This window comes from Treponema sp. TIM-1 (assembly GCF_046533115.1).
GTDB lineage: Bacteria > Spirochaetota > Spirochaetia > Treponematales > Breznakiellaceae > JAIRMO01.
The window spans coordinates 1-57671 of the sequence record NZ_JAJQRC010000016.1; the positions used below are offsets into that span (position 1 = coordinate 1).

Below are 57671 nucleotides of genomic sequence, written 5' to 3' on the forward strand. Positions count from 1 at the left end.
CGAGAATAAAATGCCATGCATTTTATTCTAATTGCTTATGCAATAAGGAAATAACATGACCAATCGGTCATGTTATTTCTGCGCGGGTCCTTAGAGCTTTTTGCGCTGGGAATTGACAAACCGGGCAAAATCATTGATGTTTTTCACCGTAATGTGGTTGGAAGCTATTTCCAAACGCCGTTGGGCCGCAAAATGGTTTAAAATATCCCTGCCGCGGGAGGTATTGATGCCGGCCCAATGGGCAATATCATCGGTGGTGGTCTCGAAGGTCCGGCAGGCGCTGGTCTTATCAATGTCGATTTGCGTTTCATCCAGCATAAGAAACACATCGGCGATTTTAGCATGGTCGTCCTCCAGGGTGAGGGTCATGAACCGCCGTTTTGAGTCATATATCCGCTTGACTAACAGCTTGAGCAGCCGCAGGGCAATTTGGGGGTTTCCCTCCATCAGAATTTCAAAGTTTTTGCGGTTAAATTCCAACACCTTTACCACATCCAGGGCAATGGCCGTGGCGGATCGGGGGGAATTTTCCAGGAGCGACATTTCGCCGAACATTTCGGAGGGCTGTAAAATATCCAGGATTTTTTCAATATCCCCGATGAGTTTTACCAGCTCCACCCGGCCGGATTGGATAAAATAAAAGGTATACCCCGGCTCAAATTCGGCAAAGATCACCTCTCCCGGTTGAAAGATCCGGCTAAACCGGCTGAATGCTGCCATATCCATGTTAAGCCCCCAAAGCCTTGTTCGCCGTTTTTTCCTGGGACTCATCCTCTTTCTCACCGGAAAGGGAACGGGCCTTTTTGAAAAAGATCGCCGCCTGTTCCTTTTTACCGATTTTTTCATAGGACTGACCCATAAAAAAGAGGGTTTCCGCCAGTTTGGGATGTTTCGGATATCTGGTGATCATCGTAGTATAATATTGTATACAATCCCGGTATTTGGCGAGTAAAAAGAGGCAGCGGCCCAGTTCATAACTGCTTTTGATGGTATATTCGGGCTCGGCATCGGCCTGTACGATATTGTTAAAGGCGATATAGGCTTGCTGGTATTTTCTCTTGAGGATACGGTCCATGGCTTCATTATAAGCCGCGGCGGTGGCGGATATGTTTTTAGGCGCCTCCACCGGGGGCTTTACCCTGACGATCTCGGGCGGAGTACGGTGACTTGCGGAAGCCTTGCCGACAGCGGCAGCCCGTGCCTGGGATTCGGCAAGTTCAAGATTTTTCTCCGCCTGGTTCGCTTTTCTTCCCAAAGGGTAATGGGTAAGATACCGGTTAAACACGTATCTGGCCTGGGAGTATTGTTTGTTTCTAAGATAATATTCCCCGATGTTAAAGAGGCCCAATTCAGGGTCCGGCTGCTCCTTTTTTTCCATCACGCTGGAAACCTGTTGGTGGATCCGCCGTAACTGTTTGGAAAAGATCTTGAGCATCTTCATGATGATCCGGGTATTTGACAGGGCCAGGGATTCAAATTCGGGGACGGTAAAGGCCATGATCGTAGAATCCTGCAGGGCAATGGCATTTTCTTCCCGGGGGTAGTGGCCCAGGGTCGATTTTACCCCAAAAAATTCTCCCGGCTGTACAAAATCGTGGGTGTCTTCACCGGTTTCTATATCCTGATACACCAAATTTATCTGTCCCACCTTTAAAACAAAGATCTTATCCGCCATATCTCCCTGGAAATAGATAACTGAACCGGACCGGTACTGTAATGTTTTAGGCACGTGCTTTCCACCTATACCGTAGGCTCAAAGGGCAAAAAATCCAGGATTTTTTTAAAGCCTATCTTTTTTCGGGCTTCAAGATACAGCATCCCGGGATCGCCGATGACAAACATGGGCCGGTTTGCCACGGTAATACGGGAATACCCCTGGGGCAATTCCCCCCCGAATAAATCGATAAACCGCAGCTCCCCGTAGAGGGGTTTACCCGCCAGGGTAAGGAGTTCTATGTCTTCCATAGCGGCGGAAGCCAAATTTTCATAGGGGTCGTCTACATGGCCCCGTAACACCAGGATATCCGCCAGCTTCCCCTGTTCCAGGGTGCCAAGCTGATCCTGCATCCAGAAGGCTTTTGCGGCGTTGCGGGTAACCATTTCGAAGATCGTCTGGGCGGGCAGATCCTCGCCGTACAATTTGCGGTACAGGTCCCGGGCATAGTGGATCTCTTCAAAAAAGTTATAGGATCCGGTGGCGGCGGAATCGGTACCGATGGTTATATTCACCCCGGCCTGCAGTAATTTTCTGATTTTGCAGGTAACATTAAACATAAACATATTCGAGGCGGCGCACCAGGAAACACTGGCCCCGGCCCGGGCTATCCTGCGTATATCCTCATCGCTGAAGGCGACTCCATGGACCAACAGGCAATGGTTATCCAAAATTCCCATTTGTTCCAGAATTTTCACCCCGTCCATGGATTCCTCATCAAAGCCCTCCGCCAGATGGGTAATAAAGGGCCAGCCGTTTTTGACCGCCCGCTGGTGCTCCACCTCAACCCCATCGCCCCATTTAAGGTCATACGAAGAGACTTCATGGGCCAGACCGTAATCGAGGATGGCCCGGATCGGCAGCGTGGGCAAGATGGTTTTATTCAGGGCTTGGGGAAAATGGTCATTAACCGTGGTTACCCCGGAAAACAGATTTTTATAGGCGCTCAGGGTGTACAGTTCTTCCTTGGACAAACGGGAACGTTCGGTAAAGGTATCGGATGCTTTAAGATCATTATCCCAGGGGTACCAGGTTAGATAAAAAGTTCCCGGTTTAGGACCGACCCGGGGGAGGTAATTTCCCTGCAAATGGTCATGGGTATTGATAAGGGCGGGATACACAAAGGATTTCATCCCCAGATCCACGGTCAGGGCCTTATGGGCGGGAGCTATCCGTTCTCCGGAAACACCCAGGCTGCCCGCCTTGGGGGAACCTCCTGATGTTACCACGATACCATTTTTTAGAGAATAGTTAAACATCCGGAGCCGTCCTTTCTATATATCCTCATTTTACGGTTGAAAATCGGAACAGTCAACGATCTTTCCTCATCATCTTATATTTTCGGCATATTTACCCGTTTCTTAACCGGTCCCCTTCAAAATGCAGATTTGGTGACCGTAATTCTTAATGTAAAATAACTACGAACCACTCGAAAAAATACAGACTTTTGCTTCGATATCCTGAAATTAATACCCCATGTTACGCAGGAAGAATAGGATTAACCACGAACGGCACGAACACCACGAACTTTTTGTTCGAAATTTCCTCTTGTTCGTGAGGTCTGTGGTTAAATTTCATCTCTCCTTGGGTCCCGTACGTCACCTGAGTTAATACTTGAATTCTCTCTTTTGTTCGTGAGGTTTGTGTGGTTCGTGGTTCTTTTTTCTGTCCTTTGTTAAAACTAAGAATTGCTGATTTTTTGAAGCAGCCCCTTGGAAAAATACGGATACCGCCGTATGATAAACATGAAACTTTTATGATCGACCTGCATACCCATTCAAACGCCTCTGACGGCAGCTTAAGTCCCGCTGCCTTGATAAAATCAGCGGCGGATCAGGGACTTTCCGCCCTTGCTTTAACGGACCATGATACCATAAACGGTATTGAGGCCGCGCAGCAGGAGGCTTTGACCCAGGGGATCCGGTTTATTCCGGGGGTAGAGCTGGAAATTGCCCGGACCCAGGATATCCAGCAGGGGGATTTTCACCTCCTGGGCTTGGGGATAAACCGGCCCAGCAAGGCTTTTCTGGAGGCCCTGGCGGAATTGACTCGGCTGCGGGATGATCGGAACCTGAAGATCCTGGACTGTATGCGCGATCAGGGTATTCCGGTAACTTTGGAGGAGATACGGGCCCTGTCCGGGGGGGGGTCCATCGGAAGGCCCCATTTTGCCTCCTTCCTGGTAAATCGGGGGATTGTTAAAAACCGGGAACAGGCTTTTTCCCGGTTTTTGGCCAAGGGGAAGCCCTTTTTTATGCCCAAAGGGGCCCTGGAATTCCGCCGCGCCCTGGGGATCATCAAGGAATCCGGGGGGCTTGCCGTTCTGGCCCATCCCATGTCCCTCTATGTTTCCTGGGGCCGGCTTCCGGCCTTGATCCGGGAGCTTGCCGAACAGGGCCTTGACGGAATCGAAGCCTGGCATCCCACCGCAAAGGTCCAGGCGTGTAAACGGCTGGAGGCCTTGGGTCTATCCCTGGGCCTCTATATCACGGCGGGCAGCGATTTTCATGGGGAGGCCCGGCCCGACCGAAAATTGGGTATTACCGCGGGAGGCCGCAAGATAGAGAATTCCCTCCTGGAAAATATCCCTCCCCTCGCGTCCCGCTGCCTGGTAGATACTAAGGCACCAGTTTAGGCTTGGCGAAGCAAGCCCGGCGGGGAATTACGCCCCGCTCACTAACCTGTAGAGTCCGCGTCCACAGCCCGTAACCGGTCTGTTACCGCGGGGAATTCCAGAGCCGTGAGCGGGGCGTAATTCCCCGCCGGGCTTCGCCGGCATGGCTAAACTGCCGGGGGTCGGGGTGGGTAAGAGGCCTTCAGCCGAATTAGGCGGAGGGGGGGGCTTTACGCCCAACCTGTAGAGTCCGCGTCCACAGCTCTTTTCCGGGAGTTTAGGCCGGGCTTCGCCGGCACGGACCTAAACTGTCGGAGTGCCGGGGGGGTAAGAGGCCTTCAGCCGAATTGGGGGGGGGCTTGAGGAAGAACGAACCACTCCTAACTCCTCTCTCCTAACTTTTCTCCCTCCTTATTCTCCTTCGTGGTAAATTTTTTAAATTCTCTATGGGTATATTTAGTGTTTACACAGCCGGAGGTTTTTGGATTATACTATAGTAAAAGAGATGGACGATAAAAATTCAACCTGGTATACGGTAAAGCGGTTTCTCCTGATCATTGCCGGGGCGCTGCTGATGGCTTTTGATCTCAATACCTTTGTTCACGCGGGGGGGCTGGTCCCCGGAGGTTTTACCGGGTTGACCCTGCTGATCAAGGAATGCGCCCTCCGGTTCGGCGGCGTCAGCGTACCCTTCAGCATCATCCTCTTTGTCCTGAACGCCATACCGGCGGCGATCAGTTTTAAGTATATTGGGAAATGGTTCACCATCTATTCGGGGCTGATGGTGATCCTGACCGGTCTTTTTACGGACTGGATGCCTGCCATGTTTATCCAGGTTATCCAACTGCATGATGAGCTGCTCTCCGCGGTGTTCGGCGGCATCCTCAACGGGGCGGCGATTTGCCTCTGCCTCTATGCGGAGGCTACCAGCGGCGGTACCGACTTTATCGCCATCTTCATTTCGGAAAAATACCGGAAGGATGCCTGGAATTATATCTTTGCCGGGAACTGTGTCATCCTCCTCCTGGCGGCTTTCCTTTTTGAGCTTAACCGGGTCCTCTATTCGATCATTTTTCAGTTTACCACCACCATGACCTTGTCCGGAATGTACCGGGGCTACCAGCAGAGGACCCTGCTCATCATTACCGGCAAAAGCAGGGAGGTCTACGAGCTTATCCGGGAAATGACCAACCATGCCGCCACCTCTTTTTCCGGCATCGGCCGTTACGAAATGGCCGAACGGGAGATGCTCTATTCGGTCGTGTCCGCCGGGGAGGTGAATGCCCTGGTCGCGGCGATAAAAAGGCTCGATCCCGATGCCTTTATCAATGTGCTAAAAACCGAGCAGCTTAACGGACGATTTTATCAGCATCCCAAGGATTAGCCGCGGGAAATTCTGAAACCTAAAGGAGTAAACCATGCCCTACGTTCAAGTTACCATCGGACAGAAACTCAGCGTCCCCCAAAAGGAAAAGTTGAAAAACCAACTGGGCAGTCTTATTACCATCATCCCCGGGAAAACCGAACCGGACCTTATGGTGAGTATCCAGGACAGTTCCTCCCTCTACATGGGCGGGACCGAAGCGCCCGCGGTGTACATCGATCTGCGGGTCTACACCAAAACAGACGCGGAAGCCAAAAAACGCTTTACCCGGGAACTTTTTGACTATATCACTCGGGAATTTGGCATACCCGCCGCCCGTCAATATTTGACCATCGGCGAGTACGAACACTGGGGTTATGATGGGGAATTTCATTAGGGAGCCTTACCGCCATGCGGGGGGCTTGATAAACGAAGGCCCTGCTTCTGCTTGCAGGCGGCGGCAGGTAATGGTAATCTCCGGGGTTAAAAAACGTTAGTTTGGGGGAGGTCTCTACCCACAGGGGTAATTTTCTGATAAACTAATGAGTTAAAGGCCAAACTCCATAGGGGTGTATGTTGTGACCGGTTTCAAAAAAATAACGGCGTTTTCCCTATTTTTTGCCCTAAGCGCCGCTCTTTTTGCCCAGACAAATCCACGGCTTGGGATCCTGCCCTTTACCGGCGACAAGGACGGGGAAACCATTGCTTTGTTCTTTTCCTATGCCCCCGGACTGACCCGGTCTTTTACCGTTATCCCCCGGATCAGCACCATTGAGGCCATTACCCGGGAATCACCGTTCCACCAATCCACCGGCCTGACCGATGTAGATACCATCGCCCGATTAGGCCGTCCGTTTAATGTCGATTACGTAATGGCCGGTCATATCCAATCCCTGGGGGAGGATAACTTGATCCTGATCACCGTTTTCCAGGTGGGAAGATTCCGCTTGATCGCCGGGACCTATGGGATATATCACGATATAGAAGAGCTGCAGGAGATGATCCCCGATATGGTCCGGCAGTTGACGGCGACGAGCAAGAACAATGCCCCCTACTACACCCCCCGCCTGTCGATTTTGCCGGTGATGGTCCCTTCCGGAATTGACCGGGATGAGGCGAGACTTTTGATCCAGATTTTGAGCATGGAGCTTGCCAATTCCGGGCGTTATTCGGTCCAGCCCCGGGACAGCGCCCTTCAAACCATTATGACGGAACAACAGATCAAACATTCTGTTGCCGCCAATCCGGCGAACGTCAAAACCGTCGGCAGGGCCTTAAACGTCCAGCAGGTATTATCCAGTGATATCCGGTTTTTGGATGAAAACAAACTGTTTATTGCCTCCATTCTCAATACCTCGGATGCCAGTCAGCAGGCCGGCGGCGCCATAAGCTATCAATCCGTGGCCGATGGCATTGAGCTTATGCGGAAACTGGCGTCAACCCTGGGACCCGGTTCCCCGGACGCACCATCCGAGCCTGCTACAGAGCCTGCCGAACCATCTGTCGTGGAGGGGACTACCCCACCCCCCGCCGAGGAAGACGCCGACGTCCCGGTGTCTACCGAGCCCAGGCCGGTCGGTCGGTCCTCCGACATGATGATCCTGGTTAAGGGGGGAGGTTTCCGCATGGGCAGCAGGTACAGCAGGTCGGAAAGACCCGTCCACGAGGTAGAGATCAGTAGTTTTTATATAGGAAAAAATGAAGTGACCCAGGCGGAATGGGTGGAGATCATGGAGGATAATCCCAGCTATTTTAAGGGGGATCGCTTTCCGGTAGAGAATATAAGCTGGTACGATGCGGTGGAGTACTGCAATAAACGGAGCATAAAAGAAGGGCTGGTCCCGGCGTACCAGGGAAGCGGTGATGCCATAGTCTGCGATTTTACCGCCTCCGGTTACCGGCTGCCCACCGAAGCGGAATGGGAATATGCCGCCCGCTGGGGTAATAATACGGATCTCAGTTTGGTATACGACGGCAATCCGAATGTAAACAGTACGGGCTGGTTTACTATGAACAGCGGGGAAAGCAGCCGGACGGTGATGACCAAAAGGCCTAATGCCTTGGGATTGTATGATATGAGCGGGAATGTATATGAATGGTGCTGGGACTGGTATGAAAGTTATGCCGGTGGAAGGCAGCAAAATCCCCTGGGCCCGGCTTCGGGGACTTTCCGCGTTATCCGCGGCGGAAGCTGGCTTTCCACCGAAAACAGCCTGCGTCATACCAGCCGCGGCTGCGAGTCCCCCTCCATCCGGAACAGTTATATCGGCTTCCGTGTTGTCCGCCGCTGATTGCAAGGCAGTTAACCACGAACAAAGGAGAGAATTCAGGTATAAATTTCAGGATATCAAAGCAAAAAATCGTGGTTGTTTTAAGAGAATTTCACCACGAAGGCGTAAAGTAGACCGCTATGCAGTTAATTAAGTGAGAAAAAGGCAGTCGAAAATCGAGTAAAGTTGGTTAGTCAGAATTATTCCCCCTGTTCGTGGTTATTTTAAACTGAGAATTACGGAAAAATTAGTCGGGGGGGCCATATCACCGGACGGATGCTACCTCTTCCACGGTCAGATGCAGGCTTTGGGCAATTACCTCCACCGAAACGCCATAGCCCTTGAGGATCCGGGCCGATTCCAGCTTTTCCCGGTAGGCTTCCGCCTGTTTTTCCTCTCGTCCCTTTTCGGTGCCTATCTGGATACCTTCCTCTCGCCCCTCTTCCCATCCTTCCTCCCGGGCAAGCCGTTTGTCCTCTAAGACACTCTCTACCAATGCGTCAAACATCGTCTGGTACTCCTTCTTCCCCACATACTCCTTCACCGCCTCTATCTCCTCAGCCGGGACTTCCAGCCGTTCCAAGAGGACCGTGATCACATCCTTTACCAGTTTAACCATCCCCTCAGGAATATTCAATGCTATCCCTTCCCAGTAGTCTCCCGGTAATCCCTTCAGATCCTGCACTTTTTTCACCCGGGATACATCCAGTCTCACCGGTACGGAGAGAAATTGGTCGGGGGTCCTGGCGGCTGTACACTCATAGGGTCCCCCCGGAGGGTCCCCCCTATGAGTGTACACCGCCACCCCACCCCACCTTTTCCCCACCGTACCGGTAATTTTCTTAAGGGGTATCCCGGCTAAAAACTCAAAAGGTGCCCTGGGATACCTTTAACCGGAGAAGAGCGGGTCTTCTGTCGTCAAATGGACTGTTTGACGGTATCGGAGTCCCAGTTTTCGAGGAAGATGGGGAGGCGCCCAGGGGGGCACGCGGGAGCGTGTTGAGAGGATGATGGCGGCAGGGCGGGAGCCCCGAGAAAGGCCACCGTATGTGATGAAGGCTTCAGGGCGTAGCGGAGGAGGAAGTCGATAAAGAGGCGGTGGTCATCGAGGATGAGTTTAAAGCTGTTGTCTTTCGGTTTATGGATAGCCATGAAATACCTCCGGGAGTAATAAGGCACGGGGATGCAGGGTGCTTTAGTTTTTGGGAAAAAAATATAAAAAACGAGGAAAAAACAGCTAGGAGTGGGGAGCTAGGAGTGAGGAAATGTATTGTTGAACCGACCAATTTCATAACTCCTCTCTCCTCCCTTCTCACTCTCTTTTTCTTTTCAAAAAAAATGTTAAATTCCACAAACATACTTGACATAAAAGTTAGTCAATGCTATCTTCTTCAAGAAGTTTGATCCTATTAACAATGAGGGTTAATTGATGGCTAAAACATTGCCTCTGGTAATTATACTTTTTGTTGCGGTAATTTTTCCGCCGGTTTTTGCCGATGCCGGCTACTGGGAAGGAAAGGAACGCGAAGTCAGGCTCATCCTGACCGAAGCCTACTACCGCTATATATCGGGAGATGTCGATGCCGCCGTAGAGATGGTGGACACCGCGTTTTCCGAGTATCAAAAAATGGGCTTTGAAGAGCAGATCCGGACCGTTATCTCCCCGTCCCGGGTACAAAATATAGAAGAATGGTTTGAATATATAAAAACCATCATGCGGGAAGGCAAAAGCCAGGGGGAGGTACGGGAGAATCAGAACGAACTGCTCTACCTGCTGCGGGTTACCTCGAACCGGCTTGACGGCAAAGAGGAACCGCCGGCCTTGGCCCGGAACTGGGCCAAAACCGCCGAGGAAATGGCTGCGGTCCTGGCTAAGGCCAATGACTTCTACCTTTCCGGGGACCCCAAGGGGGCAAAGGATCAGGTGGATGTGGCCTACTTTCAGTTCTACGAGAAGGTCGGGTTTGAAAAGATCGTGATGAGCCGGATCTCCGGCGCCCGGGCGGCCCAGGTGGAATACCAGTTCAGCGCCATAAAAAAGGCCATAAACAACCAGGCGCCCCAGGAGGAAATTACCGCGGAGCTTGATACCCTGGCGACTTGGCTCCGGGAGGACGCTGCCCAGCTTGACGGCAGGGAGGAGAGCGCCATCGCGGTTTTCCTGGGTTCCCTGCTCATCATCGTCCGGGAAGGTTTTGAGGCTATCATCATCGTGGGGGCGATCATCGCCTACCTCCTCAAGAGCGGCAACAAGAAGCGTACCCGCCCGGTATATTGGGGGTCCCTCGTCGCCCTGGGGGTGAGCGTCATCATGGCCTGGATTTTGAACCGGATCACCAGCGTCGCCGGGGGGCAGAACCAGGAGATTATCGAAGGGGCCACCATGCTGCTGGCGGTGGTGGTGCTCTTCTACGTGAGCAACTGGATGGTGTCCAAGGCCGAGGCCGAGGCCTGGTCCGGCTATATCGAAAGCAAGGTCCAGGCATCGATTACCCGGGGGAGCATGTTTTCCCTGGCCTTTGCCGCTTTCCTCGCGGTTTTCCGGGAAGGGGCGGAGACGATCCTCTTTTACCAGGCCCTCCTGGCCAGTACCGAAACCTATATCAACATGATCTGGCTGGGTCTCGGGGTCGGGGTCGTTGCCTTGGTTATCATCTATATATTGATCCGGGTTTTGAGCATCCGCCTTCCCCTGAAACCTTTTTTCCTGGGAACCAGCGTCCTGCTCTTTGTCATGTCCATTACCTTTGTCGGTAACGGCATCAAAGAACTCCAGGAGGGGAATGTCATCGGCGTTACCCAAATTTCAGGGGTGACCTCCGATATTTTGGGGATCTATCCCACCCTGGAAACCCTGATCCCCCAGATCGTGCTGCTGGTGATCACCGTGATTACCTTCATCATCCAACTCAGGCGGGGAAAGGCGAAAGCGGCCGCGCCAAAAGCGGCCTAACAAATACAGCGGCCTTCCCCAAGCCCGACGGTTTCGGGAAGGCCCTAAACAATGGGAACAACTCAGGTCATAAGACCTGAGAGAAAAATATGTAGGAGGAGTGTACCATGAATATCAGAAAACTGATGGTACTTCTGTTGATTGTCCTGTGCGGCGTCTCTTTGTTTGCCGGCGGACAGCAGGGCGGAACCCGCCCTGAAAGTACGGTAACCCCCGGCGAAGCCGCCGGCTTTGAGGAATTCCCCTTGGGAGATGACTTTGAGCTGGGGCCCCTCAATGTGGCGGGGGTTTATTTCCAGCCCGTGGATATGCTTCCCGCTGCCGCGGGACTTCCCGCGTCCCAGTCGGACATGCATATGGAGGCGGATATTTCCGCCGCTGAAAACGATCTGGGCTATGGGGTGGGGGACTTTGTGCCCAACCTGACGGTCCTGTACGAGATCGTCAGATCCACCGGGGAAAAGGTGGAGGGCACGTTTATGCCCATGAACGCCAGCGACGGCCCCCACTACGGCGCCAACGTTAAATTGCCCGGTCCCGGCGGTCCCGGGACCTACACGGTGCGTTTCCTCATCCAGAACCCCGAAGCCCAGGGCTACGTGCTTCACGTGGATCAGGCAACCGGTGTTCCCGGCAGGTTCTGGGGCGCCCCTCTGGAAGCGAAGTGGACCGTAGACTACGCGGGCCCGGCCTGGTAAAAAAATAAGGCATGAGGGATGGGGAGCAAGGCATGCGGGACGGTTCCCCATGGCTTGCTGCTCATTTCCTCATCCTTTGTTTTTGTAGTTAGCGTCGTAAAGAAAGGGAATTATGTTAAGATATCTCATCCAGGTGATCGATCATTTATTGACCACTGGGATACTGACCGCCCTGCTGTGGGCGGTATTAGTTCAGGAAACCGGAGGAAGCGGAGAGAGACGGAAGATGCCGGCCCTTTGGGGCTGCGCCGCCGGTACGGGGGGGGCCCTGATAATCGCGGTATTGCGCCGGACCACCGCTCTTATCAGCCAGGGTTTTTTTAATCTCTGGGTTTTATCTTTCGCTATTATATTCGGAATTCTCCATATTCTGTTCTTATGGGAAGTAGTGCAAAAGCCCTTACGAAACCTGCCGTTTTTGCAAAAACGCCTTTCCCTGGCCGAAGCCATCCCCGGTTATATAAACGCCCTGTTCCCGGGGGCCCTGTTGTTTTATGCCCTGCCCACTATCTTTCTGTATCCCACGGAATTTGCCCTGGCCGATGAAAGCATATTCAGTACCGATTTTCTGTTTAAATTTATCGGTTTTATTGCGGGATTACTGGCGGTGATCCTCACCGTCCTTGCCCTGTATAAAACCGGTAAGGGCCTGTCCCCGAAGCGTTTAAAGGTGCTGCTCACCGCTGCCATCCTGGTTAATATGTGCCATCAACTGGTCGTCATCGTGCAATTCCTCCTGGCCCGGCGTATCATCCCCATGATCCGCTGGGTCTTCAGGCTCATTGTCGCGGCGGTTAATAACGATAGTGTTTTTTTCTATGGTCTTATGGGGATAAGCTTTTTGCTTCCCCTCACCCTGTTCATTACCGGTTTACGGACCCCCATTTCCGGGAAAAACCCCGCGGAACGCCGGAAGATCCGGGCGGGCCTCCGGACAAACCGGCGCTGGTGCCTTACGGTGGCGGTGGGCTTTGTTGTTTCGATTTTCAGCGTCACGGTGGTCAAGGCCTACACCGAACGGGGGGTAGAATTGTCCCCCGCCGAACCCATGACCATTGCCGGGGAGGAGATCCTCATCCCCATCCCCCAGGTGGAAGACGGCCACCTGCACCGTTTTGCCTATTACGCCTCGGACGGTACGGAGGTGCGTTTTATTGTGATTAAAAAAAATGAGATCGCCTACGGGGTGGGGCTTGACGCCTGCGATATCTGCGGCGCCACGGGATATTACGAACGGAAGGGCCAGGTGATCTGCCGGCTCTGCGATGTGGTGATGAATATTTCCACCATAGGCTTTAAGGGGGGCTGTAACCCGGTTCCCCTGGCCTACAGTCTCCGCAGCGGGAATATGGTGGTAGAGATAGCGAATTTGGAAAACGAAAAGGTCCGGTTCAAATAACGGGAGGGCTTCGATGTTTTGGAGATTGGTAAAGGGCGCGTTTTTTCGCCAGAAGGGCAAGATGCTTATGGTGGCTTTCACCATAGCCCTGGGGGCATCCCTGGCTACGGCCATGCTGAACGTCATGCTGGACGTGGGGGATAAGGTCAACCAGGAATTGAAAACCTACGGCGCCAACATTAACGTCATTCCCCGGGGAGCTTCCCTGTTGGATGATCTCTACGGGGTGGATGAAGGTTCCGGGGTATCGGATAAATATCTCAATGAAGATGAACTGGGAAATATCAAAACCATATTTTGGGCCTTTAATATCGTGGATTTTACGCCCTACCTTAATACCCGGGTCGCCCTTAACGGGCACGGGGATATCACGGCGGTGGGCACCTGGTTCAGCCACCATTTGGAACTCCCCACCGGGGAGGCCCTGGATACGGGAATGCGGAACATGAAAACCTGGTGGGATGTGGAGGGCAGCTGGCTGCGGGATGATGAAGAACCTGCCGTCATGGTGGGAAAAACCGTGGCGGACCAGTACCGGCTCCGCCTGGGGGATACCATTACCCTCCGGGGCCCGGTCCAAACCGGGGAATTTACGGTAACCGGCATCTTTTATGCCGGGGGAGATGAGGATGGGGCGATCTACCTCCCCCTGGCGGCCACCCAGAAACTTTCCGGCAGGCCGGGCCTGGTGAGCCGGGTAGAGGTGAGCGCCCTTACCACCCCGGACAACGAGCTTTCCCGCCGGGCCGCCCAGGACCCCCAGGGGCTTTCCATCAAGGAGTGGGAGACCTGGTACTGTACCGCCTATGTGAGCGCCATCTGTTATCAGATTGACGAGGTGATCACCGATGCGGTTTCCAAGCCCATCCGGCAGGTGGCGGAATCCGAAGGGGCCATTCTGGAAAAAACCCAGCTTCTGATGCTCCTCATCACCCTGTTAAGCCTGGCCGGTTCCGCCCTGGGGATATCCAACCTGGTTACCGCCAGCGTGATGGAACGGGCCGCGGAGATCGGGCTCCTCAAGGCGGTGGGGGCCTATGACGGCCCCATCAGCGCCCTGGTCCTCACGGAGATCGGCATCACGGGGATCCTGGGGGGCGCGGCCGGTTACTTTGCCGGTCTGGGTTTTGCCCGGATCATCGGGCAGTCGGTTTTTGGTTCCGCCATTGAAATTAAACCCCTGGTCATTCCCCTGGTGGCCGTATTGGTGTGCCTGGTTACCATGGCGGGGAGTATCCCTTCAATCCGGCTCCTCCTCTCCCTCAGGCCCGCGGAGGTGCTTCATGGACGGTAAAAAGCGGGGACAGCATGAATAAACAACGGTTCTACCTCAAGATGGTGGCCAGTTCCCTCCTCCGCCGGCGGTCCCGGATGATCGTGGCCCTTTTGGCGGTAGCCGTGGGGGCAACCATTCTCTCGGGACTCAGTACCATTTATTACGATATTCCCCGGCAAATGGGCCAGGAGTTCCGTTCCTATGGGACCAACTTTGTCCTGGTTCCCGCGGGGAACGAGGCCACCATCACCATGGACCGGGTCAGGGAAACCCTGGCCTACCTTCCCCAAAAGGACCTGGTGGGAGCCGCCCCCTACCGTTACCGGATGGTGAAGATAAACGAACAGCCCTTTATGGCGGCGGGAACCGAATTGCAGGAAGCCCGGAAGACCAGCCCCTATTGGCTGGTCCAGGGCCGTTGGCCCGAATCCCCCGGGGAAGCCCTGATCGGCCAGGAGGTGGCCGAGCGGATCCGCCTGCTGCCGGGGAGCGAATTTACCATTAACGGCACCGGAGCGGAGGGCAGAAAGATCACCGCCCCCGACGGTATCACCGAAGGCCGCCTGTTCCGGGTGTCCGGGGTGGTGCAGACCGGCGGCACCGAAGAGGCCTTCATCTTTCTGTCCCTCCAGGATTTTGACGACATGATAGGCGAGGGGGGCAGGATCGATGTGGTGGAGTGCAGCATTTCCGCCTCCGGCAGCGACCTGCAGGCCCTGGCCGACCGGATCAGCGCGGAGGTTTCCGGGGTAAGCCCCCGGCTGGTGAAACGGGTTACCGATTCCGAGGGGGCGGTGTTGACCAAGCTCCGGGCCCTGATCTACCTGGTCACGGTGATCGTCCTCCTCCTCATTATGATATGCGTGGCCACCACCATGATGGCGGTGGTGGCGGAACGGCGCAAAGAGATAGGACTGCGGAAGGCCCTGGGGGCGGCGAACTCCAGCCTCATCATTGAATTTTTGGGGGAAGGGATTTTCCTGGGCGCCATCGGGGGTATCCTGGGGGCGCTGTTCGGTTTTTTCTTTGCCCAGATGGTGAGTATCAACGTGTTCAGCCGGTCCATCGGGTTTAGACCCCTGGTGGCGCCCGCCACCATTCTGGTATCGGTGATCATCACCGCCCTGGCCTGCCTTATCCCGGTGCGGAGGGCGACCGATGTGGACCCCGCCATTGTGTTACGAGGAGAATGATATGGACCTATTGGAACTCAAGGGTATCTCGAAGGTGTACGGAAACCTCAAGGCCCTGCAAAACATAGACCTGACGGTGAAGCAGGGGGAATGGCTGGCAATTATGGGCCCCTCCGGTTCGGGAAAGACCACCATGATGAACATCATCGGCTGTATGGATAAACCCAGTTCCGGTTCGGTTTATTTAGATGGCCGGAATATTTCCCAGGAAAGCGCCCGGAATCTTACCACCCTGCGGCGGGATAAGATCGGCCTTATCTTTCAGCAGTTTCACCTGGTGAACTACCTGACCGCCCTGGAGAATGTGATGGTGGCCCAGTACTACCACAGTATGCCCGACGAGAAGGAAGCCCTGGAAGCCCTGGATCGGGTGGGCCTTGCCGACCGGGCCAAGCATCTGCCCAGCCAGCTTTCCGGCGGGGAACAGCAGCGGGTCTGCATAGCCCGGGCGCTGATCAACTATCCCATGCTTATCCTGGCGGATGAACCCACCGGAAATCTGGACGAGACCAATGAAAATATGGTCATTGCTATTTTTAAGAAGCTCCATGCCGAGGGCAGTACCATTATTGTGGTAACCCACGACCCGGAGGTGGCCGAGGACGCGGAGCGGACCGTGGTACTGGAACACGGACGGGTTGCCCGGATCTTGCAAAATAAGCAGCCGGGATAGGAGGAAAAGGTGAAAAAATGGTTCATGCTTTTTAGTTTGGCGCTGGGGCTGGTTTTTTCCGGCTGCGCCGGGGCAAACTATCAGGACGGGGTCTTTTCCGGCCGAAGCGGCGAGGACGATACCGGGGCCTGGGGAGAAGTAACGATCACCATCGAGGAGGGGCGGATTGCCGGGTGCCGGTTTATTACCCGGCAGAAGGACGGCACCGTCAAAGATGAAAACTACGGCAAGGTGAACGGGGAAATCTCCAACCGTGATTTTTACGACAAGGCCCAGCTTGCGGTGCGGGCCATGGCGCAATACGCCCGGCAGTACGAGGAGACCGGGGACATAAAAAAGGTCGACGCGGTGAGCGGCGCCACCATTGCCTATAACCAATTTTTGGAAGCCCTTGAAAATGCTCTGGGGCAGGCAAAAAAATGAGGTGAATAAATACAATCCCCCGGGCCGGGAAGATCGTCACCCCTTTCTTCGATCTTTTCGGCAAGCCCCTGATCCCCCCCATATATGGCCGGTTTCAGGGATTGAGGTTTTGTATTTGCCCGGGGGCGTCCGCGTCCCCGGGTTTTTTTAGGCGCTAGAAATTCCCCGGGTTACCCGGCAAGCCTTTGTAATACCTTTAATTCACGGCGCATGAAAAGTGCCGATATTATCACCGAAAGTACGTCTGATACGGGCATGGTGAGGAAAATCCCGTCCAGGCCGAGAAACAGGGGGAGGACGATCAGCAGGGGGATAAATATCAGGAGCTGCCGGGACATACCCAGGATCGTGCCCTGGATAGGTTTTCCCACGGCTTGAAAATAATTGGAAGTGATTATCTGAAAACCAATGAGGGGCAGGGCGGCGGTACATATCCTGATGGCGCGGACACACATCGTCCGGAGCTCACCCGCCGCCTGGGTAAAGATGGCGGTGAAAAATTGGGGGAAAAGCTGGAGCAGCAAAAACCCCGCGGTAAACATGGCGGTGCCCACTTTAATTGAAAGCCAATAGGCCTCCCGCACCCGGTGGTATTTTTTTGCCCCGTAGTTATAGCCGATGATGGGCTGGACCCCCTGATTAAGCCCCTGGAGGGGCATAAAAATTATCATGATGATACTGCCCACAATCCCCATGGTGGTTATGGCCACGTCTCCGCCGTAATAACTCAAGGAGCGGTTTTGAATGACATTGACCAATCCCATGGCCAGGGGCATGACACAGGGGGCAAGGCCGAGGGCCATGATGTCGAGGCTGAGCTTCAGGGTCAGTTTCATCTCCCGGATACGGAAGCGGAGGGCGGTAAAGCGGGAGTTAAAATAGGCCATCACAAACACAAAGGAGATAAACTGGGAGATAATAGTAGCCCATGCGGCGCCGGCTATCCCCAGGCCGAAAACAAAAATAAAGATGGGGTCCAGGATGATGTTTAATACCGCCCCGATGATCTGGGTAAGCATGGATGTTTTGGGATGCCCGTCGGATCGGATAAAATGGTTGATCCCCGGCCCCATGGCGCTGAAGATACCGCCGTAGAGGATGATCCGTAAATAGGTTTTTGCGTAGGGAAAAATCGCCTCGCTGGCCCCCAGGACATGGATGAGGATCTTATCAAGAAAGATAAAGGAGAAGAGGATTACCACCCCCGGTATCAGGAAAAGCAGGGCAAAGGCATGGCCCATGATCTTTTCCACCTCATGCCGGCGTCCTTCCCCCAGACGGATGGAAAACAGGGCGTTCGCCCCAACCCCGATTAATATGGACGACGCCATGAGCGTCATCATCAGGGGCATGACGATGGTTATCCCCGCTATACCCAGGGGATCGACCCCCTGGCCGATGTAGATTCGGTCCACGATATTATAAATGGTGTTAACCAACATACCCACCACCGCGGGTATAGAAAAATCAAACAACAATTTACCGATTTTTTCCGTTCCCAGCCGTTCGGTTGCTCTTAGTCTTTTTTCGGTCATGAAGTGCTATTTTTATGGGATTATCGATGCTTGTCAAGAGCGGATGGGGGCATTTTGTGAAAAATCGGTCCTTGACAAGGGTAATGAGGGTAATTATAGTAAATCGAGCTGGTTTCAGATTTGAAACTGCCAAGCCGTGGGGATCATGGGGACTTATGAAGGGGATTCCTTTTAGATAAGGTAACAGTATGGGAAAAACCTTAGCGGAAAAAATATTTGAAGCCCATGTCCGGGACCGGCCCTTTGCGGGGACCTGGGTATTGAATCTGGACGCGGTTTTTTGTCATGAAATAACCACCCCCATCGCGGTGAACGACCTGGTCAGCAAAAACCTGGACCGGGTGTTTGATCCCCGTAAGATCAAGGCGGTGATCGACCATGTAAGCCCCGCCAAGGACTCGAAAACCGCGGAACAGGGGAAGATCCTGCGGGATTGGGTACGCCGCCAGGGGATACCGGACTTCTTTGACATAGGCCGGAATGGGGTCTGCCATGCCATTTTCCCGGAAAAGGGCTTTGTCCGGCCGGGGTATACCATTATTATGGGTGACAGCCATACCTGTACCCATGGGGCGTTCGGGGCCTTTGCCGCCGGGGTGGGAACCACGGACCTGGAGGTGGGGATCCTCAAGGGGGTCTGCGCCTTTAAAAAACCCGCATCCCTCAGAATAAACCTGGAGGGGACCCTCCGGCCCGGCGTTACCCCCAAGGACGTGATCCTGGCCCTTATCGCCCGGATAGGGGTCGCCGGGGCCACCGACCAGGTGATGGAATTCCGGGGCCCCGCGGCCGAGGCCATGAGCATGGAGGGCCGGATGACGATCTGTAACATGGCTGTTGAAGCCGGGGCCACTTCCGGGGTATGTATGCCCGACATGGTCACGGTGGAATACCTGTGGCCCTTTGTCGGTCCCCGGGGGGACCAAACCTATACGGCCAAAGAAGCGGCCCTGGCGGACTTTGAAACATGGCGAAGCGATGAGGATGCGGTTTATGCGGGAACCGTGGACCTGGACTGTTCCGCCTTGGAGCCCTGCGCTACCGTCGGGTACAAGCCGGACCAGGTAAAAACCATCCGGGAACTCACCGGGACCAGGGTGGACCAGGTATACATCGGTTCCTGTACCAACGGCCGTATTGAGGACCTCCGGGCAGCGGCGGCGGTCCTGAAAGGCCGCAAGATAGCGGATACGGTCAGGGCCATTGTCTCCCCCGCCACCACCGCCGTATACGCGGAAGCCCTTAAAGAGGGCCTTATCCCGATCTTTTTGGAAGCCGGGTGCTGCGTGACCAATGCCACCTGCGGGGCCTGCCTGGGAATGTCCAACGGGGTCCTGGCCGATGGGGAGGTATGCGCCTCCACCACCAACCGCAACTTCTACGGCCGCATGGGGAAGGGCGGCATGGTCCACTTGATGAGCCCGGTTTCCGCCGCCGCCGCCGCCGTTGCCGGATATATCACCCGGGCGGAGGATCTGTAGTATGAAGACCTTTGGCGGTTCCGTGCTGTTTTTAGACCGAAGTGATATCAATACCGACGAGATCATCCCCGCGAAGTATTTGACTGAAAATTCCAAGGAAGCCCTCAAACCCTATATCCTGGAGGATCTAAAACTGAAGGGGTTTGATCCCCCCAGGGACATCCCCGGCAAGGGGGCCATCGTGACCCGGGCGAATTTCGGCTGCGGCAGTTCCCGGGAGCACGCCCCCTGGGTACTGGAGATGAACGGCATCAATCTGGTTATTGCCGAAAGCTTTGCCCGGATTTTCCGGCAAAATATGTACAACTGCGGGATGATCGCCGCGGAACTGCCCCCGGACATCCTGGAGGGAATCTTCCGGAAATTCGCGGGTAAGGAAACAACCCTGGGGGTGGATATTGAGGCCAATACCTTGACCTTTACATCCGTTGCAAGCGAAGAAACCGTTCCCTTTACCCTTAAAGATTTTGAACAGGCGCTGGTGGCATCAGGGGGCTGGGTGGAATACGCGGCCCTTCATTATTAATTGAGGAGTTTACTATGAATGGTTTGGTGATGCTCATTATTTCCGCGGTGGTTTTGCTGTTGGCCTATGTTTTTTACGGACGGTGGCTGGCGCGCAAGTGGGGAATTGATCCCCAAAAGAAAACTCCTGCCCATGAATTTCAGGATGGGGTGGACTATGTGCCCACCCCGCCGAGTATTGTTTTCGGCCACGAATTTGCCTCGATTGCCGGGGCAGGTCCGATTAACGGGCCGATTATCGCCGCCATGTTCGGCTGGGTACCGGTGCTGCTGTGGATCCTCATCGGCGGAATTTTCTTCGGCGCGGTCCAGGATTTTTCCGCCATCTATGCGTCGGTGAAAAACAAGGGAAAAACCATCGGTTATATTATCGAAACCTATATCGGCAAAACCGGGAAACGGCTCTTCCTGCTTTTTGTCTGGCTTTTTTCTATTTTAGTGGTCGCCGCCTTTGCCGATATTGTGGCGGGGACCTTTGGCGGTTTTAACGCCGAAGGGGCGCCGGTGGCCGCCAACGCCTCGGTAGCCACCACCTCCATTTTGTTCATCTTTGCGGCGGTGGGTCTGGGCTTCATCCTGAAAAAACACAGGCCCAACGGCTTGATCAGCGGGATCATCGCGGTGGCGCTCCTGGTACTCTGTATTGCCCTGGGCATCACCTTTCCCGTCTTTGTGCAAAAGAGTCTCTGGCTTTACTTTGTGTTTATCTATATTTTCATCGCCTCCGTAACGCCGGTATGGGCCCTGCTCCAGCCCCGGGATTATCTTAACTCTTTCCTGTTAATCGCCATGATCGCGGGGGCCTTTATCGGCATCGTCTTCTCGGCCCCGGCCATATCCATCCCCGCCTTTACCGGGTTTAACGTGAACGGGAATTACCTTTTCCCCGTGCTGTTTGTGACCGTTGCCTGCGGGGCGGTCTCCGGTTTTCACAGTCTGGTGGCGTCGGGAACCGCGTCCAAGCAGATCGATAACGAAAAACACATGCTGCCGATTTCCTTCGGCGCCATGCTCGTGGAAAGTTTCCTGGCGGTGATAGCCCTGATCACCGTGGGCGCCCTGGCGGTGGGGGGAAAACTCCCCGCGGGTACGCCGCCGGTGATCTTCGCCAGCGCCATTTCAGGCTTCCTCCTCAAACTGGGGCTCCCGGAAAACGTCACCTATACCCTGATCACCCTGGCGGTTTCCGCCTTCGCCCTCACCTCCCTGGACTCGGTTTCCCGGGTAGGCCGCCTTGCCTTTCAGGAACTCTTTTCCGAGGATCGGGCGGATGGCTCCCAAGCTTCGGGTGTTTCGGCGATCCTGGCGAACAAATATGTGGCTACCCTGCTCACCCTTTTTGTCGGTTATCTCCTGGCCATCCTGGGATATCAGAACATCTGGCCCCTTTTTGGTTCGGCCAACCAACTATTGGCGGCCCTGGCCCTAATTGCCTGCGCGGTCTTCCTGAAAAAAACCAAGCGCCAGGGATCTATGCTGTACGTGCCCATGTTCATCATGCTGGCGGTTACCTTTACCGCCCTGATCTTTACCATCCGGGACAAGGGCGGCAAATTGTTCAACAGTACCTTTAGCGTTGCCGCCGACGGCCTGCAGCTCGTCTTTGCCATCCTGCTCCTGGCCCTGGGCATCATGGTAGCGGTCTCCGGGGTTTCCAAACTCGGCGAAAAAGCTAAGCCGGTGAGGAGGTAACGGTGGCTATACAAGAGTTGGATTTTCGATCCTTTAATGAACGGGATGTGATTAAAGCCTGGATATATACCCCAATCAGGAAACCCCGGGCTATCGTGCAGGTAGTCCATGGGCTGGGGGAACATTCCCGGCGCTACCTGCATTTGATCCTCCGGTTGAACGAAGAGGGTTTTGTGGTAAGCGCCGATGATCATGTGGGGCACGGAAAAACCGCCGCAGATTCCGATACCTGGGGGGATTTCGGCGTTAAGGGATACCGGACCACCCGGGAAGATGAAAAAACCCTCCACGACCTGGTAACCCAGGCCTTTCCCGGGCTTCCCTTTATCATCTTTGGGCATAGCTGGGGTTCGATGATCGTCCGGGATTATGCCGCCCATTACGGCGATCACCTTGCGGGGCTGATTATATGCGGTACCTCGGGGCAGGGGCTTGCCAAGGCCCTGGACCCGGTTAAAAAAGAGATCAAGGGCCTGATAGACGCGGGGCGGGGGAATGAATCGGACCCCCAATATTTGGTAAAGCTCTTTGGCGGTATGACCGACCGCTACGAAAATCCCCAAAGCCCCAACGATTGGATCTCCGGGGACCCCGATGTAGTCCGGGATCACGGGACAGACCCCTTGAACAATTCCCACCGGGTTCCCACCCTGGCCTCCTTCTATGCCCTGGCGGAACTGGTGGATTCCATTATCGGCCCCCCGTGGGCGGAACGCGTTCCCCGGGAGCTTCCCATCTACAGTATCGCCGGGGATCAGGACCCGGTGGGCGACTATGGAGAGGGGGTCTATGCCATGGCCAACTGGCTGGCAGCCACGGGGCACCGGCGGGTGAAAACCAAGCTATATCCCGGACACCGCCATGAAATTCATAATGACCGGGATATCCGGGAGGAAGTTGAGGACGGGATCGCCGCCTTTATCAACAGCATCCTTTAAAAGCCCGGCGGCAAATTACTCACTCATGTTACGCAGGAAGAATAGGATTAACCACGAACGACACGAACATCACGAACTTTTGCTTCGATATTCTGAGATTTATACCTGAATTCTCTTCTTTGTTCGTGGGAAAGCAGGAAAGAAATATCGGTGAAAATGTCAATTTGTCTTTGTTTCTGTTCGTGTGGTTCGTGTTTAAAATCTCTTCTTGGGACCCTTGAGTAATATGAGTTACTAACGAAAATCCCCGGCGGAGCGGATCTCGTCGCAGTATTCGCAGCGGTAGGTCCGTTCCACGGGGTTTTCCAGGTGAAAGATGTGGGGGATGTAAGCCTCCGTAGAGGTAATGCACCGGGGATTTTTACAGATAAGGATGTTTTCCACCCGCTCGGGGAGCTGAAGTTTGATCTTGCGGGTGATGATCTCGTTTTCTATGATATTTACCGTGATATTGGGATCGATAAGGCCGAGGATATCAAAATTGATGGTGATGGTGTTGTCGATCTTGATGATGTCCTTTTGGCCCATGTGTTCCGAGCTGGCGTTTACCACAAATGCCACCGTGTAGGGGGCTTTGCTGAGGCCGAGCCAGTTGAAGATCCGGATCCCCAGCCCCGCCTTAATATGATCGATGACGATACCGTTTTTTATTTTGGCGATATTTAACATGGAACCACTCCCAGGATTGAAGCGATAAGGGCCATTCGGACGTACATGCCGTATTTTGCCTGCTTAAAATAGACCGCCCGGGGATCCCGGTCAACTTCTACGTCGATCTCGTTTACCCGGGGCAGGGGATGGAGGACGATCAGGGAGGGACGGGCCAGTTCCATCTTTTCCGCATTCAGGACGTAACTGTCCTTAAGGCGTATATAGTCCTCCTCATTAAAAAACCGTTCCCGCTGCACCCTGGTCATGTAAAGCACATCCAGTTCCGGTATCACCTTTTCAAGGCGGTCGGCCTCGATATAATCAATCCCCTCTTTTTCCAGGATGCCCCGGCTTATATAGTCGGGGACCTTCAGTTCCGGGGGAGAGATAAAGATCATCTTGATATGGGGGTAACGGGCCAGGGCCTTTGCCAGGGAATGGACGGTACGGCCGAACTTGAGATCCCCGCAGAAACCCACGGTAAGGTCCCCAATGCCCCCCCGGAGGCGTTTGATGGTCAGGAGGTCCGTCAGGGTTTGGGTGGGATGATGGTGCCCCCCGTCGCCGGCGTTGATCACCGGCGCCTCCGCATACCGGGAGGCGAGGAGGGCGGCCCCTTCCTTGGGGTTCCGCATGACCAGGATGTCGGCGTAACAGGACACGGTCCGCACCGTGTCGGCCAGGCTCTCCCCCTTGGCCGCGGAGCTGGAACCGGGCTCCGCAAAGCCCAGGCAGCTCCCCCCCAGACGCAGCATGGCCGCCTCAAAACTCAGGCGGGTCCGGGTACTGGGCTCGAAAAAAAGCGTAGCCAACACCTTTCCCCGGCAGCTCTCCCGGACTTGCTCCGGATGGGCCTCAATATCCTCGGCCAGAGAGAAAAGCCCCTCCAACTCGTCAAGGGTAAAATTACCCGGTTCTATAAGATGCCGGCCTATGAGCATAATCCCCCCGATAAATCGAATTTACCATAAAGGGGGACGCCCTGCAAGGTCTGTCCGGAAATGGGGAAGTGACCAAAATAGGGCATACCAACGCGGCATCGGCTTTGTTCTGCATCTCGGAACAGCGGCATGATCCTCCAGCCGTTCCAACCCCCAGTCGCGCTAAGCGAGTTTTGAAGGCCCCTCCGGCAGAATTTTCTTCAGGGTAAGGTACAGCCCGTTAAGCCCCCCGGTTATCAGCAGCAGAATGCTGAGAACGGTAAGCGCCGGGAAGGTTATTTTACGGCAGGGCATGGAGGGCATGGCGCAGCCGCCGATGAGGGCATGGGGGATAAGCAGGGCAAGGATAGCCGACAGGAATATTCCGATAGTCAAGCCCAGCCGTATTTTAGGCGAGGAGAAAAACACCAGGGCCGCGCCCAATAGGGCGATCACGGCGCCGATGCCGATTTCCGCCTGAGCCGACCAATGGCATTTCATATACATGTCATCCACAACCGGGCACACCTTGAACAGAAATTGCGGCCCCAGGGCGATGAGCAGCCCGAAAACAATCACGGCGCCGCCGCTAAGGATACGGTTTTTCATGGTACCTCCAAAATTTTTTGTTGTACTGGATTTTTCATGGCTCGGTTCTGCCCCGTTCAATGACCACGGTTTCCGGATCAACGGCATTGCCGTACACCGGCCGCAGGGTCGTTTCGTAGGCCGTATGGAAGAAATCCGCCTCCACCCGGCGGTTTATCACATCGTTCAGCCAGAGCTGCAATTCACCGTTACCCTTCCTGACCGCCGGAGCAATGCGGGCTCCCCCGGCCTTCCGGTAGGGCAGGGCGAAATCCGCCGGGGCGGATGCTTCCGGGCCGGGACCAAAGCCCAGGACGATGTCCACCTTATCGGTTTCCAGGTGTTCCACCCAGTTTTCGTGGGTCACCGGTACCAGGCGGAGGTATTTTTCTTTATCGTCTAAAATTTCTTTGGTAATGCGCCGGGCAAAGTAAATATCATATCCCTGCCAGTTCCCCTGGGCGTCCACATAGCTAAAGGGCACGTTATCCCCGGGAACGCCGATTCGGACAACTTCGCGGAGGTGAATCCGGTGTACCGCCACCAGCGCATGATCGTTAAAAGGCGCCGGGGGGTCCTGAGGAGCCCCCCCGGCAAAGAGGGGAAATGCCGCAAGCGCTAATGTCAAAAGGACCATCGCTTTTTTTCGCATGGCTAATTTTTACGGCGCATAGGTAAAGGTAACCGGCGCTTCCGGAAGGGCCCCCATGCCATGGTGTTCCCCCGCATCCGCCGCTTCATGCTCCCCACCCCCATGCTTCACCGGCGTCAGGGTAACGGTTTTGCCGCTGAACCCATAGGTATAGACGGCGCCTTCCGTGGTTCCCTCTTTGGTTACGGTGAGGGTTCCGTCTTTGGCCTCGTAGCGGTACACCCCCCGGTCAAGGGGTTCACCGTGATGGACGTGCCAGAAGTGGAACGTACCATCGGTGCTGAATTCCCAGCGGTCATGCATATTGTCATGTTCGGGGGCGTTCCAGTTTTTCCCCGCGAATACATCCACACCCTGGGCGGCGAGTTCCTCGTAGCTAGCCTGTCCGGTGGTGGCGCAGGAGGCCAAGACCATCATACTGAGCAGTAACCCTACCAGGGCGGGCATAGAGATAAATTCTTTTTTCATCCTATTTCTCCTCAAAAAACTTTTAAAAATCAAGGGAACCGCCGGCCATACACGTCTTTACCAAAAATAATAGGAATTTATAGAAGGCGTATGAACGCAAACCTTGCCAACGGCAAAATCATGGCCGCAGTTCCCCCAAAATTATGGAATTGTTTTATCAATCCCATATATTTACTCGGAAGAACCGTAAAAGGTCGCATTTTTTTGTTACTTATTTGAGGTGGGGCTGGTTTTCCACTTCCGGTTTTGCGGTGTCGCAGACGCAGTAGTTTGTTCCACAGCAGATATTGATGCCGACTTTAGCGGGAAGGCAGGAACCGGTTACCCGGATGGTCACATAGTTGACGGAGAAGAAAAAAATAAACACAAAACAGGCTGCCATAGCCCAACGGGTAAACCGGCGTTTTTGCGCCTCCTGTTTCACCCGTATATTCCGGCCCCTCCAGGCAGCACGGGAGCGGACCGTCCGGGCGGCGGCGGCCAGCGCCTCATCGCTTAGTTTCGGCGGGGAGCGGCCGTCCAGGGCGTATAATTCGTCTATTTTGCGGTCAATGAAATCGCCGTCAAGGTGGTCCGCGTCTTTTTTCAATTCCGATGCTATATAATCGATAAGGGAATCCCGCACGCCTTGTTTTTCCATTATCCGCCCTCCATAGTATAACTCACCGTTTTTACGAAAAGTTGCGTCATTCCGCCAGCAATTCCCTGGCCAGGGCGCTTATTTTTTGCCGCAGCCTGCTGGTCCGTGACTTTGCCGCGCTGAGGCTTATATTGAGCCGGGCCGCGACTTCTTTCAGCGGCTGTTTTTGCCGGAAGGCAAGCTCCAGAATCTGTTCGTCCTTCGGCTTGAGCCGCTGCCCAATCACGGCGGCGGCGCGGTCTATGGCCTTTTCTTCGGCAATCCGCGTTTCCTCGCTTTTTATGCTTTCGGCGATGATCCTGTCCACCGGCGCTTCCCCGTCCCCGGGACTCCCGAAGGGCACGGCAAATCTTTTACGATCCTTCCGCATCGAGGCGGCGTACTGTTTGGAGATATGGCCCGCGGTTTTATACAGCCAGCCGCCTATTTTGTCATAGTCTTTGAGCCTGGCCATGTTCTCATAGAGGATGAGGAAAATATCCTGGGTACAATCCTCGGCAAAGCTCAGGTTACCGCCCAGCGTGTAAGCGCAGAATTTGAATATCTTTTCATAATACTGCGTGACGATGCCGTTAAACGCGGATTCCTGATCAACGCTGAGTCCCATGGCAGGCGGGGTTTCAGGCGGTATGGGGCAAGAGGTTCCCCGCGTCCATCGAATAGGTTTTATTACCGTAATCCAGGGTATCAAGTTCATGGGTCACGATGAGTACCGCGGTCCCTTCCTGGGCAATACGGCTGAACAGGCCCATAATCTCCGCCGTGGTTTCCACGTCCAGATCGCTGGTGGGTTCATCGGCGATAAGGAGCCGGGGCTCGTTGATAAGGGCCCGGGCAATAGCCGCCCGCCGCATTTCCCCGCCGGACAGTTCTTTGGGATACGAGGCGGCCAGGTGGCTTATCCCCACCTTCTCCAGCAGGATAAAGGCCCTTCCCTCCACATCCCCCTCGCGCTTAAACAGAAACCAGGGAATGCAGACATTGTCGAAAACGGTAAAATTTGAAAGCAGGCTTTGCCCCTGGGGAACATAGCCGATTTTTTTGTTTCTAAAAAACGAAATATCCTTGTCCTTGAAGCCGTAGATGTCCTTTCCCTCAAAGAGCACCGAGCCATGGGTCGGGTGGAGCAGCCCCGCACCCATATTGAGCAGGGTGGTTTTCCCGCTGCCCGAACGGCCGATGATGCTGATAAAATCCCCGGGTTCGACCGAAAGGCTCACGCGGTTTACCGCGTTAAAGGCCCGGCCCCCGCGCTGATACTCTTTGGTAAGCTCCTTCAGTTCAAGAAGTTCCATCACTCACCCTCCCGTAAGGTAAAATAGGTTTCCGCCCTGCTGATTCGGAACGCCGAATAGAGGGAAGCCAGGGGCCCCACCAGGACCGAGAGCACAAGGCTTCCCAGGACCAGGGGGATACTATTGAGCAGCGGCGCGTCCAGGTAGGGCAGCTCAAGCCGCTCGCTGATCAGGGTACTGAAGGGGAAAACCACAAGGCCCGCGAGGATGATCCCCGCGCTGCCGCCGGCAATCCCGGCAAGGGAGGATTCGCTTAACACGATGCCGACAAGCTTCTTCCTCGTGGCCCCGAGGATCCGCAGCAGGGCGAATTCCCGCTTCCGTTCATGGATGGAGCCGGAAAACACCGCCGTCAGCACGATGACCGCCAGGATCCACAGTACCGCGGAAAAAATATGGATATAGGAAACCAGGCCCGTGAGTGCGGCGGCGAGGGTGGAAAAAATACCCTGGGAAACCAGCACTTCCACATCGCTGTTTTCCCGCCGTATCGTATAGGCAACCACCGAGGGAACTGCCGAGGGCTCCACCTTGGCTAAAACCGCGGAAATTATTTCGTCCCCCTGCTGGTCCGCGATAAAATTGTATTTTTCCGCATGGGCCCGGTCGATGAGGGAACGCATGGTATTCATGGTCATAAAAATGGAAGTGTCAAAACCGCTGGCGCTGGTGGAAAGCTGGGCCGCTACCGGATACTCGTGGTTGAACAGTTGAATGGTGCCGTTGGCACGAAGCGAAATCCGGCTGCCCACCACCACCTGCCCGTCTTCCACCGTGGCGCTGTGTTTCTCCGCAATCCAGGGCCGGACCACAAAATCCGTCTCCGGATCATAGGCGATAAGCTGTACCGCGGCGTCGCAGCATTCGGTGGAAAGGGAGGAAAGGAAAAATTGGGGTGAGGCGCAGGCTATACCCTTGGTTTCGGCGATTTTATCGGCAATGCCGGCGTTAAAATAAAAATAATCGGCCCCTCCCTGGAGCAATAAGGACTGGGCCTTTTCAGAGGTCCCCGCGGGAACCACCATCAGATCCGCCCCAAAACGTTTGGTCATGGTGGCTAATCCCTCGCGAAGGTTCAGGGCCAGGAGGGAACCGCCGAACAGGGTAAAGGCAAGGATCGCAGTCACCACCACCAGACAGGCGGTACGAACCGGTTTGGCCTTGAGATTTTCCAGCGAGAGCGCGCCGGTATCCAAAATTCTCTTCTTCATGGTAGGTTTTCCTTAGATTATCTATTCGATAGTTTTAGTAGGAATATCTTATAACCCACCAGGATTTTTGTCAAGCGATGCCGGGCAATATACAGTAATTCGCAGCTTAAAATAACCACGAACCACTCGAACAGACACGAACGGATTCAAAAAAACCGAAGGACCTGTCCTAAAAGTTTGTGATGTTCGTGAGGTTTGTGAGGTTCGTGGTTTTTTTTCTTGTCTTTTGTTGAAACTGAGAATTGCTGGGCGATATACCATCACTCCCCCTCCCGCATGGTAAAATAGGTCTCAGCCCCGCTGATCCGCAGCGCCGCATAGAGGGAAGCCAGGGGCCCCACCAGAACCGAGAGGACGAGGCTTCCCAGGACCAGGGGGATACTATTGAGCAGCGGCGCGTCCAGGTAGGGCAGCTCCAGCCGCTCGCTGATCAGGGTACTGAAGGGGAAAATCACGATACTGGCCAACGTAATACCCACGGCGCTGCCAATAAGGGCGGCCAGGGCCGATTCGCTTAGTATCATACCGGCCAGCTTCTTTCGGGTGGCCCCCAGAATCCGCAGCAGGGCGAATTCCTTCTTCCGTTCGTGGATGGAACCGGAAAACACCGCCGCCAGCACGATAAGCGCCAGTACCCAAAGGATCACGGAAAAAAGCTGGATATACGCTACCAATCCTGCCAGGGCCGCGGCGATACTGGAAAATACGCTTTGTGAGACCACCACATCCACCCCGGCGTTTTCCTGCCGTATGGCCTGGGCGAGCCGCGCCGGCGGGGTCGAGGAGTCGATTTTCGCCAAAACCGCCGAGACCGCACCCTGGTTCATTTCGTTTTTCTGTTTTGCCAGAAAATCGTAGCCCGCCGCCTGGGCGCGGTTGATAAGCAGCCGCATGGTATCCATGGTCATAAAAACCGAGGTGTCCAGCCCGCTGGCGCTTCGTGAAAGCCGCGCCGCCACCGGATAGTGGTGCCCCAAAAGCTTGATGGTACCGTCGGTACGGACCGTGATCCGGCTGCCCACCACCACCTGCCCGTTTTCCACGGAGCCGCGGTACTTTTCGGCCATCCAGGGCTGTACCACAAAATCGGTTGCAGGGTCGTAGGCGATAAGCTGTACCATGGCGTCGCAGCACCCCTCCGACAGGGAGGTCAGAAAAAATTGGGGCGAGGCGCAGGCCACGCCTTCGGTCCGGGCGACCCTATCGACAATCGCATCATCAAAATAAAAATAGCTGATCTCCCCCCGAAGCAGTATGGATTGGGCCTTTCCGGACGCTCCTTCCGGGACCACCATCAGATCCGCCCCAAAACGCCGGGTCATCGTGGCCAGCCCCTGACGGAGATTTAACGAAAGAATAGACCCGCCAAAAAGGGTAAAGGCCAAAATTGCCACGACTATCACCAGACAGGCGGTCCGGACCGGCCGGGCCTTTAAATTTTCCAGCGACAGCATCCCGGTACTCAAGGTTCTTCGCTTCATTATGGTTCTCCGCATTTGTTAGTCCAAAGTAACTATTACGGATTCAGGATAACCGCAGGGAGAAAGCCTTGTCAAGACGGGATTTGGCGCCGCATATCTAGGAAGTTTAACCACGAACTACACGAACCTCACGAACAATAGTAAGAAATTCACCACGAAGGCGAAGAAGGCGAAGAAGAGTTAGGAAGAGAGGAGAGAGGAATGTTTTGAAATTTAGCCCTGAAATCGCAAAGAAAAATTAAGAGTAGGGAGAAAGCCTCAGAATAGGGACAGACTCTTTATTATTCCTTCCTTCTTCGCCTTATGCGCCTTTGTGGTGAATTCTCTTCTCTGTCTCTTCTTTGGCCTTCGTGGTGAATTTCTTCATTTGGTACCTGGAGCCAGATAAAAAACCGGGGTTGTTCTTCTTGGGGAACAACCCCGGCGCCTCCTTTTTGCGGCGTTTTAGTCAGTTACACCGCAGGCTTATATGCTCACAAGGTCAAAAAAGCCCGGACTTCCACCGGCGATGGTTTTATGCTAGTCTTCAGCTTCCTGCACCCGGAAGGCCTGGGCCGCCTTGATCACGTCCTCGGCGATCTTGCCGGAGATGGGGGCGTAGTGGTCGAATTCAACGCTGAAAGACCCGGTCCCGCTGGTGATGGACCGTAGATCGATGGAATACCGCAGCAACTCCGCCTGGGGAACCTGGGCCTTAATTTCCTCAATCCCGCCCCCGACTGAGGCTTGGCCCTGGATTTTACCCCGTTTTCCCGACAGGTCGGACATCACGTCCCCCAGGTATTTGTCCTCCACAATAACCGTCAGGTTCATGATCGGTTCCAGGAGGGTGGGGGCGGCCTGGCGCATGGCTTCCCGGAAGGCGTTCCGGGCGGCCAATTTAAAGGCCAGTTCCGAGGAATCCACCGGGTGGTATTTCCCGTCCACAACCTTTACTTCCACATCCACCACGGGATACCCCGCCATGGTCCCGGCGGCCATCCCCTCCAGGACCCCCTTCTCGACGCCGGGGATGTAGTTCTTCGGTATGGCCCCGCCGAAAATGGCGTTGATAAACTGGTAGTTTCCCCCCCGGGGCAGGGGGGCGATCTCCAAAAGCACCTTGCCGTACTGGCCGTGGCCGCCGGTTTGCTTTTTGTGGGTATATTCGGCCCCCGCCTTTTTGGTGATCGTTTCCCGGTAGGCCACATGGGGCACATGGGTCTCCACCTCAATTTTCTGGTTTTGCTTGATCTTGTCCAGAATGATAGTTACCTGGAGTTCCCCCATGCCGGAGATCACCGTTTCCTTGGTTTCCGTATTATACTGGTAGCGGAAGGTCTTATCCTCCTCGGCAGCCCGGACGAGGAATTCCCCCAATTTGTCATCGTCCTTTTTCGCGGCGGCATTAACCGCCACGGAATGGACCGGTTCGGGAAGCCGGAGGGGCAAGAAGTTGATGCCGCCGCCGTCGGAAAGGGTATCGTTGGTTTTAAGGGTGGCGGATTTGGAGATGATCCCCACATCCCCCGCGTAAAGTTCCCGGATTTCCTCAAGCTTCTTGCCCTGACAGGTATAGATCTTGCCTATCCGTTCCTTTTTGTTCTCCGAAACGTTTTGGGCTTCGGTATCCGCCGCAAGCTTGCCCCGGATCACCTTGATCCAGGAGAGTTTCCCCGAAAACTGGTCATAGCTGGTCTTGATCACCAGGGCGGCCATGGGTTTATCCGGGTCTATGGGGATGTCCTTTTGGGTCCCGTCCTCCTCCCGGGAAATATCCCGGGCTGTTTTGGGGTTGGGGCCTATATCGGCGATAAAATCCAGCAGGGGGATGAGCCCGGAATTTTTTACGGCCACCCCGGTAAAGGCGGGGACGAATTTGTGTTCCGCCAGGGCTTCAATCAGCCCCCGGTGCATTTCCTCGGCGTCCAGGGAACCCTTATCGATGTACTTCTCCATAAGGGAATCGTCCCCCTCCGCGGCGGCTTCGATCAGCCGTTCCCGGGCGGCGGCCACGGCTTCGGCATATTCGGCGGGGATGGCCCCCTCCTTTTCAAGGGCGTCCCCCTGGGCAAAATAGGCCTTTTCATTGAGGACATCGATAACCCCCTGATAGGCGGCGCCGCTGCCCATGGGAATCGTCAGGGATACCGGGGTAATTTTAAATTTTTCCCGGATATCATCCAGGGTAGTTTGGAAATTTCCCCGTTCATCATCCAACTTGGTGATAAAAATCCCCCGGGGTTTCTCCCGCCCCTCCAAATTCCGCCATAGTTTGATGGTTTCGATCTGAACCCCCGCGCGGCCGTCCACCGTAAGGAGGGCGAATTCCGACGCCCGGAAACTGAGGATCACATCCCCAATAAAATCCGAAGAACCGGGAGTATCAAAGAGGTTGATCTTCTTACCGTTTCGCTCAATATGGGCCAAGGCGGTGTGGATAGAAATCTTTCGCTCGATTTCTTCGGGAGTGGAATCTCCAACGGTTTTTCCCGATTCTACCGTTTCCGCCCGGGGAATAACCCCCCCCGCAAAAAGCAAGCGCTCAAACAGGGTCGTTTTTCCGGTCCCACCATGACCGGCGATGGATACGTTTTTTATCAGATCCGTGGTGTAACTCATTGCAGCTTCTCCTTGAAGTACAATCCTATTAAGACTATGATGGAACGGTCTTGCCGGATTGTCAAGAAAAATACCATTGATTATAGTAAAAATATGGAAGAAAGACAAAAAAATATCAAGGACCTGGAACAGAAAAAGCAGGCGGAGCTCCGGTCGATGGCGTTGATGCGGGAAGATCTGGGAAAATCCCTGTTATCCCGCATGAAAACCGGGGAAGGGGACGCCGAAGGGCTTTTCGGGGAATACCGGCGGATCCAACAGGAAACCGCTGATTCCCAGGCGCTTATCGGGACCATCCAGGAAGAGCTTGTCCGGCTCGGGCAGCTTGATGAGGCCGCGGCCCGTAACGAACAGGCCCTCTCCCAGGTCAGGCAGGGCCTGGGACGGCTCTACTACGGCCTGGGGGAATGGGTTTTGGAGGATGATGCCCCGGGGGAGTTTACCGAACCCCTCAGGCGGCAGCTTACTACCCTGCGGGATAAGGTTAGCTCCCTGGAGGACCGTATGGAGGGGCTTACGGGGAAGGATCCGGCCAATATACTGGTCCAACTGGGCAGAAATACCCAGTCCCTGCTGCTCCGTTCTTCCCTGGAGAAAACCCGGTCCGCCCTGCGGCTGGTGTACGAGACCGCCGGGGAAAAATTTGCCCGCCAGCAGCAGGGGCAGCCCGCGGGAAGCGGGGAACCGGATCGTTTCCTGGAGGAAATCAGGGACCTGGAGAAACAGGCGGAGACCCTGCGGGCCGAGTCGGACCGCTTACAGGAGGAGCGGCGGGGGATCGCCCATACCCTCAATATCCAGGGGGGGCCGGTAAAGCGAATCCGGGCCCTGGAAAAAAAGATACGCCGCTTAAAAAATGAGTTCCGGGAGGCAGCCGGTAAATACGGGGAGCTTGCCCTGGAAAAAGCGCGGAGCGGGGAATGGGAGGCGGCGTTTGATCAGGATGACCGGCTGCTTCTTCAAAAAATAGCGGAAACCCGGAATTATATCGAGGATATCGAAACCCGGATTGAAAAAATTACGGCCTCCCTGGCCATTGATGCGGAACAGGCCGCCATTGCCAGGATGGAAAAGGCCCTATCGGGTCACCGCGGCCGTATTGTTGCAGCGGAAAAAGCCATTGCGGGTCTGGAAGAACGGATCCACGGGGCGAAACAACATATTGAGGAGTTGAAAAAAATAGAGGCTTATGGCACCAAAAACTGATAAAAAAGCTGCCGGAACAATCAAAAAAGCGGGGAAAACGGCCCCGGCCCCGGCAAAAATGGAGAAAAAAGCCCCGCCCCTGGAAAAAATAGTGAAAAAAGCAGGGCCCGCCGGGGGGAATAAAAAAAGCGCCCCCCCCAAGGAAGCCGCCCCGGTAAAAAGCGCTCAGGGTACTACCCAAGGCAGCGTCCAGGGCGAAGGGGTATACGATGAGTCGAAGATCAAAACCCTTTCCTCCCTGGAGCATATACGCCTGCGGACCGGCATGTATATCGGCCGCCTGGGGGACGGCTCCAACCCCGATGACGGGATCTACGTCCTCCTCAAGGAGGTCATCGATAACGGCATCGACGAGTTTATCATGGGAAACGGGGCGGTCATTGATGTGGAGGTAAAGGACGATGGGCAGCCGGGGACCGCCATGGTCAAGGTCCGGGATTACGGCCGGGGCATCCCCTTGGGGAAACTGGTGGAATGCGTCTCGGTGATCAACACCGGGGCCAAGTACAACGACGATGTGTTCCAATTCTCCGTGGGCCTCAACGGGGTGGGGACCAAGGCGGTAAACGCCCTGTCCTCCCACTTCCGGGTGGCGGCCTTCCGGGGCGGCGAGGGGGCGGAGGCGGTCTTTGAGCGGGGGGTCCTGGTGAGCAGCCGCATGGGAAAACTCAAAACCAAACAGAGGGACGGTACCTATGTGGAGTTCACCCCGGACAGGGAGATCTTTGGGGACTACCAGTTCAACCCCGAATTTATCGAACGGCGGATTCTCAACTACACCTACCTGAATACCGGGCTGACCCTGATGTTTAACGGCAAATCCTACCTGTCCAAACGGGGGCTTTTCGATCTTTTGGAAGAAGAAACCGGGGAGGACGGGCTCTACCCCATTGGGTATTTCAAGGGGGATCGGATCGAATTCGCCTTTACCCATACCAATAACTACGGGGAGGAATACTTCTCCTTTGTGAACGGCCAATACACCTCCGACGGGGGAACCCATCTTTCCGCCTTTAAGGAAGGGTTCCTCAAGGGGATCCAGACTTTTTTCAAGAAGGATTATCGCAGCGAGGATATCCGCGAGGGGACGATTGCCACGGTGGCGGTGAAGTTGAAGAGCCCGGTTTTTGAGAGCCAGACCAAAAACAAGCTGGGGAACTCGGACATCCGGACCTGGATAGTCCAGGCGGTGAAGGAGGCGGTGGAAGACTGGCTCCATAAAAACCCCGAAGGGGCAAAAGCCCTGGAACTGAAGATCATCGCCAATGAAAAACTGCGGACCGAGCTTAACACGGTTAAAAAAGAAGCCCGGGAAGCGGCGAAAAAGATAGCCCTGAAGATTCCCAAACTCAAGGACTGTAAGTACCACCTGGATGACGGGCTGCTGGGCCAAAATTCGACGATCTTTATCACCGAGGGGGATTCCGCCGCGGGGTCCATGGTTTCCAGCAGGGACGTGATGACCCAGGCCATATTCAGCCTCCGGGGCAAGATCGAGAATATGTTCGACAAAAAACGGGCGGCGATCTATAAAAACGCGGAACTCTACAATATGATGATGGCCCTGGGGATCGAAAACGATGTCTCGGGCCTCCGGTACGCCCGGGTGGTGATCGCCACCGATGCGGACTTTGACGGTTTCCATATCAGGAACCTCCTCATGACCTTTTTCCTTTCCTATTTTGAGGAACTGGTTACCGGCGGCCGGGTGTATATTCTGGAGACCCCCCTCTTCCGGGTGCGGACCAAGAAAGAGACCCGGTACTGCTACAATGAAAAGGAACGGGACGAAACGGTCAAAGCCCTGGGCGCCCAAAGCGAAGTGACCCGGTTTAAGGGTTTGGGGGAGATAAGCCCCAGGGAGTTCGGCCAGTTTATCGGGGATGATATACGCCTGGTTCCGGTATCGGTGAATACCCTCAAGGCGGTTCCCAAGGTCCTGAGCTTTTATATGGGCAAAAATACCCCCGAGCGCCGGGAGTATATCATGAAAAATCTGATAGACGACGCCGGATAGAAATGGTAAAGTTTTAGGTATTACGGTGTATTAGTAGGCTATAACAGCTAAAAAGTATCCAATACCAACTTCCGTATCGCCGCATCCATCACAATTTTGCTATATCCTCAACGGAAAGCCCGGTAACCACCGCTATTTTTTCGACAGGGTCCCCGAGAGCTTTCAGAGCTTTTGCAATTTCCTGCATATTTTCCTGTCTGCCTTCCTGTCTGCCCTTCCGCATACCTTCTTCCCGGGCGTGGTTAAGCCCGCTGGTCCAGTCGGACAGGGCCAGCTCCCGCATCTGGTATGCCCGCAGCGCCTCTTTGTCACTTGATACATATACCATCTTTTCTTCCGCTTTCCGTATCGCCGTATCCATCTTGATTATCTCCTCCACCAGCGGCTGCGGACTCTTTTGGTCAAACCACGTCAGCCACCGATGCAATGGGTCGTTCCGAATGTCCTTTTCCCCCAGCCGCCGGAACTTTACCATATCGATAAAGTGTATCTCCAGCGCATCCGTCAGTAATATATCCCGGTAGGTGTCTTCCCATATATGAAAACTCGTGTGAAACGCCGGCACCTGGACCAGAAACTCGTAGTTCACAATATTGATGGCTATCACATTCGGCGCGTCCCGGTAATCCTTCCCCGCTTCCATCCCCCGGGAAAACTCAAGGCTCCAGTAAAACAGGCTCCGCCGGTCCATGTTCCCCAGATTGCGCAGCTGGACCTCTATATTGGCCCGTTCCCCCCGGCAGGTCCGGGCCCGGACATCCAGAATACTGCTTTTGTCTCCCACCACCTCGGCGGTGATCGTCTTGTTCTCGATTATTTCCACCGATGCAAGGGCATCCTGTCCCTTCCGCCCCAGTACGGCATTGAGAAAGGCACACAGTTGTTCCTCGTCCCCCTTTTCGCCCATGATTTTGAGAAACAAATAGTCATTGAGGGGATTGAGCCGCTCTTTCGTCATCGGGCACCTTCTCTTGGGGATATAACCATCTATGCCTATAATAATATCCAATAGTACCGGTTTTGTAAAGCTAACCCATGCAGGGCACCCGGACCGTTCCTTCCATTGTCATCCCGTTCATCCGTAATGTGGAAAGCGCGTCCCGGGTGGCCGCCCAATTTTTCCGCATTTTTTCGTTTTTTTTTACAAAAATTTTAAAAAATCTACTGGACATTTCTTTTTGTATTTGATAAAATTATATCGTTATGGTATAGATAAAATTATATCGATATAAAAGGTGATATAATGAAAATGGAAAATTCTATGACATTATTTCAAATTTATATTCCATAAAAATATTTTTAATTGAGAGATTTCCTCCGCATAAGGGGGATTATCTATAATTAGTATGAGGAGGCCGGTTATGGCAAGATTTACCCTTCCCCGGGATCTGTATCATGGTAAGGGGACTCTGGAGACCCTTAAAACCCTTAAGGGCAAAAAAGCGATAGTGGTGGTCGGCGGCGGAAGCATGAAACGCTTCGGCTTTTTGGACAGAACCGTAGCGTATTTAAAGGAAGCCGGCATGGAGGTAGCCCTGTTTGAGGGCGTAGAACCGGACCCGTCGGTGGAAACGGTGCTGAAGGGCGCCGAAGCAATGCGGGCCTTTAACCCCGACTGGATCGTATCCATAGGGGGCGGTTCCCCGATTGATGCCGCCAAGGCCATGTGGGCTTTTTATGAATACCCGGATACCACCTTTGAGGCCCTGACCATACCGTTCAATTTTCCCACCCTGCGTACCAAGGCAAAATTTTGCGCCATTCCTTCGACATCGGGAACCGCTACGGAGGTTACCGCCTTTTCGGTGATCACCGATTACGCCAAGGGTATTAAATATCCCCTGGCAGATTTTAACATCACCCCGGACGTGGCGATTATCGATCCCGATCTTGCCCTGACCATGCCCCCAAAACTTACGGCCCATACGGGGATGGATGCCATTACCCATGCCATTGAAGCCTATGTTTCTACCCTGCACTGCGATTTTACGGATCCCCTTGCACTCCACGCCATCAAGATGATAGGTGAAAATGTTACCGCATCTTATAAAGGGGACGCCGACGCCCGGGCAAAAATGCACAATGCCCAGTGCCTGGCGGGGATGGCCTTTAGTAATGCCCTGCTCGGAATTGTTCATTCCATGGCGCATAAAACCGGGGCGGCCTATTCGGGCGGTCATATTGTCCACGGCTGTGCCAATGCCATGTATCTTCCCAAGGTGATCCAATACAACGCCAAAGAAAAGGCCGCGGCGGATAGGTATGCCGAGATTGCCCGGTTTATAGCCCTCCCCGCGAAAACCGCCGGCGAGGGGGTTGCCTCCCTTATTAACCATATCAAAACCCTCAATAACGCCCTGGATATTCCCGGCGGAATTAAGGACTACGAAGGGGGCATCATTAATGAAAAAGAATTCCTGGACAAACTACCCAAAGTTGCGGAGCTTGCCGTAGGAGATGCCTGTACCGGTTCAAATCCCCGAAAGATTACCCCGGCGGAAATGGCAAAACTGCTGCGCTGCTGCTTCTACAATACCGAGGTAGATTTCTAAGCATAAGCGGGGACTGCCCCAGGGTAATGGCGGCAGTCCCCCTTCATGCATAAGGAACTGTTCAAAAATAACTTGCCCAAAAGGGTAAGTTATTTCGTTATTGCGTAAGCAATTAGAATAAAATGCATCGCATTTTATTCTTGAACAGTTCCTAATGCTCTCCGGCGCCTTTGGGGTAAAAGGCTTATATTTCGCGTGGGTATATTTGTGTTTACAAGGTACGGATAAAATGACTGAGTATATAACCTTAAAAACTTCGGACTGTAAGAACTGTTACAAATGCATACGCCATTGTCCGGTAAAGTCCATACGTTTTGCCGATAACCAGGCCCATATTGTGGCCGATGACTGTATCTCCTGCGGAAATTGCTTTGTTACCTGTCCCCAGCAGGCCAAGGAGATTCGGGATGATCTGGGGGCTGCCCAGGCCCTGATCGAAAACGGGGGCCCGGTGTATGCCAGTTTGGCCCCCTCCTTTACGGCGAACTACGGCGGCCGGAACCTGGACGCCATGGAGCGGGCTTTGAAAAAGCTGGGCTTTACCGGGGTTGAGGAAACCGCCATCGGCGCCACCATGGTGAAGCGGCAATACGATGCCCTGCTTAAGAACGAAACCCATGAGGTGATCATCAGTTCTTGCTGCCACAGCGTGAATCTTTTGATCCAAAAATATTATCCCGGGGCCCTGCCCTTCCTGGCCCCGGTGCTTTCCCCCATGCTGGCCCACAGTATGGATCTGAAGCGCCGCTATCCCGAAGCCAAGACCATATTTATCGGCCCCTGCATTTCCAAAAAGAGCGAGGCTGAAATGTATACGGGCTTTGTGGACCAGGTCCTCACCTTCAGAGAACTGTCCCGCTGGCTGGAACAGAAAAATATCAGCCTGGACGAAGCCGCCGGGGAAACCGAAAACCGGGAGCCGAAAACCGGCGAAGCGCCGGGCCGGGGCCTTGCCCGGCTGTTTCCCACCGCCGGGGGTATACTCCGAACCATGGCAAAGGAAAATCCCCGGTATGCCTACCTGTCCGTAGACGGGATCGATAACTGTATCCGCGCCATTGAGGATCTGATCCGGGAAAAACCAAAGAAATGTTTTATCGAGATGTCCGCCTGTGCGGGGAGTTGTGTTGGGGGGCCGGTAATGGAGCGGAAAGAATATTCCCCGGTACGGGATTATATAAATGTCCTGCGCTATGCGGGCAAAAATGATTTTGAGACCCAGACCTACTCAAGCCAAACCCTGGATAAAAAATTCGTTTCCCTTTCGCCGCGCCGGATCCATCTGGGCGCGGGGGCCATTGAGGAGGTGCTCCGCAAATTGGGAAAGACAAAACCGGAGCATGAATTAAACTGCGGAAGCTGCGGTTATAATACCTGCCGGGAAAAAGCCCTGGCGGTGCTGGAAGGCAAAGCGACGTTAACCATGTGCCTTCCCTATCTGAAAGAGCGGGCCGAATCTTTTTCCGAGAACATCATTACCAATACCCCCAACGGGATTGTGGTGCTTAACGAGGTCCTGGAGGTTCAGCAGATAAACGCCGCTGCCTGCCGGCTTCTCAACATAAGCCCTCCGGACATATTGGGGGATCAGGTGGTCCGGGTTTTGGACCCCATGCCGTTTATCGAAGTGTGCCGGCAGGAAAAAAACATCTACAACCAGCGGGTATACCTGGCGGATTATAAAAAGTATATCGACCAGACCATTATCTACGACAAGAGCTACCACATTATCATCGGCATCATGCGGGATGTTACCGATGAGGCGGCCCGAAAAGCGGCAAAGGAAGAATTTAACCGCAAGACCATGGAGATCGCCGATAGGGTGATTGAAAAACAAATGCGGACGGTACAGGAGATCGCCTCCCTCCTGGGGGAGACCACGGCGGAAACCAGGGTTGCCTTAACCAAACTCAAGGAGGGCCTTACCGGTGAATGAGCTTTGTACTGATATGGGTTTTGTGAATTTCAACAAGTACGGCGAACAACTCTGCGGCGATCATGTGGAAATTGTATCCCCGGAAGAAAAACTGACGGTGATGGTCCTGGCCGATGGTCTGGGGAGCGGGGTGAAGGCCAATATCCTCTCCACGCTGACCGCCAAAATTATCTCCACCATGATGGCCAATTCCCTTACCGTGGAGGACTGTGTGGAAACCATCGCCGCTACCCTGCCCGTCTGCAAGGAGCGGCAGATCGCCTATTCCACCTTTACCGTCATCCGTATTGCGGATAACCATGACGCGGAGATTATCCAGTACGACAACCCCCCGGTGATCCTGCTCCGGCAGGGAAAAAATTTCGAGTATCCCAAAACCGTTCAAACCATCGGCGGCGATACAAGCTCCGGCGGCCCTTCCTCCGGACAGAAAACCATTTACAAAACCCGAATCAAATTGGAGGAAGACGACACCCTTATCGCCATGAGCGACGGGGCCGTCTACGCCGGGGTGGGCCGGAGCCTCAACCTGGGCTGGCGGCGGGAAAACATCATAACCTTTGTGGAAGGGGTCTATAACCGGGAGTATACCGCCAAAACCTTAAGCTCCCTATTGCTGGACAAATGTTATTCCCTCTACGGCGGTGAGCCCGGCGACGATACCACGATCTGCACCATGAAGATCCGGCAGCGGCGGCCCATCAACCTGCTTATCGGACCTCCCGTGAGCCCCGCGGATGTTCCCAAAATGATGAGCCTCTTTTTTTCCAAGGAAGGAAAACACATAATCTGCGGGGGAACCACGTCGGCGCTGGCGGCGAAATTTTTGGGAAAGCCCCTGGAGACGGGGCTTCCGCTTCATAGCGACCCGGAGATTCCCCCCACCGCGAAAATCAGCGGGGTGGACCTGGTTACCGAGGGGATCCTCACCATCCACAAGGTGCTGGAATACGCCCGGGATTATATCGAAGGCAGCGGCGCTTATGTCCAATGGAGTGCCGGAAGAGACGGGGCCTCTGAAATTGCCCGGCTCCTCTTTGAGGAAGCCACGGACATTAATTTTTATGTGGGCAAGGCCGTTAATCCGGCCCATCAAAATCCGAACCTGCCCATTTCGTTCAGTATCAAGATGCGTTTAATTGACGAACTCGCAGCATGTTTAAAAGAAATGGGAAAGCGGATAAAGGTGAGTTACTTTTAAATTGCGGGAGGAGACAGGAGTTGTAGGGAGCGCGTAAGAAGTGAAAAGAGGGGGGATGCCCGTTTACGGTCACGTATGCGGGTTGACAAGGTTGCAAATAAGTTAGTATATATTAACTTATTATATTTTACACCATAAGGAAGGAAAAATATGGGTATTTTTGATTTAAAAGGTAAGGTAGCGGTGGTAACCGGCGCTTCCTCGGGACTGGGCGTTCAATTTGCAAAGGCCCTGGCAGCTCAGGGTGCGAATCTGGCCATACTGGCCAGAAGGCAGGAACGGCTTGATGAAGTCAAGAAAGTTATTGAAGGGCTCGGGGTGCGCTGTCTTGCCCTTAAATGCGATGTATTGAAAAATGACGAAATAAAGGCGGTGGTCGCCAAGGTCAAAGAACATTACGGCCGGATCGACATTTTGGTGAATAACGCGGGTACTGCCCGGTCAAATCCCGCCGAATCCCAGTCCGACGATGACTGGAACGCGGTCATCGATACCAACCTGAACAGCGTGTATTTTGTCGCCCGGGAAGTCGGCAAAGTTATGATCGAACAAAAGTACGGCAAGATCATCAATATCGGTTCCATCCACAGCAGCGTGGCCATGGCCACCAGCACCTTAAACGCCTATTGCACCTCAAAAGGCGGCGTATTGCTGCTGACCAAAGCCCTGGCGACCGAGTGGGCAAAATACAACATCACCGTTAACGCTATCGGCCCGGCGTATTTCGCCTCGGAAATGACCGACGCCGTCATGAGCAATCCCAATTTTATCAATGTCGTTAAAACCTATTGTCCCATGGGCCGCCCGGGTAACGCAGGGGAATTGGATGGCGCCGTCATCTATTTTGCCTCCGACGCATCCAGCTATACCACGGGCCAACTGCTCTCCGTCGACGGCGGCTGGACAGCAATTTAATGACGAACCCCGGCAAGCCCTGGGGTATGGCCCCCGCTTTCCTATCATCACGAACTACTGGAGGATTATTTTATGGAAAAGATTTTTAACAAAGGGAATCTGTTGACCTGCGCCCTGCTGTTACCCCTGATTGCCATCGCCGAGGTGCTGTGTTTTGTGCTTAAACTTCCGGCATGGCCGGTCATGCTCTGCATGGTTTCATTTTTTCTTGCCGAACAGGAGCGGGAGAAAACCGGCCATATCGTATTGGGCGGCGCCCTCGGGGAATTGAGCTGCCTGCTTCTCAATCTCGTTTTTATACCCCTGATCTGGCTGCCGCTCTTTGGGGAGGCGGCCCGCTTTGCCGGTGTGGTGGTCTTTGTTTTGATCTTTGTGGGGCTTATCGTACTGCTGCTCGGTGTTCTGCCAAAATTTTTTAACTCCTTCGCTTTTCTGTTCTTTTTGGCGGGCACCCTCGGATATAAATCCGACACCGTACCGGAACTCCTTGCGAAGCTGCCGCTGCCCCTGATCTGGATGGCCGAAACCCTGGTGGGAGGCACCCTCATCATCCTGGGCTGCGTGGGCATCGGAACGGTGGTAAAAAAAGCAGTCGCAAAATAGCGCCGGTTCTCCGGACTTAAAACGGTCCCACAGAGAAATAAAGAGTTAGGAGTTAGGAATGAGGAGTGGTTCGTTCTTCCTCACGCCTCTCTCCTAACTCCTCCCTCCTCTCTTAATTCCCTATCAGCCCAATTACCGGTTGGAGCCGGCGTACCGATCTTCCTCGCTGAAGATGCAGCCGCAGTATTTTTGCATATAGAGACCCAGGTTCCGGGCGGTTTCCCGGCCCTGACGGAACAGGGGCCGCCAATCCCGGTAAACAAAGGTCATCCCGTATTGTACTGCCAGGGCCTGGGCGGTTTCCCGGATAAGGTCGTGGTCCTGGTAGGGGCTGATGAGCAGGGTGGTGCTGAAGCAGGTAAAACCCTGTTCCGCCCCGTAACGGACGGTTTTTTCCAGCCGCAGACGGTAGCAAAAGGCGCATCGCCGGTCAAAATCAGGATAAATTCCCTGAATAAAGGGCCGCAGACCGTATTCATCCGCTATGATAAGGTCCAAATTCCGGTCCCCGGCAAAGCCGATCAGGGTCTCTTTTCTGCTCCGGTACTCGGTAACAGGGTGAATATTGGGGTTATACCAGAATAATACCGGCGTAACCCCTTCGCCCAGGAGGTTTTCCACACAATTTACCGAACAGGGGGCACAGCAGCTATGGAGGAGTACTTTCATAGAAATCTTATTATATGACATATTCTTGTCATTGACGAGGGGAAAAGCATAAAGTATGCTCATTGCATGAAGATCTGGATGAAATTTTTGCTGGGAGCCCTGTTGGGCATGGGTCTGGGCTTTTTATTGCCCCATGATAACGAAAATATTCGGAATGTTTTTGTCTGGCTGGAGGCCCTATCTATCCGGGTCGGCCGTTATACCTTGGCCCCTATGCTGATCTTTTCCCTGACCATCGCCCTCTATGAATTACAGCAGGACGGTCAGTTTTGGAAGCTCTTTTTTTCTTCTTTTTTAGTGATGATTGGGAGTGGTATCTTTGTTATTGCCGCGGGCATCATCGTTACCCTGACTTTTCCCCCGGACCGGATTCCGATCCTGGTGGAGGAGCAGTTAGAGGCCGTATCCCTGTATCTTCCCGAAAGTGTGATGGAGTTATTTCCTTCCAATGTATTTTCCGCCCTGATAAACGAAGGGGTATTTCTGCTTCCCATGGCGGTGGCTGTTTTTTTCTTTGCCATCGGGCTTTCCTATGACCGCAATTATACCAAGCCGGTTATAGCCCTGGTGGATGCCCTTTCCCGTATATTTTACCATGTGGCGTCCTTTTTTTCCGAGATTCTGGGGCTGCTGATCATCGCCCTCAGCGCCTATTGGGCCATACAGTACCAGGAGGTCCTGCAGACCACTATGTTTCGGGATATAATTGTCCTTTTGGGGCTGTTAAGCGGGATACTCGGCTTTATCATCCTGCCCCTGTTTCTCTTTTTCCTGAAACCCAAAACCAATCCCCTGGTGGCGGTATACGGTTCCCTGGGACCGGCCCTGGCCGCCTTTTTTTCCGGGGATATTAATTTTACCCTGCCGGTAATGCTGCGGCACGCCAAGGAAAACCTGGGGGCCCGCAGGCGATCCAATACCGTCACGGTGACCCTGTTTGCCGTTTTTGGCCGGGCAGGAAGCGCCATGGTGGCGACCGTTGCCTTTATCGTGATCATCAGATCCTATTCCAGCCTGGGCATTACCCTGACGGATGTTTTTTCCATAGGAATCCGGGCCCTCCTTATCTCCTTTGCCCTGTTTCAACATCCCGGGAATGGGGCATATACCGCTTTAGCCATTTTGTCCCTGGGGTATGGCCGGGGCTTTGAAGCGGGATACCTGATCCTCAAGCCCCTGGCGTTTTATCTGATCGCGGTGGGAACCTTCCTGGATGTGATGATCATGTCCTTTGCCTCCTACGCCCTGGCCAAGACCAGCGGTTTTCAGGCAGAAAAAAGCCTCCGCCATTTTATCTGAGGCCGCTTCCCCTAGTATCACTAATATGCCTGTTACTGAAGAAAGAGAATTCGACCACAAAGGCGAAGAAGGAAGTCAAAAACAGGGAAAATGAAGTAATTCCGTCCTTTTTGCGCCTATTTGCCTTTGGGTGAATTTCTTACGGGTGTCAGGCACCATATGCGTTTACTTAGGAGGAGCTAAAAACACAAAGCTGGGGTTTCCTCTTCCTCTTCGAGTCGGCGCATGCCTGTGACAACTTACGAATACAGGTACTCACCTGTATCGGCCCGAACGTCTCAAGCAGCATCCCCGTTACCAGTATGCGGGCGATAGACAATTCCCGCCACAAACTCAACCGTTCATACTCCGCCGGATACCCCCCTTCCTCCGTTCCGCTTCCGGGGGGAAAAGCGTCCGGCATTTACCAGCGTCTCACACAGTGCCGCCAACAGCAGCTTCCCATAAAACCATGTATAGATGCTTCCCGCCACCTTCATCGGTAGCTGGTTGTATCCAAACAGGCTTTTCAACCGCTTAAACGCCAGTTCTATTTGCCACCGCGCACGGTACAGTTCCAGCACCGATGACGCCCCTACCTCCTCCCCAAGAGAGGTCACCACGACAATGTATTTATTCCACTCCTGCTGCCCGGCGCTTACCGCCTTCCCTCCCCGTTTCCATGTCTCTGTTTTATCAGGCGGTCTTTCGTCCCCGGAGGATCTCCATAAATTGGATGCCGCTGATGGTCTCCCGCTCTATGAGGAAGGCGGCGATCTCGGCGAGTTTTTCCTGATTTTGCCGGAGCAGGGTCAGCGCTTTTTGGTGACATTCATCGAGGATCCGGGCCACTTCCTTATCCACGTCGGCGCCGGTGGCTTCCGACACCAGGGATATGCTGCGGCCGTCCAGGTACGGATTTTGTACGCTCTCCAGGGCCATCATGCCGAATTTATCACTCATACCGTATTGGGTTACCATACTCCGGGCGAGCTTGGTGGCCCGCTCTATGTCGTTGGCAGCGCCGGTACTTACCTCGCCGAACTCAATTTCCTCCGCCGCCCGGCCCGCGAGGAGGGTGGTGATCCGGGCGAGGAGTTCCGACCTGGTCATCAGGTACCGTTCCTCCTCGGGCATATTCATGGTATAGCCCAGGGCCCCCATGGTACGGGGAACAATGGTGATCTTCTGTACCGGCGAGACATCCGGGGAACGCCGGTCCGATTGCAGCGCCGAAGCCAGGGCATGACCGGTCTCGTGGAAGGCGACCATCCGTTTCTCCTGGGGGTTGAGGATCCGGTCCTTCTTTTCCTTTCCGGCGATGACCACTTCCACCGCCTCCATCAGGTCCTCCTGAAGCACCTCGGTCCGGCCCAGCCGCACCGCCCGCAGGGCCGCCTCGTTCACCATGTTGGCCAGGTCCGCCCCGGTGGCGCCGCTGGTGGCCAGGCTTATCTCCCGGAGCTTCACATCCGGCCCCAGGATGACCTTTTTGGCGTGGACCGCCAGGATCGCCTCCCGGCCGGGAAGGTCCGGGGTTTCCACCACGATCCGGCGGTCAAACCGGCCGGGCCGGAGCAGGGCCTTGTCGAGGATCTCCGGCCGGTTGGTGGCGGCCAGGATCAGGACCCCCTTGGAGGAATCAAAGCCGTCCATTTCCGCCAGGAGTTGATTCAGGGTCTGTTCCCGTTCATCATTTCCCCCCAGATGATTATCCCGGCTCTTGCCGATAGCGTCAATTTCATCGATAAAAATAATGCAGGGAGCGTGTTTGGCGGCCTCCGCAAAGAGGTCCCGGACCCGGCTGGCCCCTACCCCCACAAACATCTCTACAAATTCCGATCCGGAAAGGGAGAAAAAGGGAACCTTGGCCTCCCCGGCCACGGCCTTGGCCAGGAGGGTCTTCCCGGTTCCCGGGGGCCCCACCAGGAGCGCCCCCTTGGGCTGCTTGGCGCCGATCTCCCGGTATCTTTCCGGGCTGTGCAGAAAATCTACCAATTCGGTAAGGCTCTCTTTGGCCTCATCCTGCCCCGCCACATCATTAAAGGAAACCCCGGTATTTTTTTTCATATCGTAATACTTTGCCTTGGACTTTCCCACATTCATCATGCCGCCGATACCGCCGCCCAGATGTTTGGAAAAATTCCGGGTAATAAAATAATAAACCACGTAAAAAATGAGGAGGGGAAAAACCCAACTGGAGATAAAATCCAGAATGGGGTTGGATTGGATTATGGGTTTATAAAAGGCCACCCCTTTGTCGATAAGCCGCTGGGTCAGCCCCGGATCATCCAGACGGCCGGTGTAATAGACCAGGCTCCCCAGGCTGTGCGAAGTTTCGGGATTGCTTTGGAGGATTTGGGCTACCCGGTCTTGATTCGCCCCTTCCGTGAGGGTAAGGGCGATCTGCTCGGTCTCAATCCGCACCTGCTTTACCGCCCCGTCTTCAACCAGTTGAATAAACTGGCCGTATTCGATTTGTACCTTTCTATCGGTCCTCATGTTGGTGACGGCCATGTTAATGACAAAGGTAACCACAATACCGATAATGAAAAAATGAACTATGCTGGGATTGTTTTTAGGCGGACCCTTCTGTCCGTCTTCTGAGGGTACATTCGGTTCCATACCGGACTCCTTGTTTTGAAAACCCCATCGGGCTTTTCATCGGGGATACTTACGTCATCCCCACGGAACCCCATGCGAGGCTCCTTAGACGGCACCGGGCCGCTTGGGTAGGGCAAAAATCCATTCGAATTTTAGCCCTGTTCTTATAATATACTTAAATTTTGAGCTTTAGTGTAATTTTTTTAAAAAAATCCCAAATTTGAATTTGGTACGCTGATTAGACTAAATAAGTCATGTTATGCAGGAAGAATAGGATTAACCACGAACGACACGAACATCACGAACAATAGTAAGAATTTAACCACAAAGGCGAAGAAGGCGAAGAAGTAAGAAGATTAAGAGAGGAGAGAGGAGTTAGAAAGTGTCATTCCTCATTCCTCACTCTTCTCCCTTCTGCGCCTTCGTGGTTTTACCGATATTTTTAGCCCCAAGCTACGAGATGTTTAACCGCCCCTGGCTAAAGGGCCGTCTGCTTTCCCTGTATTTTCGCCCAGGTGTCCCGAAGCCCCACGGTCTTGTTGAAGACCGGTTTAGCCCGGTCATCGGGACCTGGTCCGGCCGGGCCGGTTTCCTGAAGGGCGGTCATATCCTTTACAAAGTAGCCCAGCCGTTCAAACTGGAACCTATCCTCCCCGGCGGCATCAGCCAGGCAGGGTTCGCCATAGGCCCCGGAAATTATTTCCAGGGAATGGGGGTTGAGGTTGTCCAAAAAATTCCCCTCGGGGGGAATCTCCATGGGCCGCTCCTTGGCAAAGAGGTGATCGTAGATCCGTACTTCCAGGGGAACGGCGTTTGCCGCGGAAACCCAGTGTATGGTACCTTTCACCTTGCGGTTGTCCGGCGCGTTCCCCCCCCGGGTGGCCTGGTCGTAGGTACAGCGGACCGCGGTGATCTTCCCCGTGGCCGGGTCCTTATCAAAGCCCGTACAGGTAACAATGTAGGCGTACCGGAGCCGGACCGAATTACCCGGAAAAAGCCGGTGGTATTTGGGAGGAGGCGTTTCCTCAAAATCATCCTCCTCTATCCAGAGTTCCCCGGAAAAGGAGATGGCCCGCTTCCCCATGGATTCATCCTCGGGGTTGTTCACCGCCTCAAGTTCCTCCACCTTGCCGGGCTCCCAGTTTTCGATGATGAGCTTCAGGGGCCGCAGTACCGCCATGACCCGGGGGGAATGTTTGTTCAGATCCTCCCGCAGGCAGTATTCCAGAAAGGCGATGTCCACCATGCTGTCGGTTTTGGCGATCCCAATCTGGGAGATAAAGCTCCGGATAGCCGTGGGGGTATAGCCCCGCCGGCGCAGCCCCGCCAGGGTGGGCATGCGGGGATCGTCCCAGCCGGAGACGTATTTTTCCTGGACCAGCCGGAGGAGCCAGCGCTTGGACAAGACCGTATAGGTCAGATTGAGCCGGGCAAATTCGATCTGCCTGCTGGGGAATACCTCCGCCTCCCGGATAAACCATTCATAGAGGGGCCGGTGGATCTCGTATTCCAGGGAACAGAGGGAATGGGTGATCCCCTCCTTGGCATCCGACAGGGGGTGCTGAAAGTCGTACATGGGGTAGATACACCAGGAATTCCCCGTCCGGTAATGGGTGTCCCGGCGAATCCGGTACATCACCGGGTCCCGTAAAAGCAGATTCGGGCTGGTCATGTCGATCTTGGCCCGCAGGGTCTTGGCGCCGTCGGCAAATTCCCCGGCCCGCATCCGGGCAAAAAGGTCCAGGTTCTCCTCCACCGGCCGGTCCCGCCAGGGGCTGTTCCTTCCCGGGGGTGTTTCGGTGATGTTATTTTTATCCGCCACCGCGGTACCCCGGTATTCGCTGATCTCCTCCTCGGAAAGATCATCCACATAGGCCTTGCCCTTTTTGATGATCTTCACCGCAAGATCGTAGAGGTAGCCGTAATAATCCGAGGCATAGTATTCCCGGTCTTCCCAATCAAAACCCAGCCATTTGATATCCCGTTTGATGGCCTCCACGTAGGAGAGGTCCTCTTTCTCCGGGTTGGTATCGTCAAAACGGAGGTTGCACTTTCCCCCAAATTGCTCCGCCATGGTAAAATCCAGCGCCATGGCCTTGCAATGGCCGATATGGAGCCACCCATTGGGCTCCGGGGGAAACCGGGTATGTACGTAGGTAAAGCGGCCGTTTTTAAGGTCCTCTTTGATGAATTCACTGATAAAATCGGAAGAACCCGAAGGGTCTTTTTCATACTCAGGTTTTGTTTCCATTACGTACTCCTCGGTCCGCCATAGCATAAGATATGGAAATTGACGGGTGGTTTTTTTCAAAATTACTTGTTTTGAAAAGTCTCCCTCTTAAAAATTAGTTAAATAACATATCCCTATCAATAATACGGCCCGTAAACATTCGCGGTCCGAAGCCTTGTCAAGACAGCCTATCTGTCCTCCATACCACCAAAAAAGGCCCATCTGGGAATCAATACGGAAGGTATATTCGGTAAAATCATCCTTATGACTCTGGGCGCCAAAAAAGAGATAGGCCAATTCTTCCAGGATAGTGCCGAAATCTTTAAGGGCCTTAGGGTAATCCCCCGCTTCTATCCCGGCGATAAAACCCGGAAGCCGGTCTAACAGTTTTTCTTTACGGATCTCATCGGACTTTTCAACCCAGGTCTTCTGGATAAGGAGATCCAGGTTGTTCTGAAAATGTCTTAGCAGCTGATGTATGGTTTTGCCGAATTGGGTATTCAGGATGCGTTTATAATCAGCGCCGATACCCAATATTTCGGCAAACTCCTCGGCGGCGGGTATGGCCGGTCCCTGTCCCGGGGGAAATCCCTGGGGAGGGAACAAGGCTTCCGCCACATTTCGGTATTCCGCGGGGAGGGCATTATTTACACCTGGAGGACAAACATGCATACCGTAACCATGCTAAGAAAACAAAAAGATGTCAAGTTCCCGAATGTCCCGGTATTCCGCGGGACCGGCTTACGGATAGGAGTAAATATTTATACAAAAAACATGCAAATTTCCCGGTATTTATGCAAAAATTACCCTTGAATATAATAAGAAAAGTATACTATTGTATAATCACCGCAGGGGTAAAACCCTGCACGAATCACCCCAAATAAAGGAGACATCAATCAATATGAAAAAAATGGTATTTTTGTTTTTAGCGCTGCTTTTGGCAAGCCTGTCCGCCTGTAAGGGCAAACCCGCCGATGAAGGGGAAGTAAGTTCCGGTACCGGGGAAAAGCACCTCATCATTGCCGCTAACCCCGATTACGAGAGTTTTGACCCCGGTATTGCCTATGAACCCTATGGGTCCACCGTTATCCACGCCTGTTATGACAACCTCTTTGAATTTCAGGGTAGCCTGGATAACCTGGTCCCCGCGGCGGCGGAGAGCTATGAAATATCCGCCGACGGCCTGACCTATACCTTTAAGCTACGCCCCAACATACGATTTGTCAGCGGCAACCCCCTTAGCTCCGCGGATGTAAAGTGGAGTTTTGAGCGGGCGATTAACCTCAAGGGCAACGCCGCGTTTATGGCGGAGGGGATCACCGGTATCGAGGCTCCGGACGATTCCACGGTGATCGTCCGTTTAAAAGAGACAAACCCCTCCTTCCCCATTGAGCTTACCTTTGTATTCTTCTCCATCCTGGACAGCAAAGCCGCGGCCGAACAGGGGGCGACCAATGCCCCGGACGCCGATGTCACGGATACCGCCAAAACCTGGCTGGATACCCATAGCGTGGGTTCGGGGCCCTACCAGATCGAGACCTATACCCCCAAGGTTGAGGTGGTCCTGGCCCGGAACCCCAACTATTGGGGGCCGGCGCCCTACTATGACCGGATCACCATCAGCACCGTGATGGATTCCAATACCCAGTTGATGATGCTCCGGGCCGGGGATGCGGATATTGCCTTTAACCTCAGTGCGGAGCAGGTGAAGGAGATCGTGGGGGTTCCGGAGATCACCATCCTGGATGCCCAATCCCTGACCACGAGCTTCCTCCTGATGAACCGGGACCCGGCAATCGGCGGTCCCGTGGCGGATCCCCGGGTTCAGGTGGCGATCCGCCTGGCCCTGGATTACGGAGGAATCCAGGCCTTTGCCGGTCCCGGCATGACTACCCCCCTGGCGCCCTTCCCCGTGGGTCTCCTGGGCTCCCTGCCCTCCGGGGATATTACGGGCTACCCCAAGGTTGCGGAAGCCAAGGCCCTGCTGGCGGCAGCGGGCTATGCCGACGGATTTAGCACCAAGCTCTACGTGCCTACCAATACGGTGGTGGGGGTGGAACTGGTTACCCTGGCGCAAAAACTCCAAAACGACCTCGCCGCCATCGGCATCACCACGGAGCTGGTCCCCGAAAATGTAACCATCTCTTTGGAAACCTACCGAACCGGTCAGCAGCCCCTGGGGCTCTGGTACTGGAGCCCGGATTATCCCGATAACAACAGTCAGCTCGCCTTCCTCCCCGGCAACAGCGTCGGGCTCCGGGCCAACTGGACCGCGGATCAGAACCCCGCCCTGGCCGCCCTGGGAAAACAGGCTGCCACGGAGATTGACACCGCCAAACGGGTGGAGCTTTTTACCCAAATTCAGCAGGCCATGATCGAAGACACCCCCTTTGCCATGCTCCTCCAGCATACCAGCCAGTATGCGGTAAGAACCGGCTTGACTGGGGCGGATTATCTTGAACTGTATCTGCTGGATCTGAAAAGAATCGCGGAGTAGGATTTTTTGGCATGCTGCGTTATCTGGTAAGGAGGCTGGTATTCCTCTTCTTTTTGATGATCGGCATCTCCCTGATTGTCTTCTTACTGTCCCACGCGGTACCCAGCGATCCTGTGGTCGCCAATTTAAGTCAGCGCAATCTGGCGAATGAAGAAATGGTGGCGGCCTTCCGCGCAAAATGGGGGCTGGATAAGCCCCTGTATGTGCAATACCTTACCTATTTAAAAAACCTGCTCCGGGGGGACCTGGGGGTATCCATCCGTACCCAGCGCCCGGTATTTGATGATCTGGTCCGGTATTATCCCGCCACTGTGGAGCTGGCCTGTTTCGGCATCGTCTTTGCGGTGGTTTTTGGGATGTCCTTTGGGGTCATTTCCGCGATTAAGCGAAATACCCTGACGGATCATCTGCTCCGGGGGCTCTCTGTTTTTGGGGTATCGGTCCCTTCCTTCTGGTTCGCCCTGATCCTGCTTTTTGTCTTTTACCTGGGCCTGGGGATAGCCCCCGGGCCGGGCCGGATCGCCGCCCGGGCGGCCGCGCCGGTTTATTGGACAGGGTTTTTTACCATCGATGCCCTGGCCATGGGGAATTTTCCCCTGTTTCTGGACGCCCTGAGCCATTTGGTACTCCCCGGCATCTGCCTGGGGATGTTTACCATGGGGCTTATCACCCGTACCACCCGTTCCAACCTGCTGGAGATCCTCTCCCAGGACTATATCCGTACCGCCCGGGCCAAGGGTTTGGGGGAACGGGCGGTGATCGGCAGCCACGCCCTGGGTAATGCCCTGATTCCGGTGATAACGGTTATTGGGGTGGGGTTTGGAAATCTGCTCAGCGGCATGGTTCTGGTGGAAACCATTTTTGCCTGGCCCGGTATAGGGCAATATGCCTATCAATCCGCCCAAAACCTGGATTTCCCCGCCATTGTGGGGGTATCCCTCCTCATCGCCCTGAACTATGTGATCATCAACCTGGTAATCGACCTTTTGTACGGAATTATGGATCCCCGGGTGAGGTACCAGTAAATGTGGCGTTTGATGCGGCAAAACAAACTATTCGCCGTGGGTCTTACCGTATGCCTTTTCTGGGTGGCCATCGCCCTTATCGCCCCCCTCATCGCCCCCTACGAACCCCTGGCCCAGGATATGACCGCCCGCTTCGCCAAGCCCTGCCGGGAACACCTCTGCGGCACCGACAGCCTGGGCCGGGATGTCCTGAGCCGGGTTATTTGGGGCAGCCGCATTTCCATTGAGGGCGGGGTCCTGACGATCATCTTCGCCTCCCTGGTGGGCATTGTCTACGGCGGAGCCGCGGGTTTTGCCGGGGGCCTGGTGGACGAAATTATGATGCGCCTCTGCGAATTGGTCCAGTCCTTTCCCACCATCATCCTGGCCATGGTGATTTCCACCGCCCTGGGGCCCAGCCTCTTTCATACCCTCCTGGCCATGGTCATCGTCTGGTGGCCCAATTACGCCCGGGTCATGCGGAGCATGGTCATCCAGGTGCGTTCCAACGAGTATGTGGAAGCCTCAAAATCCCTGGGGGCCTCCTCCTTCCGGATCTTCTTTAAAGAGATTTTACCGAACAGTATTGGGGCCATCATCGTATTGGCCACCGTAGACTTTGGCAACGCGATCCTCCTCTTTTCGGGCCTGAGCTTTTTAGGGCTGGGCTCCCCCCCGCCGACCCCGGAATGGGGGGCCATGGTATCCGACGGCGCCGCCGCCCTTACCAACTGGTGGATTGCGGTTTTCCCCGGCCTGGGGATCCTCACCATGTCCATGGGGGCCAACTTTATCGGTGACGGCATGCGGGACCTTTTGGACCCCAAACTCCGCAAAGAGATCTAAGTGCCGGTGCAGCCGGCAGTTAGGCGTGGATTGGTGTGCGTTGGTTTCTTCCCGCGATATTTTCGCTCTATCTCCCCTGTTTTTGCTGTACTCCGTTATTGAAGGCGGGCATTACAAAAATTGAATATTCAAAAAAAGGAAGAACATTTTCTAAATGATATGCTATATTGGTGAGTATACAAGGAGCTTTCTAATAGATGACCGATGATCAAAAACGGGAAGCCGTAGTAAGCAATGATGAACGCTATGATGGTTTATTTTTCTATGGAGTAACATCAACAAAAATATTTTGCCGGCCTTCCTGTAAATCAAAAATACCCCTTAAAAAGAATATGGTGTATTTTGAAAATTTGAAGCAGGCGGAACAGGCGGGATACCATCCCTGCAAACGATGCCGGCCCGATCTTTTGGAATATCACCCCATACAAGAAATTGCCGAAAAAATAAAATTGTTGCTGGACGATCATTATGCGCAGCAAAAAGTTTTGACCATGAAGATGGCGCAGATTGGCGTAACCTATCGTCGTATGATACATATTTTTAAAGAATATTATGGCGTTACACCTAAAAAATATTATGACAATCTGAGACTTGCAGAAGCCAGAAAAAAACTGATAAATACCGATGATACCATTATAGCTATTGCGTATAGTGTCGGTTTTCAAAGTTTATCCGCGTTTTATTCTTTTTTTCGGAGAAATATGAATTCATCGCCGTCAAAATACAGAAAGGAAAATAATCATGGAATACATTCATAGCATAAAATCGCCGGTGGGAATGCTTACCGTATCAAGCGACGGAAAAAATGTTTCCGGACTTTGGATTGAAGGGCAAAAATATTTTTCCAAAACATTGGGAAAAGATGTTCTGGAACAAGATCTGCCCCTATTTGAAAAGGTTGAAAAATGGCTTGCCGTGTATTTTTCAGGCAAAGAACCTGATTTTATGCTGCCGCTTATGCCTCAAGGAAGTCCCTTTCAAAAATCAATATGGAAGCTCCTGGGTAACATACCGTATGGTCAAACAACAACCTATGGGGAAATTGCAAAACAATTTGAACGGGAAAATAAAGACCGTCATACGTCCGCACGGGCAATCGGTAACGCCGTAGGGCATAATCCCATTTCTATTCTAATTCCCTGTCACCGGGTGATAGGCAAAAATGGCAATCTTACCGGATATGCAGGCGGCATTACCATAAAACGCAAACTTTTACAAACGGAAGGTATCAAAACGTAATTTCGCAGCGGTAAAGAGAAAATTGCATTGCGCTAATTGTTTGTATTACAACGAATTAACGATTTTCACCGGAAACCTCGTACCTGGTTCAGCAATTTTCAGTTTCAACAAAAGACAGAAAAACCACGAACCACACAAACCGCACGAACAAAGAAAAGAATTCAGGTATAAATTCCGGAATATCGAAGCAAAAGTTCGGGGTGTTCGAGTGGTTCGTGGTTAATCCTATGCTTCCTGTGTAACATGCGTTACCCGGTGGCAGGCTACCAGGTGGCTGTTCCCCATATCGAGGAGGGGCGGGTCCTGGGTCTTACACCGGTCTTCGGCCCGGGGACAGCGGGTGTGGAAGCGGCAGCCTGACGGCGGGTTGGAATGGGAGGGGACGTCCCCCCGCAGGATGATCCGGTTGACGCCGTTGCCGGGGATCGCCGAATAGAGGGCTTCGGTGTAGGGGTGTTGGGCATTGTCGTAAATATCGTTCTGACTTCCCACCTCCACCAGCTTCCCCAGGTACATGACCCCGATCCGGTTACTCACATGGTGGACCACACTCAGATTATGGGAGATAAAAAGATAGGTCAGGGAAAATTCCCGCTGCAGATCCGAGAGCAGGTTGATAACCTGGGCCTGGATAGAAACATCCAGGGCGGAAACCGCCTCATCACAGACAATAAGTTCCGGGTTCAAGGCCAGGGCCCGGGCAATACCCACCCGCTGTTTCTGCCCCCCGGAAAGCTCATGGGGGTAGCGGGAAAGATGGTAGGAGGAAAGCCCCACCCGGTCCAGGAGAAAGGCGATTTTTTGCCGTTGTTCCGCATGGGTACCAACCCGGTGAATACGGAAGGGTTCCAGGAGTATGTTGCCCACGGTGATCCGGGGGTTCAGCGAAGCACTGGGGTCCTGAAAGATAAACTGCATCTTTTTCCGGAAATTTTTCAGCCTTCGCCGCGGCAGGGCGGTCAAATTCTGACCGTCAAAATACACCTTCCCCCCGTTAAGGGGGTAGAGGGAAACCAATACCCGCCCCAGGGTGCTTTTACCGCAGCCGCTTTCCCCCACCAGCCCAAAGGTTTCCCCCCGGCGTATATCAAAACTCACATCGTCCACGGCCTTAACATACTGTTTGCTCCAGGGACGCCCCTCTTTCAGGGGGAAATATTTGCGGATCCCCTCAGCCCGGACCAGGACATCATCGGATGTACGTGTTTTTTCCATAAACCGTCCTCTACTCGGTTAAACCTATACTGCCGTCTGCGGGAATAGGCAGCGGACCAGGTGATCTTCCCCCACCGGAACCAGGGGGGGCTGGCTTCCGTTACATTCCTCCCGGGCGTATTTACACCGGGGGGAAAAGGCGCAGCCCGGGGGCATGGCAAAGGGACTCGGCACGGAACCTTCGATGGCAAAGAGCCGTTCCCGGGTTTTGGAGATCACCGGGATGGAAAAAAGGAGCCCGGCGGAATAGGGATGCAGGGGCCCCTTGAACAATTCGGCCACCGAACAGGTTTCCACGATTTGCCCGGCATACATCACCGCCACATGGCTGCACATCTCGGCCACCACCCCCAGATCATGGGTAATCAGGATGATGGCGGAATTGATCTCCTGACGCAGTTCCTT

52 protein-coding genes and 1 pseudogene (1 of these 53 running past the window's edge) are annotated in these 57671 nt (G+C 54.1%); 29 read left to right on the forward strand and 24 right to left on the reverse strand.

Annotated features, from left to right (window positions below):
- Window positions 1–90: 90 nt before the first annotated feature.
- The 3 genes from LQZ21_RS08020 to LQZ21_RS08030 are packed head-to-tail and all read right to left on the reverse strand — an operon-like array spanning window position 91 to window position 2973.
- Window positions 91–726, reverse strand: coding sequence for a Crp/Fnr family transcriptional regulator (locus LQZ21_RS08020; protein ID WP_411043761.1), 636 nt, complete (start codon window positions 724–726; stop codon window positions 91–93).
- A gap of 1 nt (window position 727) precedes the next feature.
- Window positions 728–1729 carry a cyclic nucleotide-binding domain-containing protein gene (locus LQZ21_RS08025; protein WP_411043762.1) on the reverse strand — a complete coding sequence of 334 codons (1002 nt, stop codon included), beginning with the start codon at window positions 1727–1729 and terminating at the stop codon, window positions 728–730.
- A gap of 11 nt (window positions 1730–1740) precedes the next feature.
- A complete protein-coding gene (locus LQZ21_RS08030) occupies window positions 1741–2973 on the reverse strand; it encodes an amidohydrolase family protein (RefSeq protein ID WP_411043763.1) in 1233 nt (410 codons plus the stop codon).
- Window positions 2974–3470: 497 nt separating this feature from the next.
- Between LQZ21_RS08030 and LQZ21_RS08035 the strand changes: the two genes are divergently transcribed.
- The 4 genes from LQZ21_RS08035 (at window position 3471) to LQZ21_RS08050 (ending at window position 7982) form a co-directional block, all read left to right on the forward strand.
- Window positions 3471–4349 carry a PHP domain-containing protein gene (locus tag LQZ21_RS08035; RefSeq protein ID WP_411043764.1) on the forward strand — a complete coding sequence of 293 codons (879 nt, stop codon included), beginning with the start codon at window positions 3471–3473 and terminating at the stop codon, window positions 4347–4349.
- Between the two features lie 484 nt (window positions 4350–4833).
- Complete coding sequence (locus LQZ21_RS08040) at window positions 4834–5712, forward strand: YitT family protein (RefSeq protein WP_411043765.1); 879 nt, start codon at window positions 4834–4836, stop codon at window positions 5710–5712.
- A gap of 34 nt (window positions 5713–5746) precedes the next feature.
- Complete coding sequence (locus tag LQZ21_RS08045; protein WP_411043766.1) at window positions 5747–6088, forward strand: phenylpyruvate tautomerase MIF-related protein; 342 nt, start codon at window positions 5747–5749, stop codon at window positions 6086–6088.
- A 181-nt stretch (window positions 6089–6269) separates the two neighbouring features.
- A complete protein-coding gene (locus LQZ21_RS08050; protein WP_411043767.1) occupies window positions 6270–7982 on the forward strand; it encodes an SUMF1/EgtB/PvdO family nonheme iron enzyme in 1713 nt (570 codons plus the stop codon).
- A 244-nt stretch (window positions 7983–8226) separates the two neighbouring features.
- Here LQZ21_RS08050 and LQZ21_RS08055 read toward each other — a convergent pair whose 3' ends face one another.
- Window positions 8227–8766, reverse strand: coding sequence for a hypothetical protein (locus LQZ21_RS08055; protein WP_411043768.1), 540 nt, complete (start codon window positions 8764–8766; stop codon window positions 8227–8229).
- Between the two features lie 293 nt (window positions 8767–9059).
- Here LQZ21_RS08055 and LQZ21_RS08060 point away from each other — a divergent pair, with 293 nt between their 5' ends.
- The 8 genes from LQZ21_RS08060 (at window position 9060) to LQZ21_RS08095 (ending at window position 16576) form a co-directional block, all read left to right on the forward strand.
- A complete protein-coding gene (locus tag LQZ21_RS08060) occupies window positions 9060–9365 on the forward strand; it encodes a hypothetical protein (RefSeq protein ID WP_411043769.1) in 306 nt (101 codons plus the stop codon).
- 25 nt (window positions 9366–9390) lie between these two features.
- A complete protein-coding gene (locus LQZ21_RS08065; protein ID WP_411043770.1) occupies window positions 9391–10914 on the forward strand; it encodes an FTR1 family iron permease in 1524 nt (507 codons plus the stop codon).
- 107 nt (window positions 10915–11021) lie between these two features.
- The gene (locus LQZ21_RS08070) at window positions 11022–11612 is read left to right on the forward strand and encodes an iron transporter (RefSeq protein ID WP_411043771.1); all 591 of its coding nucleotides are present in this window, start codon (window positions 11022–11024) and stop codon (window positions 11610–11612) included.
- Window positions 11613–11724: 112 nt separating this feature from the next.
- On the forward strand, window positions 11725–13011 hold the full coding sequence (locus LQZ21_RS08075; protein ID WP_411043772.1) for a Fe-S-containing protein: 1287 nt from the start codon (window positions 11725–11727) through the stop codon (window positions 13009–13011).
- Between the two features lie 13 nt (window positions 13012–13024).
- Window positions 13025–14305, forward strand: a complete 1281-nt coding sequence (locus tag LQZ21_RS08080; protein WP_411043773.1) for an ABC transporter permease — start codon at window positions 13025–13027, stop codon at window positions 14303–14305.
- A gap of 14 nt (window positions 14306–14319) precedes the next feature.
- Complete coding sequence (locus tag LQZ21_RS08085) at window positions 14320–15480, forward strand: ABC transporter permease (protein ID WP_411043774.1); 1161 nt, start codon at window positions 14320–14322, stop codon at window positions 15478–15480.
- A gap of 1 nt (window position 15481) precedes the next feature.
- Window positions 15482–16153, forward strand: a complete 672-nt coding sequence (locus LQZ21_RS08090) for an ABC transporter ATP-binding protein (RefSeq protein ID WP_411043775.1) — start codon at window positions 15482–15484, stop codon at window positions 16151–16153.
- Window positions 16154–16162: 9 nt separating this feature from the next.
- Window positions 16163–16576 carry an FMN-binding protein gene (locus LQZ21_RS08095; protein ID WP_411043776.1) on the forward strand — a complete coding sequence of 138 codons (414 nt, stop codon included), beginning with the start codon at window positions 16163–16165 and terminating at the stop codon, window positions 16574–16576.
- A 170-nt stretch (window positions 16577–16746) separates the two neighbouring features.
- Here LQZ21_RS08095 and LQZ21_RS08100 read toward each other — a convergent pair whose 3' ends face one another.
- Window positions 16747–18111, reverse strand: coding sequence for an MATE family efflux transporter (locus tag LQZ21_RS08100; protein ID WP_411043777.1), 1365 nt, complete (start codon window positions 18109–18111; stop codon window positions 16747–16749).
- 188 nt (window positions 18112–18299) lie between these two features.
- On the opposite strand from LQZ21_RS08100, the gene LQZ21_RS08105 reads away from it, so the two are divergent.
- From LQZ21_RS08105 to LQZ21_RS08120, 4 genes are read left to right on the forward strand one after another with little or no spacing between them, the layout of a single operon-like run.
- On the forward strand, window positions 18300–19592 hold the full coding sequence (locus tag LQZ21_RS08105) for a 3-isopropylmalate dehydratase large subunit (RefSeq protein ID WP_411043778.1): 1293 nt from the start codon (window positions 18300–18302) through the stop codon (window positions 19590–19592).
- A gap of 1 nt (window position 19593) precedes the next feature.
- Window positions 19594–20118: a 3-isopropylmalate dehydratase small subunit gene (locus LQZ21_RS08110; protein ID WP_411043779.1), complete on the forward strand. Its 525-nt coding sequence runs from the start codon at window positions 19594–19596 to the stop codon at window positions 20116–20118.
- 14 nt (window positions 20119–20132) lie between these two features.
- Window positions 20133–21809, forward strand: coding sequence for a carbon starvation CstA family protein (locus LQZ21_RS08115; RefSeq protein ID WP_411043780.1), 1677 nt, complete (start codon window positions 20133–20135; stop codon window positions 21807–21809).
- A 2-nt stretch (window positions 21810–21811) separates the two neighbouring features.
- Window positions 21812–22747 (forward strand): alpha/beta fold hydrolase, encoded by a 936-nt coding sequence (locus tag LQZ21_RS08120; protein ID WP_411043781.1) that lies wholly within the window; start codon window positions 21812–21814, stop codon window positions 22745–22747.
- Between the two features lie 234 nt (window positions 22748–22981).
- Here the strand turns inward: LQZ21_RS08120 and LQZ21_RS08125 are convergent, their stop codons facing one another.
- The 11 genes from LQZ21_RS08125 to fusA all read right to left on the reverse strand — a co-directional run bounded on the left by LQZ21_RS08125 (window position 22982) and on the right by fusA (window position 33254).
- A complete protein-coding gene (locus LQZ21_RS08125; RefSeq protein ID WP_411043782.1) occupies window positions 22982–23416 on the reverse strand; it encodes an aspartate carbamoyltransferase regulatory subunit in 435 nt (144 codons plus the stop codon).
- Window positions 23410–24339 carry an aspartate carbamoyltransferase gene (gene pyrB / locus LQZ21_RS08130; RefSeq protein ID WP_411043783.1) on the reverse strand — a complete coding sequence of 310 codons (930 nt, stop codon included), beginning with the start codon at window positions 24337–24339 and terminating at the stop codon, window positions 23410–23412. The genes LQZ21_RS08125 and pyrB overlap by 7 nt, the downstream gene beginning before the upstream one ends.
- 162 nt (window positions 24340–24501) lie before the next feature.
- Window positions 24502–24927, reverse strand: a complete 426-nt coding sequence (locus tag LQZ21_RS08135) for a DUF4418 family protein (protein WP_411043784.1) — start codon at window positions 24925–24927, stop codon at window positions 24502–24504.
- Between the two features lie 34 nt (window positions 24928–24961).
- Window positions 24962–25558, reverse strand: a complete 597-nt coding sequence (locus tag LQZ21_RS08140) for a transporter substrate-binding domain-containing protein (RefSeq protein WP_411043785.1) — start codon at window positions 25556–25558, stop codon at window positions 24962–24964.
- 9 nt (window positions 25559–25567) lie between these two features.
- Complete coding sequence (locus LQZ21_RS08145; protein WP_411043786.1) at window positions 25568–26026, reverse strand: hypothetical protein; 459 nt, start codon at window positions 26024–26026, stop codon at window positions 25568–25570.
- Window positions 26027–26237: 211 nt separating this feature from the next.
- A complete protein-coding gene (locus LQZ21_RS08150) occupies window positions 26238–26666 on the reverse strand; it encodes a hypothetical protein (RefSeq protein WP_411043787.1) in 429 nt (142 codons plus the stop codon).
- A gap of 46 nt (window positions 26667–26712) precedes the next feature.
- The gene (locus tag LQZ21_RS08155; RefSeq protein ID WP_411043788.1) at window positions 26713–27273 is read right to left on the reverse strand and encodes an RNA polymerase sigma factor; all 561 of its coding nucleotides are present in this window, start codon (window positions 27271–27273) and stop codon (window positions 26713–26715) included.
- Window positions 27274–27286: 13 nt separating this feature from the next.
- Window positions 27287–27961 (reverse strand): ABC transporter ATP-binding protein, encoded by a 675-nt coding sequence (locus LQZ21_RS08160; RefSeq protein WP_411043789.1) that lies wholly within the window; start codon window positions 27959–27961, stop codon window positions 27287–27289.
- Complete coding sequence (locus LQZ21_RS08165) at window positions 27961–29172, reverse strand: ABC transporter permease (RefSeq protein ID WP_411043790.1); 1212 nt, start codon at window positions 29170–29172, stop codon at window positions 27961–27963. The genes LQZ21_RS08160 and LQZ21_RS08165 overlap by 1 nt, the downstream gene beginning before the upstream one ends.
- Before the next feature lie 260 nt (window positions 29173–29432).
- Entirely contained in the window at window positions 29433–30653 is a 1221-nt protein-coding gene (locus LQZ21_RS08170; protein ID WP_411043791.1) for an ABC transporter permease, read from the reverse strand.
- A gap of 519 nt (window positions 30654–31172) precedes the next feature.
- Entirely contained in the window at window positions 31173–33254 is a 2082-nt protein-coding gene (fusA, locus tag LQZ21_RS08175) for an elongation factor G (RefSeq protein ID WP_411043792.1), read from the reverse strand.
- Between the two features lie 93 nt (window positions 33255–33347).
- Here fusA and LQZ21_RS08180 point away from each other — a divergent pair, with 93 nt between their 5' ends.
- Both LQZ21_RS08180 and LQZ21_RS08185 read left to right on the forward strand, forming a co-directional pair.
- The gene (locus tag LQZ21_RS08180) at window positions 33348–34460 is read left to right on the forward strand and encodes a hypothetical protein (RefSeq protein WP_411043793.1); all 1113 of its coding nucleotides are present in this window, start codon (window positions 33348–33350) and stop codon (window positions 34458–34460) included.
- Window positions 34444–36477, forward strand: a complete 2034-nt coding sequence (locus LQZ21_RS08185) for a DNA topoisomerase IV subunit B (RefSeq protein ID WP_411043794.1) — start codon at window positions 34444–34446, stop codon at window positions 36475–36477. The genes LQZ21_RS08180 and LQZ21_RS08185 overlap by 17 nt, the downstream gene beginning before the upstream one ends.
- 88 nt (window positions 36478–36565) lie before the next feature.
- Here the strand turns inward: LQZ21_RS08185 and LQZ21_RS08190 are convergent, their stop codons facing one another.
- Window positions 36566–37435, reverse strand: a complete 870-nt coding sequence (locus LQZ21_RS08190; RefSeq protein WP_411043795.1) for an Rpn family recombination-promoting nuclease/putative transposase — start codon at window positions 37433–37435, stop codon at window positions 36566–36568.
- A 403-nt stretch (window positions 37436–37838) separates the two neighbouring features.
- Between LQZ21_RS08190 and LQZ21_RS08195 the strand changes: the two genes are divergently transcribed.
- The 5 genes from LQZ21_RS08195 (at window position 37839) to LQZ21_RS08215 (ending at window position 43684) form a co-directional block, all read left to right on the forward strand.
- Complete coding sequence (locus LQZ21_RS08195; protein ID WP_411043796.1) at window positions 37839–39029, forward strand: iron-containing alcohol dehydrogenase; 1191 nt, start codon at window positions 37839–37841, stop codon at window positions 39027–39029.
- Window positions 39030–39258: 229 nt separating this feature from the next.
- The gene (locus LQZ21_RS08200) at window positions 39259–40965 is read left to right on the forward strand and encodes a [Fe-Fe] hydrogenase large subunit C-terminal domain-containing protein (RefSeq protein WP_411043797.1); all 1707 of its coding nucleotides are present in this window, start codon (window positions 39259–39261) and stop codon (window positions 40963–40965) included.
- Window positions 40958–42166 carry a SpoIIE family protein phosphatase gene (locus LQZ21_RS08205; RefSeq protein ID WP_411043798.1) on the forward strand — a complete coding sequence of 403 codons (1209 nt, stop codon included), beginning with the start codon at window positions 40958–40960 and terminating at the stop codon, window positions 42164–42166. Before LQZ21_RS08200 ends, LQZ21_RS08205 begins: the two co-directional genes overlap by 8 nt.
- A gap of 150 nt (window positions 42167–42316) precedes the next feature.
- On the forward strand, window positions 42317–43081 hold the full coding sequence (locus LQZ21_RS08210) for an SDR family oxidoreductase (RefSeq protein ID WP_411043799.1): 765 nt from the start codon (window positions 42317–42319) through the stop codon (window positions 43079–43081).
- Between the two features lie 72 nt (window positions 43082–43153).
- Window positions 43154–43684: a hypothetical protein gene (locus tag LQZ21_RS08215; RefSeq protein ID WP_411043800.1), complete on the forward strand. Its 531-nt coding sequence runs from the start codon at window positions 43154–43156 to the stop codon at window positions 43682–43684.
- A gap of 132 nt (window positions 43685–43816) precedes the next feature.
- Here LQZ21_RS08215 and LQZ21_RS08220 read toward each other — a convergent pair whose 3' ends face one another.
- Window positions 43817–44353, reverse strand: a complete 537-nt coding sequence (locus tag LQZ21_RS08220) for an epoxyqueuosine reductase QueH (protein ID WP_411043801.1) — start codon at window positions 44351–44353, stop codon at window positions 43817–43819.
- Between the two features lie 66 nt (window positions 44354–44419).
- Between LQZ21_RS08220 and LQZ21_RS08225 the strand changes: the two genes are divergently transcribed.
- Complete coding sequence (locus LQZ21_RS08225; RefSeq protein WP_411043802.1) at window positions 44420–45652, forward strand: cation:dicarboxylate symporter family transporter; 1233 nt, start codon at window positions 44420–44422, stop codon at window positions 45650–45652.
- Window positions 45653–45993: 341 nt separating this feature from the next.
- Here the strand turns inward: LQZ21_RS08225 and LQZ21_RS08230 are convergent.
- From LQZ21_RS08230 to LQZ21_RS08245, 4 genes and pseudogenes are all read right to left on the reverse strand, one after another.
- Window positions 45994–46290: pseudogene (locus LQZ21_RS08230) on the reverse strand (transposase); the annotation flags it as partial.
- A gap of 37 nt (window positions 46291–46327) precedes the next feature.
- Window positions 46328–48256 carry an ATP-dependent zinc metalloprotease FtsH gene (gene ftsH / locus LQZ21_RS08235; protein WP_411043803.1) on the reverse strand — a complete coding sequence of 643 codons (1929 nt, stop codon included), beginning with the start codon at window positions 48254–48256 and terminating at the stop codon, window positions 46328–46330.
- 457 nt (window positions 48257–48713) lie between these two features.
- Window positions 48714–50486, reverse strand: coding sequence for a glutamine--tRNA ligase/YqeY domain fusion protein (locus LQZ21_RS08240; RefSeq protein ID WP_411043804.1), 1773 nt, complete (start codon window positions 50484–50486; stop codon window positions 48714–48716).
- An 87-nt stretch (window positions 50487–50573) separates the two neighbouring features.
- Window positions 50574–51137, reverse strand: coding sequence for a hypothetical protein (locus tag LQZ21_RS08245; protein ID WP_411043805.1), 564 nt, complete (start codon window positions 51135–51137; stop codon window positions 50574–50576).
- A 229-nt stretch (window positions 51138–51366) separates the two neighbouring features.
- Here LQZ21_RS08245 and LQZ21_RS08250 point away from each other — a divergent pair, with 229 nt between their 5' ends.
- From LQZ21_RS08250 to LQZ21_RS08270, 5 genes are all read left to right on the forward strand, one after another.
- Window positions 51367–52962: an ABC transporter substrate-binding protein gene (locus LQZ21_RS08250; RefSeq protein ID WP_411043806.1), complete on the forward strand. Its 1596-nt coding sequence runs from the start codon at window positions 51367–51369 to the stop codon at window positions 52960–52962.
- A gap of 11 nt (window positions 52963–52973) precedes the next feature.
- Window positions 52974–53987 carry an ABC transporter permease gene (locus LQZ21_RS08255; protein ID WP_411043807.1) on the forward strand — a complete coding sequence of 338 codons (1014 nt, stop codon included), beginning with the start codon at window positions 52974–52976 and terminating at the stop codon, window positions 53985–53987.
- A 12-nt stretch (window positions 53988–53999) separates the two neighbouring features.
- Window positions 54000–54812, forward strand: a complete 813-nt coding sequence (locus LQZ21_RS08260) for an ABC transporter permease (protein WP_411043808.1) — start codon at window positions 54000–54002, stop codon at window positions 54810–54812.
- 197 nt (window positions 54813–55009) lie between these two features.
- Window positions 55010–55570 carry a bifunctional transcriptional activator/DNA repair enzyme AdaA gene (locus LQZ21_RS08265; protein ID WP_411043809.1) on the forward strand — a complete coding sequence of 187 codons (561 nt, stop codon included), beginning with the start codon at window positions 55010–55012 and terminating at the stop codon, window positions 55568–55570.
- On the forward strand, window positions 55554–56051 hold the full coding sequence (locus LQZ21_RS08270; protein ID WP_411043810.1) for a methylated-DNA--[protein]-cysteine S-methyltransferase: 498 nt from the start codon (window positions 55554–55556) through the stop codon (window positions 56049–56051). The genes LQZ21_RS08265 and LQZ21_RS08270 overlap by 17 nt, the downstream gene beginning before the upstream one ends.
- A 225-nt stretch (window positions 56052–56276) precedes the next feature.
- Here the strand turns inward: LQZ21_RS08270 and LQZ21_RS08275 are convergent, their stop codons facing one another.
- Together LQZ21_RS08275 and LQZ21_RS08280 are read right to left on the reverse strand one after the other, a co-directional pair.
- Entirely contained in the window at window positions 56277–57266 is a 990-nt protein-coding gene (locus LQZ21_RS08275; RefSeq protein ID WP_411043811.1) for an ABC transporter ATP-binding protein, read from the reverse strand.
- A 24-nt stretch (window positions 57267–57290) separates the two neighbouring features.
- Window positions 57291–57671, reverse strand: the end of a protein-coding gene (locus LQZ21_RS08280) for an ABC transporter ATP-binding protein (RefSeq protein WP_411043812.1). It continues 594 nt past the right edge of the window; 381 of the gene's 975 nt are visible here — the last part of the coding sequence; its start codon lies off the right edge, out of view; its stop codon occupies window positions 57291–57293.

Excerpts from the sequence above, each read along its gene's own strand:
- LQZ21_RS08195 (WP_411043796.1), top strand. The coding sequence starts at position 37,839 with ATGGCAAGATTTACCCTTCCCCGGGATCTGTATCATGGTAAGGGGACT.
- LQZ21_RS08270 (WP_411043810.1), top strand. The coding sequence starts at position 55,554 with ATGGAATACATTCATAGCATAAAATCGCCGGTGGGAATGCTTACCGTA.
- LQZ21_RS08070 (WP_411043771.1), top strand. The coding sequence starts at position 11,022 with ATGAATATCAGAAAACTGATGGTACTTCTGTTGATTGTCCTGTGCGGC.
- LQZ21_RS08210 (WP_411043799.1), top strand. The coding sequence starts at position 42,317 with ATGGGTATTTTTGATTTAAAAGGTAAGGTAGCGGTGGTAACCGGCGCT.
- LQZ21_RS08215 (WP_411043800.1), top strand. The coding sequence starts at position 43,154 with ATGGAAAAGATTTTTAACAAAGGGAATCTGTTGACCTGCGCCCTGCTG.
- LQZ21_RS08250 (WP_411043806.1), top strand. The coding sequence starts at position 51,367 with ATGAAAAAAATGGTATTTTTGTTTTTAGCGCTGCTTTTGGCAAGCCTG.
- LQZ21_RS08065 (WP_411043770.1), top strand. The coding sequence starts at position 9,391 with ATGGCTAAAACATTGCCTCTGGTAATTATACTTTTTGTTGCGGTAATT.
- LQZ21_RS08105 (WP_411043778.1), top strand. The coding sequence starts at position 18,300 with ATGGGAAAAACCTTAGCGGAAAAAATATTTGAAGCCCATGTCCGGGAC.
- LQZ21_RS08245 (WP_411043805.1), bottom strand. The coding sequence starts at position 51,137 with ATGCATGTTTGTCCTCCAGGTGTAAATAATGCCCTCCCCGCGGAATAC.
- LQZ21_RS08140 (WP_411043785.1), bottom strand. The coding sequence starts at position 25,558 with ATGCGAAAAAAAGCGATGGTCCTTTTGACATTAGCGCTTGCGGCATTT.
- LQZ21_RS08200 (WP_411043797.1), top strand. The coding sequence starts at position 39,259 with ATGACTGAGTATATAACCTTAAAAACTTCGGACTGTAAGAACTGTTAC.
- LQZ21_RS08170 (WP_411043791.1), bottom strand. The coding sequence starts at position 30,653 with ATGAAGCGAAGAACCTTGAGTACCGGGATGCTGTCGCTGGAAAATTTA.
- LQZ21_RS08040 (WP_411043765.1), top strand. The coding sequence starts at position 4,834 with ATGGACGATAAAAATTCAACCTGGTATACGGTAAAGCGGTTTCTCCTG.
- LQZ21_RS08145 (WP_411043786.1), bottom strand. The coding sequence starts at position 26,026 with ATGAAAAAAGAATTTATCTCTATGCCCGCCCTGGTAGGGTTACTGCTC.
- LQZ21_RS08125 (WP_411043782.1), bottom strand. The coding sequence starts at position 23,416 with ATGTTAAATATCGCCAAAATAAAAAACGGTATCGTCATCGATCATATT.
- fusA (WP_411043792.1), bottom strand. The coding sequence starts at position 33,254 with ATGAGTTACACCACGGATCTGATAAAAAACGTATCCATCGCCGGTCAT.
- LQZ21_RS08240 (WP_411043804.1), bottom strand. The coding sequence starts at position 50,486 with ATGGAAACAAAACCTGAGTATGAAAAAGACCCTTCGGGTTCTTCCGAT.
- LQZ21_RS08030 (WP_411043763.1), bottom strand. The coding sequence starts at position 2,973 with ATGTTTAACTATTCTCTAAAAAATGGTATCGTGGTAACATCAGGAGGT.
- LQZ21_RS08225 (WP_411043802.1), top strand. The coding sequence starts at position 44,420 with ATGAAGATCTGGATGAAATTTTTGCTGGGAGCCCTGTTGGGCATGGGT.
- LQZ21_RS08135 (WP_411043784.1), bottom strand. The coding sequence starts at position 24,927 with ATGAAAAACCGTATCCTTAGCGGCGGCGCCGTGATTGTTTTCGGGCTG.
- LQZ21_RS08045 (WP_411043766.1), top strand. The coding sequence starts at position 5,747 with ATGCCCTACGTTCAAGTTACCATCGGACAGAAACTCAGCGTCCCCCAA.
- LQZ21_RS08260 (WP_411043808.1), top strand. The coding sequence starts at position 54,000 with ATGCGGCAAAACAAACTATTCGCCGTGGGTCTTACCGTATGCCTTTTC.
- LQZ21_RS08265 (WP_411043809.1), top strand. The coding sequence starts at position 55,010 with ATGACCGATGATCAAAAACGGGAAGCCGTAGTAAGCAATGATGAACGC.
- LQZ21_RS08150 (WP_411043787.1), bottom strand. The coding sequence starts at position 26,666 with ATGGAAAAACAAGGCGTGCGGGATTCCCTTATCGATTATATAGCATCG.
- ftsH (WP_411043803.1), bottom strand. The coding sequence starts at position 48,256 with ATGGAACCGAATGTACCCTCAGAAGACGGACAGAAGGGTCCGCCTAAA.
- LQZ21_RS08155 (WP_411043788.1), bottom strand. The coding sequence starts at position 27,273 with ATGGGACTCAGCGTTGATCAGGAATCCGCGTTTAACGGCATCGTCACG.
- LQZ21_RS08115 (WP_411043780.1), top strand. The coding sequence starts at position 20,133 with ATGAATGGTTTGGTGATGCTCATTATTTCCGCGGTGGTTTTGCTGTTG.
- LQZ21_RS08185 (WP_411043794.1), top strand. The coding sequence starts at position 34,444 with ATGGCACCAAAAACTGATAAAAAAGCTGCCGGAACAATCAAAAAAGCG.
- LQZ21_RS08080 (WP_411043773.1), top strand. The coding sequence starts at position 13,025 with ATGTTTTGGAGATTGGTAAAGGGCGCGTTTTTTCGCCAGAAGGGCAAG.
- LQZ21_RS08220 (WP_411043801.1), bottom strand. The coding sequence starts at position 44,353 with ATGAAAGTACTCCTCCATAGCTGCTGTGCCCCCTGTTCGGTAAATTGT.
- LQZ21_RS08165 (WP_411043790.1), bottom strand. The coding sequence starts at position 29,172 with ATGAAGAAGAGAATTTTGGATACCGGCGCGCTCTCGCTGGAAAATCTC.
- LQZ21_RS08090 (WP_411043775.1), top strand. The coding sequence starts at position 15,482 with ATGGACCTATTGGAACTCAAGGGTATCTCGAAGGTGTACGGAAACCTC.
- LQZ21_RS08275 (WP_411043811.1), bottom strand. The coding sequence starts at position 57,266 with ATGGAAAAAACACGTACATCCGATGATGTCCTGGTCCGGGCTGAGGGG.
- LQZ21_RS08255 (WP_411043807.1), top strand. The coding sequence starts at position 52,974 with ATGCTGCGTTATCTGGTAAGGAGGCTGGTATTCCTCTTCTTTTTGATG.
- LQZ21_RS08035 (WP_411043764.1), top strand. The coding sequence starts at position 3,471 with ATGATCGACCTGCATACCCATTCAAACGCCTCTGACGGCAGCTTAAGT.
- LQZ21_RS08020 (WP_411043761.1), bottom strand. The coding sequence starts at position 726 with ATGGATATGGCAGCATTCAGCCGGTTTAGCCGGATCTTTCAACCGGGA.
- LQZ21_RS08180 (WP_411043793.1), top strand. The coding sequence starts at position 33,348 with ATGGAAGAAAGACAAAAAAATATCAAGGACCTGGAACAGAAAAAGCAG.
- pyrB (WP_411043783.1), bottom strand. The coding sequence starts at position 24,339 with ATGCTCATAGGCCGGCATCTTATAGAACCGGGTAATTTTACCCTTGAC.
- LQZ21_RS08075 (WP_411043772.1), top strand. The coding sequence starts at position 11,725 with ATGTTAAGATATCTCATCCAGGTGATCGATCATTTATTGACCACTGGG.
- LQZ21_RS08160 (WP_411043789.1), bottom strand. The coding sequence starts at position 27,961 with ATGGAACTTCTTGAACTGAAGGAGCTTACCAAAGAGTATCAGCGCGGG.
- LQZ21_RS08100 (WP_411043777.1), bottom strand. The coding sequence starts at position 18,111 with ATGACCGAAAAAAGACTAAGAGCAACCGAACGGCTGGGAACGGAAAAA.
- LQZ21_RS08190 (WP_411043795.1), bottom strand. The coding sequence starts at position 37,435 with ATGACGAAAGAGCGGCTCAATCCCCTCAATGACTATTTGTTTCTCAAA.
- LQZ21_RS08085 (WP_411043774.1), top strand. The coding sequence starts at position 14,320 with ATGAATAAACAACGGTTCTACCTCAAGATGGTGGCCAGTTCCCTCCTC.
- LQZ21_RS08110 (WP_411043779.1), top strand. The coding sequence starts at position 19,594 with ATGAAGACCTTTGGCGGTTCCGTGCTGTTTTTAGACCGAAGTGATATC.